The organism is Streptomyces sp. NPDC058663 (assembly GCF_042716745.1).
GTDB lineage: Bacteria > Actinomycetota > Actinomycetes > Streptomycetales > Streptomycetaceae > Streptomyces.
In genome coordinates this window covers 54,707-110,227 of the sequence record NZ_JBHXRV010000015.1, presented here as the reverse complement: position 1 = coordinate 110,227, position 55,521 = coordinate 54,707, and the positions used below count along the sequence as shown (strand labels likewise).

Annotated in this window: 57 protein-coding genes and 1 pseudogene (2 of these 58 only partly in view); 19 read left to right on the top strand and 39 right to left on the bottom strand. The window is 69.4% G+C overall.

The features are described 5' to 3' along the window. From ACFWVV_RS13890 to ACFWVV_RS13880, 3 genes are all read right to left on the bottom strand, one after another. Positions 1-730: the 5' portion of a replication initiator gene (locus ACFWVV_RS13890; protein WP_384351330.1), read on the bottom strand. 611 nt of this gene lie to the left of the window's left edge; the window shows 730 of its 1,341 coding nt (coding positions 1-730); its start codon is at positions 728-730; its stop codon lies off the left edge, out of view. Between the two features lie 173 nt (positions 731-903). Beyond that, on the bottom strand, positions 904-2,232 hold the full coding sequence (locus tag ACFWVV_RS13885; RefSeq protein WP_384351333.1) for an FtsK/SpoIIIE domain-containing protein: 1,329 nt from the start codon (positions 2,230-2,232) through the stop codon (positions 904-906). Continuing rightward, positions 2,232-2,558, bottom strand: a complete 327-nt coding sequence (locus ACFWVV_RS13880) for a hypothetical protein (protein WP_384351570.1) — start codon at positions 2,556-2,558, stop codon at positions 2,232-2,234. The genes ACFWVV_RS13885 and ACFWVV_RS13880 overlap by 1 nt, the downstream gene beginning before the upstream one ends. Before the next feature lie 234 nt (positions 2,559-2,792). Between ACFWVV_RS13880 and ACFWVV_RS13875 the strand changes: the two genes are divergently transcribed. Next, positions 2,793-3,671, top strand: a complete 879-nt coding sequence (locus ACFWVV_RS13875; RefSeq protein WP_384351337.1) for a GntR family transcriptional regulator — start codon at positions 2,793-2,795, stop codon at positions 3,669-3,671. 66 nt (positions 3,672-3,737) lie between these two features. On the opposite strand, the gene ACFWVV_RS13870 is transcribed toward ACFWVV_RS13875, so the two are convergent. Continuing rightward, a complete protein-coding gene (locus tag ACFWVV_RS13870) occupies positions 3,738-4,460 on the bottom strand; it encodes a GntR family transcriptional regulator (RefSeq protein WP_384351340.1) in 723 nt (240 codons plus the stop codon). A 156-nt stretch (positions 4,461-4,616) separates the two neighbouring features. Between ACFWVV_RS13870 and ACFWVV_RS13865 the strand changes: the two genes are divergently transcribed. The 3 genes from ACFWVV_RS13865 to ACFWVV_RS13855 all read left to right on the top strand — a co-directional run bounded on the left by ACFWVV_RS13865 (position 4,617) and on the right by ACFWVV_RS13855 (position 6,622). Next, the gene (locus ACFWVV_RS13865; RefSeq protein ID WP_384351342.1) at positions 4,617-4,814 is read left to right on the top strand and encodes a hypothetical protein; all 198 of its coding nucleotides are present in this window, start codon (positions 4,617-4,619) and stop codon (positions 4,812-4,814) included. Further along, a complete protein-coding gene (locus ACFWVV_RS13860; RefSeq protein WP_384351345.1) occupies positions 4,811-5,041 on the top strand; it encodes a hypothetical protein in 231 nt (76 codons plus the stop codon). Before ACFWVV_RS13865 ends, ACFWVV_RS13860 begins: the two co-directional genes overlap by 4 nt. A 1,071-nt stretch (positions 5,042-6,112) precedes the next feature. Then, complete coding sequence (locus ACFWVV_RS13855) at positions 6,113-6,622, top strand: SUKH-3 domain-containing protein (protein WP_384351348.1); 510 nt, start codon at positions 6,113-6,115, stop codon at positions 6,620-6,622. A 68-nt stretch (positions 6,623-6,690) separates the two neighbouring features. Here ACFWVV_RS13855 and ACFWVV_RS13850 read toward each other — a convergent pair. Next, a pseudogene (locus ACFWVV_RS13850) lies at positions 6,691-6,849 on the bottom strand (site-specific integrase); the annotation flags it as partial. Positions 6,850-7,039: 190 nt separating this feature from the next. Here ACFWVV_RS13850 and ACFWVV_RS13845 point away from each other — a divergent pair. From ACFWVV_RS13845 to ACFWVV_RS13835, 3 genes are all read left to right on the top strand, one after another. Beyond that, entirely contained in the window at positions 7,040-7,645 is a 606-nt protein-coding gene (locus tag ACFWVV_RS13845; protein WP_384351351.1) for a DUF4386 domain-containing protein, read from the top strand. Between the two features lie 203 nt (positions 7,646-7,848). Continuing rightward, positions 7,849-8,142 (top strand): CopG family transcriptional regulator, encoded by a 294-nt coding sequence (locus tag ACFWVV_RS13840; protein ID WP_384351354.1) that lies wholly within the window; start codon positions 7,849-7,851, stop codon positions 8,140-8,142. Then, entirely contained in the window at positions 8,118-8,534 is a 417-nt protein-coding gene (locus tag ACFWVV_RS13835; protein WP_384351357.1) for a type II toxin-antitoxin system VapC family toxin, read from the top strand. The genes ACFWVV_RS13840 and ACFWVV_RS13835 overlap by 25 nt, the downstream gene beginning before the upstream one ends. Before the next feature lie 109 nt (positions 8,535-8,643). Here ACFWVV_RS13835 and ACFWVV_RS13830 read toward each other — a convergent pair whose 3' ends face one another. The 3 genes from ACFWVV_RS13830 to ACFWVV_RS13820 form a co-directional block, all read right to left on the bottom strand. Next, positions 8,644-9,723, bottom strand: a complete 1,080-nt coding sequence (locus ACFWVV_RS13830) for a hypothetical protein (RefSeq protein ID WP_384351360.1) — start codon at positions 9,721-9,723, stop codon at positions 8,644-8,646. 86 nt (positions 9,724-9,809) lie between these two features. Further along, positions 9,810-10,040 (bottom strand): hypothetical protein, encoded by a 231-nt coding sequence (locus ACFWVV_RS13825; protein ID WP_384351362.1) that lies wholly within the window; start codon positions 10,038-10,040, stop codon positions 9,810-9,812. A gap of 68 nt (positions 10,041-10,108) precedes the next feature. Beyond that, complete coding sequence (locus tag ACFWVV_RS13820) at positions 10,109-10,657, bottom strand: DUF1062 domain-containing protein (protein ID WP_384351364.1); 549 nt, start codon at positions 10,655-10,657, stop codon at positions 10,109-10,111. Between the two features lie 280 nt (positions 10,658-10,937). Between ACFWVV_RS13820 and ACFWVV_RS13815 the strand changes: the two genes are divergently transcribed. After that, a complete protein-coding gene (locus ACFWVV_RS13815) occupies positions 10,938-11,480 on the top strand; it encodes a GNAT family N-acetyltransferase (protein ID WP_384351367.1) in 543 nt (180 codons plus the stop codon). A 164-nt stretch (positions 11,481-11,644) separates the two neighbouring features. On the opposite strand, the gene ACFWVV_RS13810 is transcribed toward ACFWVV_RS13815, so the two are convergent. The 6 genes from ACFWVV_RS13810 to ACFWVV_RS13785 all read right to left on the bottom strand — a co-directional run bounded on the left by ACFWVV_RS13810 (position 11,645) and on the right by ACFWVV_RS13785 (position 15,920). Then, on the bottom strand, positions 11,645-12,067 hold the full coding sequence (locus ACFWVV_RS13810; RefSeq protein ID WP_384351370.1) for a hypothetical protein: 423 nt from the start codon (positions 12,065-12,067) through the stop codon (positions 11,645-11,647). A 19-nt stretch (positions 12,068-12,086) separates the two neighbouring features. Next, positions 12,087-12,977, bottom strand: a complete 891-nt coding sequence (locus tag ACFWVV_RS13805; RefSeq protein WP_384351373.1) for an amidase domain-containing protein — start codon at positions 12,975-12,977, stop codon at positions 12,087-12,089. A 484-nt stretch (positions 12,978-13,461) separates the two neighbouring features. Beyond that, a complete protein-coding gene (locus ACFWVV_RS13800; RefSeq protein ID WP_384351376.1) occupies positions 13,462-14,019 on the bottom strand; it encodes a hypothetical protein in 558 nt (185 codons plus the stop codon). 171 nt (positions 14,020-14,190) lie between these two features. Then, a complete protein-coding gene (locus ACFWVV_RS13795; protein WP_384351379.1) occupies positions 14,191-14,583 on the bottom strand; it encodes a hypothetical protein in 393 nt (130 codons plus the stop codon). Positions 14,584-14,865: 282 nt separating this feature from the next. Beyond that, positions 14,866-15,057 (bottom strand): hypothetical protein, encoded by a 192-nt coding sequence (locus ACFWVV_RS13790; protein ID WP_384351382.1) that lies wholly within the window; start codon positions 15,055-15,057, stop codon positions 14,866-14,868. Positions 15,058-15,068: 11 nt separating this feature from the next. Beyond that, positions 15,069-15,920, bottom strand: coding sequence for a helix-turn-helix domain-containing protein (locus tag ACFWVV_RS13785; RefSeq protein WP_384351385.1), 852 nt, complete (start codon positions 15,918-15,920; stop codon positions 15,069-15,071). 269 nt (positions 15,921-16,189) lie between these two features. On the opposite strand from ACFWVV_RS13785, the gene ACFWVV_RS13780 reads away from it, so the two are divergent. After that, a complete protein-coding gene (locus tag ACFWVV_RS13780; protein WP_384351388.1) occupies positions 16,190-16,648 on the top strand; it encodes an ATP-binding protein in 459 nt (152 codons plus the stop codon). 63 nt (positions 16,649-16,711) lie between these two features. On the opposite strand, the gene ACFWVV_RS13775 is transcribed toward ACFWVV_RS13780, so the two are convergent. From ACFWVV_RS13775 to ACFWVV_RS13715, 13 genes are all read right to left on the bottom strand, one after another. Next, positions 16,712-17,386: an OmpA family protein gene (locus tag ACFWVV_RS13775; RefSeq protein ID WP_384351391.1), complete on the bottom strand. Its 675-nt coding sequence runs from the start codon at positions 17,384-17,386 to the stop codon at positions 16,712-16,714. Positions 17,387-17,393: 7 nt separating this feature from the next. Beyond that, the gene (locus tag ACFWVV_RS13770; protein WP_384351394.1) at positions 17,394-17,990 is read right to left on the bottom strand and encodes a hypothetical protein; all 597 of its coding nucleotides are present in this window, start codon (positions 17,988-17,990) and stop codon (positions 17,394-17,396) included. 32 nt (positions 17,991-18,022) lie between these two features. Next, a complete protein-coding gene (locus tag ACFWVV_RS13765; RefSeq protein WP_384351573.1) occupies positions 18,023-18,634 on the bottom strand; it encodes a pilus assembly protein TadG-related protein in 612 nt (203 codons plus the stop codon). Next, the gene (locus ACFWVV_RS13760; RefSeq protein ID WP_384351396.1) at positions 18,631-18,888 is read right to left on the bottom strand and encodes a hypothetical protein; all 258 of its coding nucleotides are present in this window, start codon (positions 18,886-18,888) and stop codon (positions 18,631-18,633) included. Before ACFWVV_RS13760 ends, ACFWVV_RS13765 begins: the two co-directional genes overlap by 4 nt. Positions 18,889-19,046: 158 nt before the next feature. Next, the gene (locus tag ACFWVV_RS13755; protein ID WP_384351399.1) at positions 19,047-20,036 is read right to left on the bottom strand and encodes a response regulator; all 990 of its coding nucleotides are present in this window, start codon (positions 20,034-20,036) and stop codon (positions 19,047-19,049) included. Positions 20,037-20,078: 42 nt separating this feature from the next. Then, the gene (locus ACFWVV_RS13750) at positions 20,079-21,800 is read right to left on the bottom strand and encodes a sensor histidine kinase (RefSeq protein ID WP_384351402.1); all 1,722 of its coding nucleotides are present in this window, start codon (positions 21,798-21,800) and stop codon (positions 20,079-20,081) included. Positions 21,801-21,805: 5 nt separating this feature from the next. Then, on the bottom strand, positions 21,806-22,717 hold the full coding sequence (locus ACFWVV_RS13745) for a DUF5936 domain-containing protein (RefSeq protein WP_384351405.1): 912 nt from the start codon (positions 22,715-22,717) through the stop codon (positions 21,806-21,808). 17 nt (positions 22,718-22,734) lie between these two features. Then, on the bottom strand, positions 22,735-23,670 hold the full coding sequence (locus ACFWVV_RS13740; RefSeq protein ID WP_384351575.1) for a type II secretion system F family protein: 936 nt from the start codon (positions 23,668-23,670) through the stop codon (positions 22,735-22,737). Between the two features lie 78 nt (positions 23,671-23,748). Further along, positions 23,749-25,092 (bottom strand): CpaF family protein, encoded by a 1,344-nt coding sequence (locus tag ACFWVV_RS13735; protein ID WP_384351408.1) that lies wholly within the window; start codon positions 25,090-25,092, stop codon positions 23,749-23,751. 271 nt (positions 25,093-25,363) lie between these two features. Next, positions 25,364-25,726, bottom strand: a complete 363-nt coding sequence (locus ACFWVV_RS13730; RefSeq protein ID WP_384351411.1) for a TadE family protein — start codon at positions 25,724-25,726, stop codon at positions 25,364-25,366. 32 nt (positions 25,727-25,758) lie between these two features. Further along, positions 25,759-27,396, bottom strand: a complete 1,638-nt coding sequence (locus tag ACFWVV_RS13725) for an AAA family ATPase (protein WP_384351414.1) — start codon at positions 27,394-27,396, stop codon at positions 25,759-25,761. 259 nt (positions 27,397-27,655) lie between these two features. Further along, complete coding sequence (cpaB, locus tag ACFWVV_RS13720; protein WP_384351417.1) at positions 27,656-28,363, bottom strand: Flp pilus assembly protein CpaB; 708 nt, start codon at positions 28,361-28,363, stop codon at positions 27,656-27,658. A gap of 242 nt (positions 28,364-28,605) precedes the next feature. Further along, on the bottom strand, positions 28,606-29,472 hold the full coding sequence (locus ACFWVV_RS13715) for a hypothetical protein (RefSeq protein WP_384351419.1): 867 nt from the start codon (positions 29,470-29,472) through the stop codon (positions 28,606-28,608). A 399-nt stretch (positions 29,473-29,871) separates the two neighbouring features. On the opposite strand from ACFWVV_RS13715, the gene ACFWVV_RS13710 reads away from it, so the two are divergent. After that, positions 29,872-30,993 carry a chitinase gene (locus ACFWVV_RS13710; RefSeq protein WP_384351422.1) on the top strand — a complete coding sequence of 374 codons (1,122 nt, stop codon included), beginning with the start codon at positions 29,872-29,874 and terminating at the stop codon, positions 30,991-30,993. Positions 30,994-31,105: 112 nt separating this feature from the next. On the opposite strand, the gene ACFWVV_RS13705 is transcribed toward ACFWVV_RS13710, so the two are convergent. Further along, positions 31,106-32,440, bottom strand: a complete 1,335-nt coding sequence (locus ACFWVV_RS13705) for an Nramp family divalent metal transporter (protein ID WP_384351425.1) — start codon at positions 32,438-32,440, stop codon at positions 31,106-31,108. A gap of 203 nt (positions 32,441-32,643) precedes the next feature. Here ACFWVV_RS13705 and ACFWVV_RS13700 point away from each other — a divergent pair, with 203 nt between their 5' ends. Further along, positions 32,644-33,063: a hypothetical protein gene (locus ACFWVV_RS13700; RefSeq protein ID WP_384351428.1), complete on the top strand. Its 420-nt coding sequence runs from the start codon at positions 32,644-32,646 to the stop codon at positions 33,061-33,063. A 43-nt stretch (positions 33,064-33,106) separates the two neighbouring features. On the opposite strand, the gene ACFWVV_RS13695 is transcribed toward ACFWVV_RS13700, so the two are convergent. From ACFWVV_RS13695 to ACFWVV_RS13675, 5 genes are all read right to left on the bottom strand, one after another. Next, on the bottom strand, positions 33,107-34,213 hold the full coding sequence (locus ACFWVV_RS13695) for a hypothetical protein (protein WP_384351431.1): 1,107 nt from the start codon (positions 34,211-34,213) through the stop codon (positions 33,107-33,109). A 131-nt stretch (positions 34,214-34,344) separates the two neighbouring features. Beyond that, entirely contained in the window at positions 34,345-35,847 is a 1,503-nt protein-coding gene (locus tag ACFWVV_RS13690; RefSeq protein WP_384351433.1) for a GntP family permease, read from the bottom strand. Positions 35,848-36,032: 185 nt separating this feature from the next. Then, positions 36,033-36,446: a RidA family protein gene (locus tag ACFWVV_RS13685; RefSeq protein ID WP_384351436.1), complete on the bottom strand. Its 414-nt coding sequence runs from the start codon at positions 36,444-36,446 to the stop codon at positions 36,033-36,035. After that, positions 36,443-37,267, bottom strand: a complete 825-nt coding sequence (locus ACFWVV_RS13680; protein WP_384351439.1) for an IclR family transcriptional regulator — start codon at positions 37,265-37,267, stop codon at positions 36,443-36,445. The genes ACFWVV_RS13685 and ACFWVV_RS13680 overlap by 4 nt, the downstream gene beginning before the upstream one ends. Further along, positions 37,264-38,340, bottom strand: a complete 1,077-nt coding sequence (locus ACFWVV_RS13675) for a sugar kinase (protein WP_384351578.1) — start codon at positions 38,338-38,340, stop codon at positions 37,264-37,266. Before ACFWVV_RS13675 ends, ACFWVV_RS13680 begins: the two co-directional genes overlap by 4 nt. 145 nt (positions 38,341-38,485) lie before the next feature. Here ACFWVV_RS13675 and ACFWVV_RS13670 point away from each other — a divergent pair, with 145 nt between their 5' ends. The 4 genes from ACFWVV_RS13670 to ACFWVV_RS13655 all read left to right on the top strand — a co-directional run bounded on the left by ACFWVV_RS13670 (position 38,486) and on the right by ACFWVV_RS13655 (position 43,510). Then, on the top strand, positions 38,486-39,856 hold the full coding sequence (locus ACFWVV_RS13670) for an alanine racemase (protein WP_384351442.1): 1,371 nt from the start codon (positions 38,486-38,488) through the stop codon (positions 39,854-39,856). 16 nt (positions 39,857-39,872) lie between these two features. Continuing rightward, entirely contained in the window at positions 39,873-41,480 is a 1,608-nt protein-coding gene (locus ACFWVV_RS13665) for an amidohydrolase family protein (protein WP_384351444.1), read from the top strand. A gap of 246 nt (positions 41,481-41,726) precedes the next feature. Then, a complete protein-coding gene (locus tag ACFWVV_RS13660) occupies positions 41,727-42,938 on the top strand; it encodes a pyridoxal phosphate-dependent aminotransferase (RefSeq protein WP_384351447.1) in 1,212 nt (403 codons plus the stop codon). A gap of 188 nt (positions 42,939-43,126) precedes the next feature. Then, a complete protein-coding gene (locus ACFWVV_RS13655) occupies positions 43,127-43,510 on the top strand; it encodes a hypothetical protein (RefSeq protein WP_384351450.1) in 384 nt (127 codons plus the stop codon). A gap of 554 nt (positions 43,511-44,064) precedes the next feature. Here the strand turns inward: ACFWVV_RS13655 and ACFWVV_RS13650 are convergent. Next, positions 44,065-45,900, bottom strand: a complete 1,836-nt coding sequence (locus tag ACFWVV_RS13650) for a phosphoenolpyruvate carboxykinase (GTP) (protein ID WP_384351453.1) — start codon at positions 45,898-45,900, stop codon at positions 44,065-44,067. A gap of 249 nt (positions 45,901-46,149) precedes the next feature. On the opposite strand from ACFWVV_RS13650, the gene ACFWVV_RS13645 reads away from it, so the two are divergent. Together ACFWVV_RS13645 and ACFWVV_RS13640 are read left to right on the top strand one after the other, a co-directional pair. Continuing rightward, the gene (locus ACFWVV_RS13645; protein WP_384351455.1) at positions 46,150-46,830 is read left to right on the top strand and encodes a hemolysin III family protein; all 681 of its coding nucleotides are present in this window, start codon (positions 46,150-46,152) and stop codon (positions 46,828-46,830) included. Positions 46,831-47,161: 331 nt separating this feature from the next. Next, positions 47,162-47,809, top strand: coding sequence for a TetR family transcriptional regulator (locus ACFWVV_RS13640; protein ID WP_384351458.1), 648 nt, complete (start codon positions 47,162-47,164; stop codon positions 47,807-47,809). Between the two features lie 163 nt (positions 47,810-47,972). Here ACFWVV_RS13640 and ACFWVV_RS13635 read toward each other — a convergent pair whose 3' ends face one another. From ACFWVV_RS13635 to mca, 4 genes are all read right to left on the bottom strand, one after another. Further along, positions 47,973-50,006, bottom strand: a complete 2,034-nt coding sequence (locus ACFWVV_RS13635) for a thioredoxin domain-containing protein (protein WP_384351460.1) — start codon at positions 50,004-50,006, stop codon at positions 47,973-47,975. A gap of 131 nt (positions 50,007-50,137) precedes the next feature. Next, complete coding sequence (locus tag ACFWVV_RS13630) at positions 50,138-51,631, bottom strand: recombinase family protein (protein WP_384422693.1); 1,494 nt, start codon at positions 51,629-51,631, stop codon at positions 50,138-50,140. Positions 51,632-52,299: 668 nt separating this feature from the next. Further along, a complete protein-coding gene (locus ACFWVV_RS13625) occupies positions 52,300-52,644 on the bottom strand; it encodes a hypothetical protein (protein ID WP_384351466.1) in 345 nt (114 codons plus the stop codon). After that, positions 52,637-53,518 carry a mycothiol conjugate amidase Mca gene (mca, locus tag ACFWVV_RS13620; RefSeq protein WP_384351469.1) on the bottom strand — a complete coding sequence of 294 codons (882 nt, stop codon included), beginning with the start codon at positions 53,516-53,518 and terminating at the stop codon, positions 52,637-52,639. The genes ACFWVV_RS13625 and mca overlap by 8 nt, the downstream gene beginning before the upstream one ends. Before the next feature lie 122 nt (positions 53,519-53,640). Between mca and ACFWVV_RS13615 the strand changes: the two genes are divergently transcribed. Together ACFWVV_RS13615 and greA are read left to right on the top strand one after the other, a co-directional pair. After that, positions 53,641-54,066 (top strand): DUF4307 domain-containing protein, encoded by a 426-nt coding sequence (locus ACFWVV_RS13615; protein ID WP_384351472.1) that lies wholly within the window; start codon positions 53,641-53,643, stop codon positions 54,064-54,066. Positions 54,067-54,426: 360 nt separating this feature from the next. Then, complete coding sequence (gene greA, locus ACFWVV_RS13610) at positions 54,427-54,924, top strand: transcription elongation factor GreA (RefSeq protein WP_384351475.1); 498 nt, start codon at positions 54,427-54,429, stop codon at positions 54,922-54,924. Positions 54,925-55,009: 85 nt separating this feature from the next. On the opposite strand, the gene ACFWVV_RS13605 is transcribed toward greA, so the two are convergent. Continuing rightward, positions 55,010-55,521, bottom strand: the 3' portion of a protein-coding gene (locus ACFWVV_RS13605) for an ABC transporter permease (protein WP_384351478.1). The gene runs 352 nt beyond the window's last position; the window shows 512 of its 864 coding nt (coding positions 353-864); its start codon lies off the right edge, out of view; its stop codon occupies positions 55,010-55,012.

Genomic DNA, 55,521 nt, shown 5'->3' with positions numbered 1-55,521 from the left:
GCGGGGTGTGGCCGCCTCCGGGACCGTCGAGGCGGATCACAGCGTGGAAGTGGATCAGCCCGCGTCGCTGGTACTCAGCGACCTTCGCGTACGAGACGCGGGCGACCTTGGGGAGCAGGCGCTGGGGGATTCCGGCTACGGCGGCGATGGTGCGACGCAGGTGGAGCATGAAACGGGCCCACAGGGCGGAGGCGTGGGCGTTCCACAGGACCGCGCCCCTGTAGTCGTACCGTTCGGCGTTGAGCGGGGTGCCGAGGGCCGGGTCGTCCTTGGCGTGGGTGCGCCCGCACCCGCAGCGCGCGGAGGAACTGGAGCGCCGACCGTGAACCGGACCGTACGACGGGGCGGTGAGCGTGGCAAACACCCTCGGGTGGGCAGCAACTTGCTCAGGGATGCTCTTCCCGCCGCGCAGACCGGCGGCCATGAGATGGAACGTGTCCTGCCGGTACAGCTCGGCGCAGGAGGGGCAGCGGGTGGTGCGGCGGTTGCCGCAGCGGACGAGGAGGTGCCCGGCGGGCATCTTCGCGGAGTCCAGGTGCCGCAGGACCTCGCCGGTGGCGGTGTTGACCTCGGTGCGGTGGCCTTCGAGCCGGATCGGCTGGGCGCAGCCACCGAGGGAGGAGAGCTGTCGGACGAGGCCGGGCAGGTCCCGGTAGGAGGTGAACGCCGCCAGGCTGGCGGTGGTCGGCTCCGGCCGGGGGATTGTGGCGGTGCGGTCGTGCGATGGCATGCTGGCAGGGCCTCTCTGCGTTCCGGCACATGCGTGTGCCGTGGATGAAGGGGGGAAAGGCCCCGGCAGGGGCGAGGGTTTGGCGACTACACGCCTCTGCCGGGGATCACTGCGATTGGGGACCGGGGCGGTCCGGGTCTTCGTTGCTCGGGTGGATGGCCGACGGGGGGGGGTCACGCGGCCTCGCCGAGGTCGATGTGGTCGGGGAGTTCGCGGACCTGGAGGCCGTCTGCGCACATCAGGTCGTTGATCTGCCAGCAGGCTTCGGTGGGCAGGTAGACGGAGCGAAGCCGGACGGGGGTGCGCATGTCGCCTACGGAGGCGATCGAGACACCGGGCGGCATCTCACGGTCAGCGGCGGTGATGTCGAGTTCCCGGCCGTCCGGGAACAGGTGCAGGAAGTCCTCCGTGGTGTCGACGCGGTGGCAGATCCGGGCGGACAGGTTGGTGCGGACAGCGGTGGTCAGCACGTCGGCGGACGGCTTCTGGGTGAGCAGCCACAGCCGGATCCCGAACTTCGCACCCTGGCTGGCGATGGCCAGCAGTTCGGCCTCGAAGCGCTCGCGGGCCTTGCGGTCCGGGTGGCGGGTGTAGTTCGCCACCTCGTCGATCGCCAAGACGATCAGTGGCATGTCGGGGCTGAAGTTGGTGATGCGGTCGGTGCGGCCGGACCAGAACAGCCGCTCCCGCCTCTGCATCTCCTCCCGCACCCAGCGCAGGATCTCCGTCGGTTCGTCCGGGTGAATCGAGTCGGAGACCTTGTACGCGGTACGCCACCATGGGGCGACTGCCCCGAGGTTGGGGTCGATCACGATCAGGCGCACGTCTCGCATCAGGGACGCGTAGGCGAGCAGGGTGTTCACGGTGATCGACTTGCCGGAGCGGGTGGCCCCGGCGATCAGGGCGTGTGCGGAGTTGGCGAGGTTGAGCACGATGGGGGTGCCGTCCTCGTCCCACCCCAGCAGCACGTCATCCGTGGAGACGAACTGGCCTGGGCGACAGGCCGGGGACCCGTTGGGACCGAGCAGGGGTGAGCTGATCACGGCCTCCAGCGGCTCGCGCCGGAACCCGCGTGCCACGATCACCCCGGGCTTGGGCTGGGAGATCCGGATGCGCCGCATCCCCCACGCATCACGCAAGCCCTCGCTCGCGTCCTGCCAGGCGCTCAGCCCCACCTGCGGGAGCGCATCCGCGGTGACGGTGACGCCGAACGGGTCGGCGTGGGTGTTCAGGCGCGGCGCCAGCACCCTCGGCTTCGCGGGCGTCTCCTGTGGGCTGAGGTGCTGGAGCACGGTCGGTGTGGCGTCCTTGACCGCCAATTCCAGCATCAGGGCCAGGCGCTTCCAGCCCCACCGGATCCGCCGCGCCTGACGAAGGCTGATACGGGTCTCGCTGTCGGCCCGGCACCAACGCACGAAGCAGAACCCGGCCCAGGCAAGCACGCCCAGCACGCAGAGACACACAAACAGCAGCGATCCGGTACCGAGGGCACTCCCCGGCATCAGGCGGCCGTCTTCACGGTGATGGCGTCCGCGCGGAGCGAGATGCCGTGCCGGTCCTTGCCGTTGATTTCGTTCTCCCAGGCCGAGGCGACCAGGCCGGTGAAGACGACCGGCATGCCGACCTTGAGGCCCTTGCCGAGACCGGGCTCGGGCACGTTGACGGTGATCACTTCGGCGCGACCGTTGAACGCGAACATCACGTCTACCTGGTGCAGCTGGGCTCCGGTGCCCCGGTCGATGGCAGCCTCCCGGCCTTCGCGGTCCTTGAAGCGCGGGCGGGGCTCGGAGGCCAGGATCTCCAGGGCCTGGGACTGGTCGATGGGCATGGTCTTCACGGCAAACCTCCAGGTGAGAGGGGGTGAACCACCCTTGTGGGTGATCGCATGCCGCAACCATACATTCATTCCATCCGAAGTCCATCCCTATTGAATTCCATCCGTTCCTGAAGTGGTCCATCCATGCGGCGGCTACCCTGGCACCGTGGGTGGCTGAGCTGGTGAAACATAGAGGCGACGGCCCGCCTGCGGCCTGTGAGACTCGGAACCGGATCAGGGGTGGACATGCCTCGTGTTGACGACGCGCGCTTGACGTTCGAGCGCATCGCGGACGACCTGCGGCAGCAGATCCGGGAGGAGAAGCTGCGGCCGGGCCAGCTGCTGCCGACTCAGAGCCAGCTCATGCAGGAGTACAAGGCGTCGAGCCTGACCGTGCAGAAGGCCATCCGGCTCCTACGCAACGAAGGTTGGGTCATCGCCCGCCAGGGGCGCGGCACGTTCGTGACCCGGTCGGCCGACTTCGAGGAAGCCTTCGAGAACGTCGCCAGCGATCTCCAGCAGCAGATCTACACCGGCACACTGGCGCCCGGGGCCAAGCTTCCCGCCCGGGAGGTCCTGGCCGACCACTACTCGGTGCCGCTCAACGTTGTCACCAACGCCATCGCCCTGCTGGCCGGCAACTTCCTCCTGCGCTACACGGGCGAGGTGCCCGGCGAGGACGTCTACGTACGGGACTGGGACGACCACGGATTCGCCACGCAGCTCATTCACGGCCGACTGGTCAGGAGGATCAGGGACGGATCGCTGTCCAGGGGCTCCACGGTGACCGTGAACGAAGTGGTCGACATGATCGGCGGCGACGCAGAAGCCGCGGATCAGGCCCTAACCTTCCTCGCCCTAGAGGGCCGGGTCAAGAAGGTCCACCGGACGAGCGGGGCGCACCAGGAGAGTGCGTACGCCATCGTGGGCGGCGAGTTCGGGACCGAGCTGCCCGTCAACGTGCAGTCGGTGGACGAGGCACCCGAGGAGCTCGGTGTTCCAGACCGGGAGTTCCCCTCGATTGCCGGGCTCGCGGACCTGGCCCACAAGCTTCAACTCGCCCTGGAGCAGATCGAAGAGTTGCAAGAACGCGTCGAGCGACTGGAGCGCAGCGACACCGTTTGAGATGCGTGAAAGTGACGGAGCGTCCCCGGGAGTTTTGGATCTCCGGGGACGCTCCGCGTTCATGGCTCAGGGCTGGTACTCGTAGCCGATGGTGAACCGGGGCGGCAGGCACCATTCCCCGTACTCGATGCCCCCTTCCGAGTCCGACCACCGGTGGGCACCGGCCAGGATGGGTGAGCCGACGGGCAGCCCCAGCGCGCTAGCCTCCCGCGCGTCGGCGGGACGGGCGTGCATGTCGTCCCTAGCGTGAGTGATCGTGCGCCCAGTGGCTTCAAGCACGCGCGAGGACAGCCCGTGATTGCGGCCCGGGGCGGTGTTCAGCAGATCGGGGACCAGGGCGGCGAATGGGGCCGGGTACCAGGTCACCGCGAACACGGTCCGTGTCTTGCCCCGGCCTGCCAGCCACTCGCGGCGGACCACCTGGTCCCCGGTCTCCAGATCGAAGATCTCGGCCACGTACAGCGGCGGGGCGATCAGCTCAGCAGCCGTCACACGGCTCGTCTCTCCCTCCGCCAGGAACGACTTCACCCGCTGGACCCTGGCCAGCCGGTCACGCGCGGACAGGGTCCACCTCGGGTCATCGGCGACGAAGGTACCCCTGGGGGTGGTGCGGATGAAGTTCTCGACCTGGAGGGCTTGCAGAGCCCGGGACACGGTGGCGGCTGCGGCCTGCCACTGTCCGGCGATCTCCCGGTTGGTCGGCAGCTTGGCACCCGGCGCCAGCTCGCCCGACAGGATGCGCTCCCGGAAGTGATCAGCGATCTTCGTGAACGTCTTGGGACTGGGCATAAGGCGTGCCCCTCCATTGAGTTGACGTGCTGTCAGTGAGGGCACACTAGTGCACTACGAACCGTAGCGGGAGTGCTTCGGCCACTCGAATACTGAACTAGAGCACCGACCTGTCAACAGGTCAGCCATGTGACGTTCGAAGGGTGGCGACGCACCATGAGTGAGCCGACCAGGTACTCGACTGCGCCTGTTGAACTACCGCTGCGACTGGAGCCGGACCCGGCCCCCGTCGAGGGCTGTGCGGGCTGCACCGAACTGGCCAACGTACGCGACCGCGCACGCGTGGTCGGGGACATGACGACCGTGACCGACTGCAACGTCTACATGCGACGCCACCCCGAGGGCCACCAGTGACCGTCCGCACCGTGTACCGGCACGTACCCCACGCCATCCGGCACGTCCCCGAGGGCGGCATCACCTACGAAGCGTTCTGCGTCACCGCAGGCTGCGACGCCGAATCCGGCCCGCACGAGGAGCAAGAGGCCGCACAAGACTGGGCCCTTCGCCACACGGGACGCACCGGCCACGATCTCTTCAGACGCGTCGTGACCGACCACGCCAAGGTGACCCGAGCCGAGTAGACGCAGCTACGGCAGCACCACCTGAAGCCACGCCAGCCAAGCCGACGCCCGAGGCCGCATCCCCAGCACGAGCCTCCACCGATGGCCATGGCGTACCGCCGAAGAGGGATGCGTCCAAACTTTCTATACGTCTTCAAGGCGACCCGCTGGCGCGGGTCGCGCGCGGCACGGCCGCCCACCCGGACCGCTCCCGGCTCCGCCACCGCGGGCCGGCCAGCGACTATGCCACGCAAAGACAGCACAGCGGACGAGCGGAAGCACGAAGAAGCCGGACGCGTCCGCACGACGAGCACCAGGCCGACGACGAGGCAGCAGCTGGGAGTCGGCTGGCGCGGAGCTCGCGGGTGAGGTCGGTCGGCTCCGTGGGCTTTACCCACCTGTTCGGCTCGGGGCCCGAGTCGGGCAAGGCCAGGGGGCCACTCGTGCAAATTCCGGGCAGGCTCAAAGCCTGCCCGAGTTGCCGGCCAGCGTACGGCCCCCTGACCATGCCCGACCCCAACCCGAACAGGACACCGGCCAAAGCCCACTCCACCGCCCTCACGTGCGTAGCCGTCTGACGGCAACGCCGACGGCAACAGGGGCGCACAACACAGCAGTTCCACGCACACCCACGGACTGGCCGAATTCCGCTGACCTGCGAAAACGCACATGACAGCACCTCAGCACGCACACGTACTATGTGCTGGCCAGCGCGACTCCGTTGCTCGTTCATAACTGCGATCTGGCTAACTACGCCGACAGCGTTCGTAACGAGCCCGGGGTGAAGTTTGCCTCCGAATACACCTCTCCTTCAGGCACCAAGTACTACGGTCGCAATAAGCACGGTCAGCAGGCAAAGGGGCCACTGGCGGATGCGCTCGAACGGACTGGACACCATGGGGGGTGCGCCGAAGTGCACTGTCTGATTCAGTCGCAGGCAGCGGAGGGGCCCGCGGCCATCAGGGGCGGAACCATGCGCACGGTAAGGACACGGAATAACTCCATGCCGACATCGAATACAGAGGGGCATGGTGCACCGGCCCGCCCCTGCGGCCGTTGTGTCCGACTGTTGGAAGATCTGGAGATCAACTGATGCCCCTGATTCGCTTCGACTCGCTCAGCGAGGATCTGCTTGCGGCGCTTGTAGCGTCCGGATGGAGCGCCGACAGACGGGTTGACACTGGTCAGTGGCTGAAGCCGTTGCAGGCTGAGGGGTACCGGGCTCACCCGTTGGCTGAAGAAATCCTCGCTACGATGGGAGGGCTCTCGATCCAGCCGGTCAATCGAGTCGGCCCAAACTTTAGCAATGACGAGCCCTACAATTTCGATCCCTTTGCCGCTGGATCAGGGCAGCGTGATCTAGCGGAAGAGGTAGAAAGTGTTCTCGGTGGGGACTATTTCCCAGTCGGTGAATGGCTCAGTTATTCGAGCGTGTTCGTCGAGACTGCGGGAAGGGTGGTTGCTGCCGGCATGGGCTGGATATGGGAGCTCGGTTCCACCTTTGAAGACTCCTTGGAGTTGGCAGTCCGCGGGAATCGCCCGCTGATCTGCCTGCACTCCGATCCGGGACTCGCTCCCTGGCCGGAGCCTGATTCCCGTTAGCTCGGCCACGTCGGGCCGTGCTGACGGCGACGGCGGCGGACACAGTGGTGTCCGCCGCCGCCTGACTTTCAGGGGCGGTCGAGCGCGTGGCCGAGCAAGTCGATGTCGTCGCGTGGAAGGCGGATGCGCACATGGGCGTAGATGGTGGCGGTGACGCCGATGTGAGCGTTTCCGAGAAGTCCCTTGATCACGACGAAGTCGACGCCGTGCTCCATGAGCCGGGTGGCGTGGCAGTCAAGGATGCGGAGGAGCCCGTCGAAGGGCGGCTGGGGGCAGTGACCCGGCCTCACGCAACATCACACCCGGAGGCGGCGACGCGGATGTCACGTCCCGGCGCGGCCACACCGTCGTACCACGACGGTGCAACGGCAGCCGCTCCCGCGGTGGCCCCTCGTGCGCCCCGCCCAAGGAGTCCTCGTGACCGCCTCGACCGCGCCCCTTCCCTCGGACACCTCTTCCGCCCGCCGACCGCCGAGTGCCCCCGCCCTCCTGTCGGCTCTCTCCTTCGCCGCCCTGACGATCGCGTACGTCGTCCTCAACAGCGCCACTCCCCAGCCCACTGCCACCGGCGCCGAAGTTCTCGCGTACGACCGGCAAAACGGCATCGCGGTCAGGGTCGGCGCGTTCCTGCTGCTCGCCTCTGCCGTCCCGCTCGCGCTCCTCACCGCGACCCTTCCTGGCCGCCTGCGGGCACTCGGCAAGGCCGCTTCCGCATCGGCGGTCGGCCCGGTGGGCGGGGTCCTGGCCACGGCGGCCCTCATCCTGAGCGCGCTGTTCACCTGGACCGGCGCCCGGTTGCCTGCGGACGCCGAACCTGCGCTCGCCCGGACGGTCGCCGACCTGTCCTTCCTGACCGGTGGAGTGGCGTACGCCGTGTCCTTCGGCCTGTTCGTCGGTGGACTGACCGTCGCGGCCGGTCTGCGCAACGGGCTGCTGCCCAAGCCGCTCGCCGTCGTGGGCATCGCGGTAGCCGCCGCCGGTCTGCTCGCCACCCTCAGCCTGCTGGCCGCCCCCATCGGCTAGGCCCTGCCGGTGGTTCGGTTCGGCGGGCTTATCTGGCTGGTGTGGGCAGCGACGGTACTGGCCCGCAGCCGCGACACGCGCGCACAGTCGTAGCGGGCGTCCCCTCCGCGCGCGATTCCTACTTTCATTGCTACTCTGATGGCATGGCCTCGCGTCCCCAGCACGAACCAAGCGATCAGCACGCTCAGAAGGTCAGCGTGTCCATGCCCGCGCATCGCATCGCCGCGGTCAAGGAGCGGGTCGGCGCCCGCGGGTTCTCGGCGTACGTCAGCGCGGCGGTCGAGCGGCAGATACAGCGTGACCTGCTGGAAGAGCTCATCCAAAGCAACGAGGCCGAGGCCGGGCCCATCCCCCAGGAGATGCAGGACCGAGCGAAGAACGCGGTGCGCCTGGCTCAGGAGCTGGCCGCGCAGGAAGAGTCGGCACAGCAGGACCACGACGGGCAGGACGAGTACGACGGGGAAGCCGCCTCGTGGCACGCACGCGAAGCGGGCTGAGCAACGGGATCCTCCTCCTGGACAGTGAAGGCCTGGCGAAGGCCGTTGCCGCGGATCCCCAGGTGACAGCCTTCATCCAGGCATGCCACGAAGCCGACATGCTGGTCGCCGTCAGCGACCTGACCCTCATCGAGGCGTGGCACAGCAAGATCCGTAAGGAGCGGTTCCGCTGGTACGTGTCCCGCCTTGAAGTCGTACCGGTGTCCGAGCCCCTCACCTGGCTGGCCATCGACCTCCTGCGCGACGCGGGGCTCCATGGGCACAAGTACGCCATCGACGCAGTCGTCGCGGCCACGGCTCTCCAGCATGCCGCCCCGCGCATCATCCTCACCTCCGACGCCGATGACATGCGGAAGCTGTGCGGCAGGCGTGCGCACATCGAGCAGGTGTGAGGCCGGCGAGGCGCCGGTAGGGGTGGGCCGGGTGCCCTCCACCGCCCGCGCGCGCCACTGCCACCGGCGTGGAGCGGGGGCGGCCCGGCAGGTCGGCCGCCCGGCCGGGTCAGGAAAGCCCGGTCATCCCCTCGCCAGACGACGTGCGGGCGAACCATGCCCGTGTCTCGTCCGTGGTCAGGACGCGGGTCAGTTCGGCCGTGCCCGGGAGGTGCGGGAAGAAGCGGTCAGCGTTCCAACTGCGGTGATACATCGGCTCGTCGAGCACGAGCAGGCGGCGTCCCTCCACCGCCGGGATGTCGTCGGGAAGCCCTTCGTTCCAGATCCGCTCTCCGTCCCCGGTGAGGAGTTCGAAGGCACCGGTCGTGAGGGTCTCGGTGCGCTCCTGGACGGGCTGGGGATCGGTGGACAGACGGACCGCCGCTGCCGAGGGAGCAGTGCCGGGCACGTGGCCGCCGCCGATCAGGACGTGGGCGAGCAGTGTGTGCAACTGGAAGTTGTCCCCGATCCCGCCGATGGTCACCTCGAACCCGGTCCCCGTCGGCTTGTGCAGCACCACGAGGGGCTCGTCGTCCAGGACGGCCAGCGCGTAGGTAAGGCACTTGAGGTCGTGCCGCTCCAGGGCCGCCAGGTCACGGCAGGCGGGGAGGATCCCGGTTGCGTGCCGACGGCGCACCTCGGTGCTGCGGCACAGCACGGCCAAGGCCGGTGCCTGCCACTCTTCGACCGAGCACCAGGCCAGCGCCAGCCGCACGGCCTCGTCCCGGTCGCCGCCGAAGCGCGCCAGCAGTCGGTCATCGATGATCTTCTCGTCCGGCTCCGGCAGCACGTTCCCGGCCGCGCCGGTGGAGACCCAGCGGCGTGCGAACTCCAGAGCGTCCAGCAAATCCTGGTGGACGCCGCCGAGAATCGGTTCGGCGCAGGCAGCCGGATCGGCACCGCGCTCGACGCAGTAGCCGGCCGCCGTCGCCAGCATGGGCCGCGGGCCATGGGGAGGGAAGGCCGGGAGCAGCGCCGCCAGCCGGGGCCCGGCCAGGACGCGTTCGGCGTCCGCTGCCGACTGCACGGCCTGCATCATGGCGGTGAAGGCGCGCTCGGTGCGGACGCCGGCCTGGGCGGCAACCGCTTCCTCCAGCTCGGACACGGTGGCGGTGAGGCTTGCAGCCCCCCGCTTCTTCTTGAAGATCACCGGCACACCTTAGGCACAAGGCTGTTCGACGTCATCAGGCCCGGATTTCGCCCGCCCCCGGGCCAATTCCGTCCGACTTCCCACGGTCAGCGCCCGACTCGGAGTCGGCTCCGGTGGTACGTGAGGTAGCGCGCGAACGCCGCCTGCCCGTCCGGAATGAAGCGCCACCGCCGTACGGCCTCCCGGAGGTTCGCCTGCGTCATCCACGCGTGCCAGGCGGCCTCTCCCGGGTCCGGCGTCACCTCGCCCGTGATCACGGCCTCGTGCACGCCGAGCCAGTACGGACTGATCGCCGCCCGGCACCGGAACTCGACCACCGTATGCAAGCGGGGGGTCAGGGCCTGTTCCGCGGCAGCCGCGGGACAGGCCCTGACCCCGGTCGGGCTCAGCGCTTGAGCAGGAAGGTGAAGTCGGTGGAGCGTTTGCCGCTCAGCCGCACAGCCGAGACGAGTACGCCCTCCGCGATCAGGCTCTCGACCCCGGCCCGTGACAGGCCGAGCCCTTCCGTGATCAGCCGCACCGGCCGGACCGGAATCCGTACCGCGAAGCGGACCGAGACATCCATCATCTCGTGGTCCAACCGACCCGGACCGCCCGTGTCGAGACGCCAGGCTCCGTCCCAGTCGAGGGCGATGCGGTTACGGCGCCGCAGGACCGGATCGTGCAGCATCTCGGCTGCCAGAACGGGGTCGTTGTCGTGCATCCGCTCCAGCAGACCAGGCCTTACGGAACGGACGTTGACGCGCTCCAGGACCGTGATCCTCGTGGTGTCCCCGCAGTCGCAACAGAGCGCGAGGAGCCAGGCGTCAATCAGCTTGTGGTGGGCGTTGACACGGAACTTGCCGCTTGTCCGGAAGCGTCCGGAAGCGCACCTGTGGCAACGGCGGAGAACGATGGGCAGGCAGGTGGGTGCGACCACCCAGTGGGTGAGCAAAGAAGTACACCGGTTTCCGTGAGGAAGTCCGCAGCAGGAAGCAGCACGGCGCGCAGTGCGCGACGCGCGACGAATCAGCGCCAGGGAGTTCTCACACGGTGTACAAGGGCTCTTCCTCGGCTCGACGACTTGGTCCGACCGCACGGTAGTGACGCGCCACCGGACCGCGCCACCGGATTTCCCACGTCTCACCCAGCGGCTGCCGCCACCGCCACCGGGCCAACTCGGCCCACATGTAATCCGTTTGCCGTGGGCGCGGGGAGCCGGATAAGAAGCCCCCATGCTAAAGGGCAGCAAGATCGGCCTCAGGGCCCGGCACGAGAGCGACATCCCTACTCTGCGGACCGAGCTCTACGACGACGTGGTCGGCTCGGCGCGGGCCGAGGCCGGGCCGTGGCGTCCGGTATCACCCGATGCGAAGGACCCGCGGCTGGCCGTGGACGACTCGGCGCCGGGCAGCGTCGGGTTCTCCGTCGTGGAGCTGGAAGGAGGCTCCCTCGTCGGCACCGCGGCGCTGTGGGGCATCGACAACCACCACCGGTCCGCGCACATCGGACTCGGTCTGCTGCCGGTGGCACGCGGCAAGGGCTACGGCACGGACGTGGTCGCGACGCTCTGCCACTACGGTTTCGTCGTCCGCGGCCTGCAGCGGCTGCAGATCGAAACCCTGGCGGACAACCACGCCATGCTGCGCGCCGCCGAAAGCAACGGCTTCCTCCGTGAGGGCGTCCTGCGCTGTTCGGCGTGGGTGCTGGGCGAGTTCCTGGACGAGGTACTCCTCGGACTCCTCGCGCGGGACTGGAAGCCGAACTCGCAGGGCTGAGGACCGGAACTCACGCGTCGTCCGGCCGGTGACTCACGGCGGCGGCGTCCAGTGGCCCCATGGGCCGTCTGCGCGAGACGCGCAGTCGCCCTCGGCGGTCCGCTTGCCCTCAGGAAAGTCGGGTTGCCGGCCGGCAACCCCACTCCGATCCCGTGCCTACGGCCTCACTGCCCGGTCGGGGTGGTGTCCGCAGCGCCGCTGGGCCGGGGGACGACACCCGGCAGCGGGGCGAGAATCCACTTCTCGTTCTCGCGGGAAAGGACTTCGGTCACGTCCACGGGTGTGGCCCGAGGCTCTCTGCTGCCGCGAAACCTTACATTCCACACACCCTCGAACTCCGAAGTCTTCGTCCATTTCACTTTCCATCCCTGCCCACCGAACTTGGCGATGCGCACTTTCGCATCTTTCACCGCGCTGGGGTGGGCGGAGAGGTGCTCGGCCAGACCGGACTCGTCCGACGCGTTGAGCAGACTGACGTATGTCGCGAGGAAGGTGTCCGCCTCGTGAGGTGCAGCAGGATCCGGCTTGCCGCCCGCGCAGGAAGTGGTCAGCAGGATTGCCAGGGCTACGGCTGCCGACCACCTCACGCCACGCCTGTCGGACCTCTCAGGTACGGAAGGCGTAGTAGATGGCTCGGGGGTTCGACGCGACAATGCTGGCCACCGACTTCCGGTACGTTTCCTTCGAGTGGTACGTGAGGTAGGGAACTCCCCTGGAACTCCGGTAGGTCGTGATCATGGAATGGTCCTTGGAGCCGTTGTTGCTGAAGTCCATCTGAAGGATGTCCCCGAGCCCCATCTGGTACACATTCGAGAGGTTGTAGGTGCGTTTGCTGTGCAGGGCGAACGAAGCCCAGTAGTTGACGTTCACCCACGACCGCGTCTGATTGAGGGAGTTGTACCACCAGTTGCGGTAGTCGGTGTAGAGCCCGGTGTCGTGTGCCCAGCCTCCGGCCTTCAGTGCCTGGCTGATGAAGTTGGTGCAGTCGCCGCCCACGTCATTGAACCGCCGGTAGGACGGGTTGTAGTTCTTCCAGTACCGCTCGGCGTACTTCGCCATCTCGGTGTAGTTGTACGAGGCGGCGAGGGTGCTCTTCTCGTCGTAGGCCGGGGTGGCAGGCTCCTTCGTGCCGGCCTCCTCGCCTTCCTTCGGGAGGACTCCTCCGGGGTCGGCTGCGGTGTCCGGTTGGTTGACCGCGTTGGGACCTTCGTCGAGCGGCTTCATCGCAGTGAGCTCCCAGCCGCCCCCCGGAGCGGCCGAGAAGGTCACCTCGTGGCGGGACTGGAAGGCCGTATTGGGGGGCTCGTCCCCGTGAATCTGTTTGTAGGTGAGCTCCGTCGTTTCGTTGATGACGGCCACGACTTGGTTGCCGTCGCCGGTCGTCGATTCCACGTCGACCTGCGTAGTGGCCTTCGTGTACGCCTCACGCGCCCCGGCGAGTGTGAGGCGCCGAGCCGTGAGTTCGGCGTCGATCTCTGTCTCTTCGTGCGCCCTCATGACCGACAGCCTTACCTGGCCTGCGATCGGGAGGGGCGCCGAGCTGGGTGTCGCGCCCTCGACGAGGTTTGCCGTCCGGTGCTCCAGGACGGCCTGCGCGACCGACCTGAACACCTCATCGCTCGGCAGGGCCCTTTCGCCGGCGACCGCCGAAGCACCCGGAGCCAAAGCAGCCGCAAGCACCAGAACCAGTGACGTACCTAAAACGGATTTCGCTCTACCGGTTTTCAAAGTTCCCCCCGTTGTCGAACCGCCCCCCCATTGGCGGGCACTTCGCATAATGGCCGCTTCTCAAGAACAACTCAAGCAGCCAAAGGGAACGGAAGAGAAAGGCCAGAAAGGGTGTCCGGAAACAAGCGGTCAACAATGGGAAGATGACCATCCAGGTCTACCTGATCTGCAAGAAAGTCGGCTTCCTCGCCCAGTCGGTCAATTTCGGTCTTCCGTCCGAGACGGCAGTCCTGACGGTGGGAGGGCGATGTGCTCAACCGGTGGCCTGTCGGGTGTCCAGGGAGCGAGCGAAGTCGGCGAGCGTGTCGAAGTCGTCCTCGCGCAGCCCGATACGCGGGTTGACGTGGTGGAGGAGCCCGGGACCCGGGTGGTGGGCGGCCACGTACACGTCGTCGAGGCCACTCTGCTCGTCGTCCACCCAGGCGAAGGGACGTCCGCCCGCGTAGTCCACCAGGGGCCCGGTCTTCCAGTGGACCCCGTCGGGGCGTTCCTGGAACAGGGCGTCACCGAACTCGACGAAGGGGAGTTCGGGCAGACCGAGCACCGGGGCGATCCACCGGTTGGCGTCAGCCATCCACGTGGTGGCCCAGCACAGTTCGTAGTTGAGCCGGAGCAGGGACCGCCCGTGTTCGGGGTTGAGCCAGACCCGCAGGGGGCGGCGCCGGACCGGGAATCCTGCGTGTCCGCCGGCGCTGCCGCCGTCGGTCCGGGGCACTCGCAGCGTGGTGTAACCGTCGGGACGTCGCTCCGGCTGGGCCGCGTAGGGGTTCAGTGGCCCGTCCACATCGAGGAACAGCAGCGGTCGGCTCACGAACTCCCCTTTGTTCGGCATCAATTGTGTGCCAAGGCGTCGTCCGAGGTGCGAAGCAGGTGCACGTACTCAGCGAAAGAGGTGTCCGCTTCACGTGATGTCCCAGCGTCCGGCTCTTCATTCGAGCTGGAAGCGGCACGCAGGCCTACCCGGGCTCGGCCGCCGACCACCTCACGCGCCGCCGGGCGGCAGCTTGGTGAGCACCAGGGTCGGCGGCCCGTCCGGATCGGGGTGCAACTCCACCTCCGGCCGCCCCCGCGGGGAGAGCTGGATACCTCCGACTGTTGTCACCCGCTCATCCACGTAGAGCTGGATGTTCGCGTACTTGCTGAAGTTGTCGTCCTTGGTGAACAGGTTGATGTAGTCGTCGGAGGCCTCCGCGGCATGGAACTTCCACTGCCCACTGAAATCGAGCGGCTCGGCACCACCACCGTCCTCCCCGTGGGCTTCGTCGGGCGAGATGTCAGTGGCGGTGAACGTCCCGTCGGGATCGAGCACGATCTCGCCCCCGGTTTCGTCATTGCGGTACACACCGGGCAGGCTGTCCGCGTCGGGCGGGGTCACTGTGCACCCTGACGTGAGGGCCGCAGAGGCAGTCAGGACCGCGACGAGCCACCGACCACGTATCCCCTTGATCAACATCGTCCCAGCGTAGCGGCGCGCGAACAGCCGTGAGGTCGGACCTCCTTACGCCCGCGCACCTGCCGTGGGGTGACGCATACACCCGCTCGACGCCGACCACCCGTACCGCCCGTCCCGCTCCGGACGCCCACAGGTGCGGCCGTATGAACCTCCGAGTGGCCTTCGCGGCTGATCGCTCAGGTCCTGACGGACCGGTGCCCGCCCTCAGAGGAGGTGGTCGGCCTTGCCGGCCTTGATGTCGCGGATGAGGTTGCGGAGGGCCTCGTGGGTGTCGGTCAGGGGGGTGTCCTCCTGGCCGAGTACGGCGATGTAGCCGTTGCCGGAGGTGTCGGTGCCGAGCCGGAAGCAGCTGGCTCCCTCCCCGCAGTACGGCTCTTCCCACACGATGTCCGGCACGGCTTGTCTCCTCACAGCTGGCGGGCAATGTCGCGGATGAAGTCCCGCGACCTGTCGGGTGGCAGGGCGATCCCCTCCATCCAGTCCAGGTGTGCACGGTACTTCGCGAGCTGGGCCTCGCCATAGAGGAATTCGGGACCGTGAGTGCTGTCTATCTGTACGGTGTCGAGCTGCGGCACCGGTCCCTCCGCGTAGTTCACGGTCTGCCCTGCACCGGGAAAGGCCCCGGCCTCGAACGGGATCACCAGCAGGGTGATGTTGTCCCGTTCCGACACTGCCAAGAGGTGCTCAAGTTGTGCCCTGGCCACCCGCCGCCCACCGAACTGCATGCGCAGCGCGGCCTCGTGGACGATGCCGAAGTACGGGGTGGGGTCGCTTCCACGGAGAACCTGCTGCCGCTCCACCCGGTACGCCAGCCGCAACGCGACCTCCTGCTCGGGCAGCTGCGGGACCACCACGCGAAAGACTGCCATGGCGTGGTCGGCGGTCTGGAGGAGGCCCGGGATGTGCACGGAGTGTGCCGAACGAATGCGGCGCGCGTGGGCTTCCAGCTCCGCGATGTCGAGCAAGGCCGATGAAAGTGACCCCCGATAGCGGTCCCACCACTGTTTCGGTCGGGGCCCGGCCATCTCGACCAGCGCCTCGATGTAGGCCTTGTCGCCGCAGTCGCAATTGCACGCGAGGGTGCGCACACGCTCCTCGCTGATCGCACGGATGCCCTGCTCGATGTTGGACACCTTCGAACGGTCGACGCCCAGCAGCCCGGCGGCCTCTTCGGCAGATACTCCGGCCGCGAGGCGCATCTTGCGCACTTCGCCGCCAAGTCGCTTCTGTCGTTCGGTCGGTGAGGTCCTGGCAACCACGGCGCTCCTTCTCTCTCGAGTTGCTACGCAGTCTGCCTCGTCGGGGCAGTCGCAACCACGTACGAGTGCCAAATTCCCGAGATCGGGTGGTCAATTGACCCCCAACGACTCTACATTCAGTAACGCACCGCTTACGCAGCTGAGCTGGAAGTGCATCGCGCGAGCCTGCCCGCACGCTCCTTTCCCTGGGAGGGGCCGGGCTCGCGTCAGGGAGACAGGCCACTGCTCACCGGCGTGCCAGCAGATCCTCTGAACAAGGGAGTTCAGCGATGTTGACCGCGATCCTCTGCCCCACCGGCGTCCCGGCCAGAACCACCTTCGAGGAACGGGACGGACTCGCCCTCAGCCTCACCGTGCCCGGCCAGCCCCGCAGCGCCGGCATCGTACGGGCGGCCATCAGCGGCGCCCTGCACGCCCACCACCTCGACCGTTACGGGCCGATCACCACACTCGCTGCCACCGAACTCATCTCCGTGTCATCGGCCTTGACCTGCGCGGGCGACGCCTACGTATCGCTGCGGCACCGGGACGACACCCTGCGCCTCATCGTCTGGGACCAGCATCCCCCGCACGCCGAACCCGACGCCGCGTCCCTCTGCTTCGTACGACGCCGTAGGGCGCTGTGGCTCCTGGACGAGGCAGTGGAGGACTGGGGTGGGGAGTGGGGCGTCGGGGATGCGCTGCCGCCGCACAGGGGGGTGAAGTCCTGGGTGACGTTGCCGCGCTGAGGGGCTGAGTACGCGGTGTGCCCCGGCTCGGGCAAGGAGCCGGGGCACGGTCGGTGGGGCGCGTCAGGCGCCGGGGGTGGTGTTCGCGCTGGGGGCCTCGCCGCGCGGGAAGGTGACTTCGACGCGGCGGTTCTTCTTGCGGCCCTCTTCGCTGGCGTTGTCGGCGATCGGGTAGTCCTCGCTGTAGCCGCGGACCTCGAACGTGACGTTGGAGCCGAGTGTCTTGGTCAGCTCCACGTGCACCATGTCGGCGCGCTTCTTGGACAGTGCCTTGCCGTGCTCGTAGGAGCCGAGGTTGTCCGTGAACCCGAAGACACGGACGGTGGTCGCCTTGTTCGTCAGGGCCTCCTGCGCGATGGCCTTGATACGGGCGGCCGCATCGGGCTGGAGCTTGGCGCTGTCCTTGGGGAAGAGGACTTCGGCCTGGAGGGCGAACTTGACGTCGGAGTTGGTGTCTTCGCGGCGTTCCTCGCCGCCGAGGTCTTCGACTACGGACTTGATGTCGACGACTTTGGCGGCGGCGAGTGTTCCGCCGTCGCTGATCTTAAGGTTGGGCGAGTTGGCGTCGACTTTGGGCGGCTCCTGCGTGGTGGTGCCACCAGGGGGAGCGCTCGGGGCCCCTGGCGGCGGCGTGGGGGCCGCCTGGGCCTGGGAGGTGAGTCCCAGCGCTAGCGCAGAAGCAGCGAAGATTGCGATGACCGGGACGGCCGGGCGACTTCGAGAGTGAGTCAGGGACACCGGCCCGTCACCCCTCAGAGATTTCGATAGTAGCGGGGGGCATTTCTGCGATCTGGAAGTCAACCTTCGTAGAAGTCGCAGGCGGAGCGGGGAATTGAGCATAGAACGTCTTCTCTTCACCAGAGTTAAATCCGCCCGAGAACTTCGTGCACAGGCAACGCCCCGTCGTGTCTCGGAGAATCAGATATTTCTTCTTCCCCGCCTTGTCGACCAGAGTGGCGCCAGCCATGGACGCCGAGTTCCCACTCAGCTCCTTCTCATCACCTCGCCAGTCTGCTGGGTTCCAGATGTCTCCCCCGTTTCGCACCTTGCCGGTGACCGTTACAAATCCTCCAGCATCGCGGACCGCCGAATTGATGATGAGTGTGACGTTCTTCCCACCCTTCACCTCTGCTAGCACAGTTTCCGCCGCAGGGGCCTGAGGAGTAGTCTCCTTCTGCTTCGCATCAGGTTGCTTGTTCGGGGCCGAAGGGGACGAAGCTGTCGGGCTCTGCTTCTCACCCACCGGATCCCCACCGCATCCGGCCACCGCCAGGACCAAACCAGTCGTGATCGCCACAGCGGTCATTGCCCTTCGGGCCTTCATGGCGTGCCGCATGCTCATCAACAGCTCTTCCTTTGCTTGTCGTTCGCTCGCTACTTGACCAGGTGGACGGAAAAAAGATCATTTGGCTTGGGCAGAAGGCCCGGAAGTTCGACTACCTTCTTGGGGTCGATCGCCCAAATCTTGCCGTCCTTGCAGTGGACGAATACCAGCTTGGTCGGATCGCTTTCCGGGCCGATGAAGCAGCGGGGCTCGATCACCGCCGTGGCTTCCGCCTTGGCCTTCTTGTCCGTACCGGGAACAACTGACTGCCCCGAGGTGAATCGCGTCTCGACCTGCACCCAACGCGCGGGGAACCCCTTCAAGAGCGTCATGTTGGGGCCAGCGATGACATCCGAGTCATTCTGGTTGGCGAGAGCTGTCGCCCCGGCCGCGCCGTTGGTCACGGGGCCCTCTCCGGTCAGCCAGACCACCCACATCGCGGGATTGACGATGTCGCGGATGAAGTTGTCGGTCAGCTCGTCCCGGGACTCCTGCGCAGCGGCCAGGGCTGCTGCATCCGCAGCAGACTGGCCGCCACTGCGAGCAGCGGCGGCCTGGGCAAAGGCGAAGAGCGCGAACGCGACAAAGAGCAGGAGCCCCACCAACATGATGTAGATGGGGAATGCCTGCCCTCGGTCACACTGCGAGCTTTTGACTGTCAGCCACCGCCGGTGATCTGGGTCACCGCAGTCTGGATTGCCGTCGAGATCGTGGTGTCCAGGTTCAATCCCTTCACCGCCACCACGATCAACGCGATGATCACCACCAGACCCGCGTACTCCACCACGCTCGCGCCCTGGTCCCCGCGTTCGCGCATCTTGCGGACGATCGTGTTGCTCCACGTATTGATCGCCATGTACGCCTTCGTCATGCGGTGCTCCTCCGGGTCCGTACGGCTCCTGGTCGGTAGTGCCACCCGCGTCTCCGTCCGCCTCCCGGCCGGCCCCGCTTGCGACATCCGCAACGTAAGCCCGGCCGGGGGTCCCGGCGGAGGGTCCCTGGGCCCAATGCGGGGCCCAAAGGCGGAGTTGGGTGCGGACGCTTCGCATTCCTGTTGTCGTGCCGGTCGTGTGGTCAGCCACGGCCGATCACCCCTCCCCCGTTGAGGCCATGGAGCCCGTTGTCGTGCTGTGCCGGCCTGGTGCCGATCCACATCGCTATCGCTTCGCTCCTGCTCGCACTGTGCAGCTTTGCGAAGATGCGGTTGATGTGGTTCTTGACCGTTTTCTCGCTGATGAAGCAGGTGGCGGCGATTTGCTGGTTGCTCATGCCTGCCGCTATGAGGTCCATGACCTCCACCTCCCTCGAACTCAGTCCGAACTGCTGCCGGTTGGCCGTACGCTGCTCATGCCTCGCCGGATAATGTGCCACAGCTGGTTGCGACTGCGAAGTGGTTTGCCTCGATCGGTCAGAACTTGAGACAGGTGGCTCCGGATCGCGGTGCGCGTAGTCCGGTGCAGTCGTGGTGCGGGCGCCGTACGGGACGGCCGTCGCGTAGGCCGTGCCCAGGCACTCCGGCAGCGGGCGTACCGCTTCCGGGCCGTGGGCCCCGGCCCGTACGTGGGCCAGCAGGGCGTCCTGGGCCGAGGTGGTGAAGTAGGCGCGTCCGGCGTTCAAGTCGCGGACAGCGGACACGAGTTGTTCGGAGGTGAACTCTCCGTGCACCAGGTAGCCGCCCGCACCCAGGCGCAGTGCTTCCCGCACGATCTCGCTCTCGCTGCTGTACGTCAGCATCATCACCGGGGCCACTTTTGCCAGGTGCGGAAGTGCCGAGATGCCGTCCACGCCCGGCATGCGGACGTCCAGGAGGACCACGTCGGGGCGGCAGCGTTCGGCGGCGGCCAGGGCCGCTCGGCCGTCGGCTGCCTCGGCGACCACGTCGATGTCCTCCCGGGAGCTCAGGAGGGCGGTGAGGCCGGCGCGGACTACGGGGTTGTCGTCGGCGATGACGAGGCGTAGGGCAGGTGGGGGGTTGGTTGGGGTGCTGGGGGCTGCCGCCGCCGGAGGGGGGACGGGAGTTCCTTGCGGGGTGTGGTGGGGGTGTTCTTGGCTTGCTTCCGGCATTTTGCGGCCTCCTCTCGGGGAGGGGTTGGGTGAGAGCGGGTGTCAGGGGCGGGGGGTTCCAGTGGTGGGGCGAGCGGGGCCGGGGCTGGGCGTGGGTGCGTTGTTCGGCTCCGCCGGGGGGCCGCCCCCTTGCCCGCCCTTCCCCAAGCTCTCGGCTTCGCTCGAGCAGGGGAGACCCCACTCGCCCCCGGGGGGCGGCCCCGCCGCCCAAGCGGGCAGGGGGGTGGGGTCCGGCGGCCCCGCCGCCCAAGCGGGCTGGGGGGTGGGGTCCGGCGGCCCCGGCGCCCAAGAGGGCGAAGGGTTGAGGGCGGCTAGGGGGAGGTCTAGGCGGACTTCGGTGCCGGATTTGGTGTGGCCTCGGCCTATGCGGATGCGGGCTCCGATGGCGGCTGCGCGTTCCACCATTCCGACCAGGCCGAAATGGCCCGCTCGGCGGAGGTCTTCCAGGTTCAGACCAGGGGGGAGGCCCTTGCCGTCGTCCAGGATGCTCAGGCGCAGCATCCCTTTCTGTACGCCCAGCTCGATCGTCACCCGGTGCGCTCCGGCATGGCGGTGGCTGTTCTCCAGGGCTTCGGTCGCGATGGTGATCAGCGGGCGGGCCACCGCGTGCGGGAGGGGTGGTGTGGGGACCTCCCCCGCTGGGTCGGCGGGGAGGAGGTCGGTCGGAACGCCCGTGCGGGTGGTGAAGTCTCGTACCCGCGCTTCAAGTTCCGCCGTGACGTCTACGCCGCCTCCCTCGTAGTCCGCCTTGCGGCGCAGGTCCGACAGGATTTCGCGGGATTCCGCGGCCGCCCTGCGGGCCGAGCGGGCCACCACGCCCGCCTGGTGCTTCACCGTGAGCGGGTCCATGCGGTCCGCCGACTCGGCGAGGCTGTCGGCGGCCAGGGCCACTCCGTGCAGCGTCTTGGCCACCGAGTCGTGCATCTCGCGGGCCAGGCGGGCCCGCTCCTCCTCCACCGCGTCCGCCACCGCGAGCCGTGCCTTGACCTCCGAAAGGGCTTGGGTGGCCGCGCCGAAGCGGAACATCAGGTTGCGCAACGTCACTCCGACCACTCCGGCCGCCACGCAGAAGCCGCTGATGAGGACGGTTCCGGCGGGGCCGGCGAGGCGTGCCTCCCAGGCCCCGTACGCCCCCGCCAGGATCAAAATCTGTACGGCGGCGAAGATGCCTGCGCCGCGCCATCCGTACAGCAGGCCCGCCAGCAGCGGTGTGCACACCGTCGCGTAGCCGAGTGACGAGTCCGGGGAGGCCGTCAGGAGCAGCACCGAGCCGAAGAGGAGGTCGACGGCCATCAGGGAGCGGTACCTGATGAGGAGGGGGGCGAAGGTTTCCCAGTCGCGCAGCATGGCGTACGAACCGACGACGGTGGCGGTGACCGCACCGCCCACCAGCCAGGAGCCGAGGGGGCCCTGGGCCCGGCTGAGGGCCAGGGGGGCGCCGATGGCGATCATGACGAGGCGGAAGGCGAAGACTTGGCGGCAGAGTGCTTGGAGGGCGTTGATCTGGATGGGGAGGCTGGGGGGTGGGACGTCCTCTGCGAGGGCGGAGGCGAGGGGGGTCGTGTGGTCGTCGTCGGTGCCCAGGGCGGGCGGGGGCCAGGGCTCTGCGAGGGTGGGGGCGGGACCTCCGGGGGTGGGGGCGGTGCGCTGGCTGGGCGGGGCACAGGGTTCGGCTCCGCCGGGGGGCCGCCCCCTTGCCCGCCCGTTCCGCCCCCGGGGGGCGGCCCCGCCGCCCAAGCGGGCTGGGTATTGAGAATGGGGCATCGGGGTCAGCCGCCGAAGAGGGAGCCGAAGTCGGCGCCGGAGCCCAGGAACATGTTGGCCACGATCAGGAGCAGCGTGGCCGGGACCATGAAGGCGAGCGTGACCACCGTGGTCTTGGGGATGGCCTTGGCGGCGCGGCGCCGGGAGTTCTGGGCGTCGGTGCGGCGCATGTCGTTGGCGATCTGGATCAGGGTGTCGGCGATGGGCGCGCCCAGCTCCTCACCCTGCTGGAGTGCCGTGACGAACTGGGAGACCTGCTCCGACTCGTTGCGCCTGCGGAGTTCCTCGAAGGCCAGGCGGCGGCTGACTCCCATGTCCATCTGGCGCAGCGTGATGCGCAGTTCGTCGGCCCACGGGCCCTCGTACTTCTCGGCGACCCGGTCGAGTGCCTGGCGGAAGCCGAGTCCCGCGCTGACCACGACCGCGAGGACGTCGAGGAAGTCGGGCAGGGTGCGCTCGATGGTCTCCTTGCGGGCCCGGATGGCCTGCCAGATCAGCGCGTCGGCGGCGAACCAGCCGTACGCCAGGCAGAACACGGCGAAGAGGGTGAAGTCGCTGACGAAGCAGAGGAGCGCGGTGAGGCCGCCGAACATGCCGTACACCGCGCGCCTCGCCGCGTAGCGGTCCAGGGTGAGGCCGCCCGGGTTTCCCGCCATGTCGATCTTGCGGCGCTTCTTGTCGACCCGTACCGGACCCATCGCGGACAGTACGGCCGGGGCGAACCGCATGCCGATGCGGTCGATCGCCGAGTCCGTACGCGAGACCCGTGTGGAGCCGACCTCCAGCGCCACCGCGAGGTCGCCCGGGACCTTGGCCTCCGCCCGGTACATCTTGATCCCGTAGGCGATGCCGGCGACGCTCAGGCCGACGACGAGCGCGAGCAGCAGGCCGATCAGGCCCTTGTCGAGTGCTGGCATGTCTTCTCCCCCGCCCCTCAGACGTCGATCTTGCCGAGGCGGCGCATGGCGACGAAGCCGAGCGCGTACAGGCCCACCGAGACCGCGACGACGATCTGGCCGACGGGATTGCCGGTCATCTTCTCCATGGAGCCGGGGGTCATCGAGTTGAGCATGATCATGGCGCCCAGGCCGAGCAGCGGAACCGTGTACGCGGTGGCGTTGACCTCGGAGAGCATCGTGCGGACCTCGCGGCGGGTCTCCTTGCGCTCCTCCAGGGTCTCGGTGAGGTTGCGCAGCGAGCCGACGACGGTGCCGCCCGCCTTGTTGGACAGGACCAGGGTGGTGACGAGGACGACCAGCTCGCGGGAGGGGAGGCGTTCGGCGAGTTCACCGAGGGCGTCGTCGATGGAGCGGCCGACCGCCAACTGGGCCGCGACGGTGCCCAGTTCCTCGCCCGCCGGGGCCTCCAGTTCCTCGGCCGCCATGCCGAGTGCGGTACGCAGGGCCAGGCCTGCGGCCGTCGCGTTGGCGAGGATGCGGGAGAGGTCGGGGAGCTGGTTGATGAACGCCTCGATGCGCTTCTGGCGCTGCCAGTTGAGGAAGGTACTGGCCGCCCACACGGCGACCAGGGCGGCGATCGGGCCGAAGAACGGGGCCAGGACCGAGGAGGCGATCAGCCAGAGTCCCGCCGCGCCTGCCACCACGTACACGAAGAACTCGCCCGGTGTGACGTCCAGGCCGGTGGCGGCAAGCCTGAGCTGGATCTTCTTGCCGAGGGTGGTCTTGCGCAGCCGCCGGTCGATGCCGCGGAAGTGGCGTTGGCGTCCGGTCTCTGGGCCCGTGGTGAGGGCGAGGCGGTTCTCCAGGGCGGCGCGCTGGGCGCGGCCGTTGGTGTACGTGTGGACGCCGATGGTGGCGAGCACGCAGCAGAGCAGCGTGGCGCCGACCGCGAGCAGCGCGGGATTGCTCAGGCCGGTGAAGGCGGCGGCGAGTTCCGCGGGTGGTGGTGACGGTGGTGACGCTGTGGTGTGGGTGACCATGGCCGGTACCTACTGGGCCTCTCGCACGTAGAGGGAATCTTGCAGGGGGTCGTTGGCGACGCCGAAGGCGGGCGGGATCGGCTCGCCCGCGAGATAGAGGCGTTCCGCGATACGGCGGGGCAGCGGCAGGTGCTCGAACTGGCCGTGCACCAGCCGGTCCGGGCTCACCGGCTGGGCGTGGAAGCGGGAGACCGAGGCGATCTGGAACTGTTCGCGGCCGTGTGAGACGAGGATGACGATCTCGGTGATCTTGCGGGAGCCGTCGGCCATGCGGCTGAGCTGGACGATCACGTCGATGGCACTGTTGATCTGGTCCTTGAGCGCCTCGAAGGGAATCTCCACTTCCGACATGGAGCCAAGGGTCTGGAGGCGCATCAGGGCGTCCTCGGCGCTGTTGGAGTGGACGGTGGCGAGGGAGCCGTCGTGGCCGGTCGACATGGCCTGGAGCATGTCGAGCGTCTCGCCGCCGCGGACCTCACCGACGATGATGCGGTCGGGGCGCATGCGGAGGGAGTTGCGGACCAGGTCGCGGATGGTGATCTGGCCCTTGCCCTCTACGTTGGCGGGCCTGGTCTCCAGGCGGATGACGTGGGCCTGCTGGAGCTGGAGCTCGGCGGCGTCCTCGACGGTGATGATGCGCTCGTGGTCGGGGATGAGGCCGGAGAGGGCGTTGAGGAGGGTGGTTTTGCCGGAGCCGGTGCCGCCCGAGACGATGAGGTTGAACCGGGCCCGCACGAAGGCGCTCAGCAGCATGAGCATCTGGTGGTCGAGGGTGCCCAGCGCTATCAGCTCGTCGAGGCGGTAGGCCTTCGGGAAGCGGCGGATGGTGAGGGTGGCGCCGGTGAGGGACAGCGGCGGGATGATGACGTTGACGCGCTCGCCGGAGGGGAGGCGGGCGTCGACCATCGGATTCGACTCGTCCACGCGGCGGTTGACCGTCGAGACGATGCGCTCGATGGTCTGCATCAGCTGCTCGTTGGACGCGAAGCGCATGGGGAGCTGCTCCACGCGGCCGGCCCGCTCGACGAAGATCGCGTCGGGGCCGTTGACCATGATTTCGGTGATGGAGGCGTCTTCGAGGAGGGGTTCGAGGACGCCGAGGCCGAGGGCCTCGTCGACCACCCTGCGGATGAGCTGGGAGCGCTCGGAGGTGGAGAGGACCGGGCCTTCGCGGCTGATGATGTGGCCGAGTACGCGTTCCAGGCGGGCTCGGCGCTCGGCGGCGGCCAGGGAGGACATTTCGGCCAGGTCGATCTCTTCCAGGAGCTTGGCCCGGTAGGTGGCCACCAGGTGGCCGTCCTCGCGGCCGCCGGGGGATTCCTCGGGGGCGGTGAGGCGTTGCCGCAGGCTCATGGGTGGGCTCCCTGTGGTGGTTCGTTCTGTACGGCCGTACGGGGTGGGGTGGGGTTTGGTCTGGGGCTGGGGGCGTCGGGGTGGGGCGGGGTGCGGTGTTCGGCTCCGCCGGGGGCCGCCCCCTTGCCCACCCGTTCCGCCCCCGGGGGCGGCCCCGGTGCCCAAGGGGGCGGGGGGGTAGGAAGGGGCGGGTCCGGTGGCCGAGGGGGTGGGAAGGGGCGGCTCCGGTGGTCAGGGGGCGGGGGTGATCGAGGCGGGGGAATTACGGGGGTCAGGGGGTGTCGTCGGAGGGCATGGAGGCGGATCTGGTGATGGTGGTGACCGTGAAGGCGGGGATGACGGCAGGGACCGAGAGCGTGGCGGTGGCCTTCACGATGTCGCCGCCGGTGCAGTCGATCTGCGTACGGCCGGCCACCCAACCGCTCATCGCCGCCAGGCCCGCCGCCTCGCACTGGCCCTCGGTGGCTTCCTGCGATTCGACCCTCGCGGCCGCCCGCGCCCCCGAGCTCGCCTGGCTGGCCGCGTAACCGATGATGCCGAGCTGGATGGCGGCCATCGCGACCAGGAGCAGGAGCGGGAGGAAGCCCGCGAACTCCAGGGCCGCCACACCCTTGTCCCCGTCGCGGCCCCGCATGAGGCGGGTGCGTAACTGCCAATTGCCGGGCATCAGTTGCCGCCTTCCAGTGCCGCGCCGGCCTCGCCGTCGGTGTCCCAGCCGAAGTTGCCCGCACCGGGGAAGAGGATGGGGGTGGTGAGGGTCACGCGGGCCTTGTAGACGTTGCCCTCCGGGTTGCAGGTCACGTTGCTGACCTGCCAGGCGCCGGGCAGCCGTTTCTGTACCGCTTCCTGGCACTCCGGCGCGCCGCTGCCGCCCGCTCCGTACGCCGCCGTGCCCGCGCGGGCGCCCTCGTCGGCCGCGTTGCCCGCCAGGGAGAACGTGTAGCCCCAGACCGCCGCCTGCCACATGATCACCATCACCAGGAGGATCAGCGGGAACATGCCCGCGAACTCCGCCGTGACCGCGCCCCGGTCGCCGTGGGCGCCCTTGGTGCGGTCCTTGCGCGGACGCAGGCCGATGGAGCCGCGGTCGCCGCCGCGCAGCCTGCCGCCCCTGCCGCCGGTGGCCGCCTCCGTCGTCTTCACGATCCCCAGCTCCCCCGCGAGGGCCCAGAGTGCCTGTTTGACCGTGCTGCGGCTGTCCAGGTCCTGGAGGCGGCCCGCGTCGGCCGCCGACTGGAGTTCCTTGTAGTGCGAGGGGACGGCGCTGCGGGCGACCTTGGTGCCGGTGATCCTCTCGACCAGGGGCGGCTGGATCTCCGAGTTGCGGGTGTGGCGGTTGACCACGGTGGTGGTCTCCTCCGCCTTACGGATCTGGAGCCGGTCCCAGAGGCGGACCATGCGTTTGGCCGCCCGTACCGCGACCACGTCCGGGGTGACGACCAGCAGGGCCTGGTCGGCCATCTCGATGGCGGCGGCGTTGGCGCTGTGCATCTGGGTGCCGCAGTCGACGACCACGACCTCGTACCGGTTGCGCAGGGCGCTGACCACCTGGCGGGCCACCCGGTCGGTGACCTCCTCGCCGCGCTCCCCCTCCGCAGGGGCGAGCAGCAGGCCGAGGCCGGTGGCGTGGGTGAACAGGGCGTCCTGGAGGACCCGGGGCGAGATGTCGGAGATCCCGGCCAGGTCGACGATCGAGCGGCGGAACTGGACGTCGAGGTAGGAGGCCACGTCGCCGGACTGGAGGTCGAGGTCGACCAGGGCGACGGTACGGCCCGACGCCCTTGCCGCCAGGGCCAGCTGTACGGAGACCAGGGTGGCGCCCATGCCGCCCTTGGCGCCCGTCACGGTGACGACCGTGCCGCCGGGGCCGCTGAAGACGTCGGGGCCCGCGCCCAGGTGGCGGCGTACGCCCACCGACCAGGAGGCCGCGTTCTGCACGCGGACCGCGAGCTCCTCGTAACTCAGCGGGAGCCCGACGAGCCCGCGCGCGCCGGAGTCCATGGCGGCGGTGAACAGGTGCGGGCTCGCGTCGGCGGAGATCAGTACGACGCCGACGGCGGGGAAGCGCAGGGCCACCTCGCGGATCAGCTCCAGCGCGGGTACGGGGCCGATGCGTTCGTGGACGAGCACCACCTCGGGCAGCTCGTCCAGGGACTCCGAGGCGAGCCGGGCCAGGGTGTCCAGGAGGGCGGTCGAGTCGGTGACCGGGTTGGCGGGCTCGGCGTCGGGGAGCTGGCTGAGCAGCGTGATGACGGCGCGGGCGGCGTCCGGGTCGCCCACGGCGGGGAGGATGCGAGTCGTCATACGGGCTTCCTCGCGGGTCGGGGCGGGGCAACGGGGAGAGGGAGGGGCGAGCGGACGGGTACGACCGGTCCTCGGCGGGCCGGTATGGCCGGTCCTCGGCGGTCCGGAACGACCGGTCCTCGGCGGGTCGTTACAGCCGGTCTGCGGCGGGCCGGTACGGCCGGTCCTCGGCGGGTCGTTACGGCCGGTCTGCGGCGGGCCGGAACGAACCTGCCCCCGCTGCCGGCCTGCACCGCTTGTCCCCCGTGGCGGGCCGGCACTACTTGTCCGCCGTGAGGGTGTAGGTGCGGTCGCGGGGGGTGATGTTCGGGTCGCTGCCGTCGGCCACCCTGGCCAGCCGTACGTGCTCGGCGAACGACTCGGCGTACGCGACGCGCTGGGCATCGAGCGTGTTGAGGGCGAAGGTGATCGGGACCGCGTCCTTCACGCTGCGGGTCCGGTCGTCCGCCTTCGGCTCCAGGGCGCTGATCTTGCCGACGTCCAGCACCCGGGCACCCGCGACGATCACCCGGGACTGGTCCGCGTCCTTCTGTTCCTTGCCCTCGAAGGTCGCGTAGATGTTGACCCGCGAACCGGGGGTGATCTTTCCCGCGACACCGGTGGCCGCGTCGATCATGATGGCGATCTCCTGCTCCCCCGCCGCCAGTTCGGGCTTCTTCACCAGCATGTCCGTCTGGAGGAGCGAGCCGCCCTTGAGCTGGGTGACCGCGATCTTCCCGCGGATCTCCGAGATGTCGGTGATGGCGTTGTCCGAGAGCCAGCGCTTCGGCATCTCGATCTTCTCGAACTGGGTCTCGCTGAGGGTCTTGTACGGGGCGACATCACCCTTGAGCCGGTACGCCGTGACCTCGGGGCCGACCTTGGAATTCACGTCCCGGATCACCGAGAGCACGCCGACGAACGCGCCGATGGCGCACAGGACCGACAGGAGCAGCAGGATGATGCCGCGACGCTGGCGTGAGTTCATGGTGCGTGCTACCTCGATCAGGAACGTCGGAACAGTTCAACGGACGGTGAGCGTGGTGGTGGCCGTGGTGCGCGTGGTGCGCGTCAGGCGCCTCGTGCGCGTGGGGCGGATCGGACGCGTGGTGCGGATGGGACGCGTGGTGCGGACCGGGCAGGTGAGCCGGATGGTGCGCGTGCGGGCCGTGCGTTTTCGCATGCTCCGCGGGCGGGCGCCCGGGGTACGGGGTGCGCGCGGCGCGGGCATCAGGCCGGCCCGCGGTTGAGGGCCCGGACCGCGTGCACAGCGCCCTCGGACTGGGCCACCGGGGCGGAGCAGAATCCGCAGCGGTCCCCTATCAGCTGGATGCCGCACCAGTGGCACTGTTCGCGCCGTACCGAGGAGACCAGCTGGTAGAGCACGGAGATGTCGGGCAGGAACGCCGCGAATTCGATCATCTTGGCCGTGCCCCACCAGGCGGGCGAGGTGGCAGGCAGCTCCACCTCGTGGGCGGCCTGGACCTGCCAGCCCGGGGCCAGGGTCTCGGTGACCCACTCGGACGACAGCTGCCCCCGGGCGAAGGCAAGCTGCGTCGCGAACTCCGGTCCCGCCAGCGTCTCCTCGCCGCCCAGCTTGATCAGCTGCGGCTCCGGGTTGGCCAGTACGGCGAACTGGGCGCCCGGCATCCACGACTTGGCGTGCGACTTGAGGCTGACCGGGATGCGGTCCAGCTTGGTGACGGAGCCGAGCAGGGCGCCGGAGTACACGTAGTGGGAGAGCAGCCTGGCCGCCGAGGCGACGACGCCCGCGCTGAAGTCGCAGACGGAGAGCTGGCGCAGCTGGCGGGCCAGGACGGCGATGCCCAGCGGTGGCAGGTCCAGTTTGAGGAGGGCGACGCGGTCGGTTTCGAGGACCGAGCGGACGGCGTGCATGCGCCGCTCGTGGGCGGCGGGGAGGGAGGCAGGGTAGAGGGCGACGACATAGCCGTGCCGCTCAAGCAGGACGTTCATCGCGGCCAGCGCGTCGTCCAGGGACTGGGTGGCCGGTGGCTGGAGGACGGCGGCGGTCGGGGTCTGGTGGTCGCTGGGGGGCAGCACCAGATCGGCGCTGGTCACGGCTATCGCTGTCGGCACGTCGATGTCCCCGCTCCCCGTCGCACGCCCACTGTTGCCCGTCGTCCGTCCGTATCTCCGCTCGCGCGTGGTGCATCAGCACTTTAGCCACGTCATACGTGGTAGAGAACAGGTTCCAGAGATCCCGTACGCCACACCAACTCACACGTTTTGCGCGGGAATTGACCGCCGCAGCAGGTCGCATTCCCTCCGCTTCCGCACCGATGATCACGATGACACCACGTCGCGAATGGACTACCGCTTGTGATCATGGGTTCCGCTTGAGGTCTGCGGGAGGGGGTTTCGCGCCATACTTCGCGCCGTTCGGGCCAGTGATCCGCTTGACATCGGGAGGGGGCCGAACCAATTTGGGTGGTCCGTCCCGTCCCATCCCCTTTCCCGCTCACCTGGAGACAGCACGTGGCCACCTTCGTTCATCGCCCTCACTCCCTTTCCCGGCTCGCGGTCGGTGCCGTGGCGGTGGCCCTGCTGGCGGGGACGCTGGGGGCCTGCGCGGACGGGGACGGCGCGGACGGAGGTACGGGCCCGGCGGAGAAGAGCACGGCGGGAAAGACGCCTGCGGGCTCGGCCCCGCCCGCCCGTGACGGCGGCGCCCGTGACGACGGCGCCCGGAAGGCGGCCGGGGCTCCCCAGGTCCCCGCGCACGCCCTCACCGGCTACTGGCAGAACTTCACCAACGAGGCCAAGCAGCAGAAGCTGGCCGAGGTCCCGGACGCGTACGACATCATCGCCGTCTCCTTCGCGGACGCGGCCGGGCAGCCCGGCGAGGTCGGTTTCAAGCTGGCCTCGAAGGCCCTCGGCGGCTATACGGTCGACCAGTTCAAGGCGGACATCAAGGCCAAGCACCAGGCGGGCAAGATGGTGATCGTCTCGGTCGGCGGGGAGAACGGCAAGGTCGAGGTCAAGGACGCGGCGGCGGCGGAGCGGTTCGCGACGTCGGTGCACCGGCTGATGACGGTGTACGGGTTCGACGGCGTCGACATCGACACCGAGAACAACGGGTTCCGCGCCGAGTTCATGATCCAGGCACTGAAGTCGCTGCGCGAGAAGGCCGGCCCCCGGCTCGTCCTCACGATGGCCCCGCAGACGATCGACATGCAGAAGCCGACGGACGAGTACTTCAGAACGGCGCTGGGCGTGAAGGACTTCCTGACCGTCGTGAACACCCAGTTCTACAACAGCGGCTCGCAGCTGGGCTGCGACGGAAAGTCGTACCAGCAGGGCACGGTGGACTTCCTCACCGCGCTGGCCTGCATCCAGCTGGAGGGCGGCCTCGACCCGTCGCAGGTGGGCCTCGGCCTGCCCACCAACAAGGCCAGCAAGGACGCCGGTTACGTCGACCCCTCGGTGATCGCCAAGGCCATGAACTGCCTGACCGAGGGCACGGACTGCGGAAAGTTCAAGCCCGCCAAGAAGTACCCGGGACTGCGCGGTGCGATGGCCTGGTCGACGAACTGGGACGCCGCGTACGGGAACGAGTGGTCGACGGCGGTGGGGGCGCGGGTGCGGAAGCTGCCGTAGGCGGCGGGTGTACGGAGGGGCGACGCCGACTGCCCGGCGCCGCCCCTTCCGGCTTCGTACCGTACGCACACCCCTTACCCACACCCCGTACGCGGCAGACTCCCGCGTACGGTCAGAACAGGTCGATGACCTGCTTCACGCAGAGCACCAGGAACAGCAGGCCGCTCACCGCCAGCAGCACATTGCTGAGGATGCCGTTGCGCCATTCGCCGGGCGTGCGCGAGGAGTTGAGCAGCCACAGCAGGGTCAGGGCGAGGAACGGCATGAAGAACGCGCCGAGCACGCCGTAGACCACGACCAGACCGAACGGCTGGTCCAGCCAGAGCAGGGCCATCGGCGGGAAGGTCAGCCAGAGCGCGTACGCGCGGAACGGGACGGACTTCTCCCGCTTGCCCTCCGCGACCTCCGCGGCCGTGCCCAGCTCGACCGGGGCGCCCTCGCGGTCCCTGCGGAACCGCTCGACGAAGTCCGCGAACATCAGGCTCACCCCGTGCCACACCCCGATCAGGGACGAGAACGACGTGGCGAAGAAGCCCACCAGGAAGAGCTTCGCGGTGGTGGCACCGAAGCGGTCCTGAAGGATCTTGCCCAGGTCGATCAGACCCCGGTCGCCCTTGGTGAGCGCGAGGCCCGTGGAGTGCAGCAGCTCGGCACCGACGATCAGCATGGCGACGACGAAGATGCCGGTGGTGACGTAGGCGACCCGGTTGTCGAGGCGCATCACTTTCATCCAGGAGGAGTTGGTCCAGCCCTTGGCGTTCACCCAGTAGCCGTACGCGGCCATGGTGATGGTGCCGCCGACGCCGCCGATCAGGCCGAGCGTGTACAGCAGCGAGCCGTCGGGGAGGACCGGCGCCAGCCCCGCGAAGGACTTGCCCACGGACGGTCCGACCCGGATCGCGACGTACACGACGACCACGAACATGATGCCGACCAGCACCGTCATGACCTTCTCGAAGACGGCGTACCGGTTGAACCAGACGAAGGCCAGGCCGATCAGCCCGCAGAGGATCGCCCAGAACTTCAGGCTCGGTCCGTCCGGGAAGAGCGCGACGATGGGCAGCGCCGAGGACGACATGGCGGTCGCCCCGTACACGAAGCCCCAGATGACGACGTACACGGCGAAGTACCAGGTGGTCCACTGACCGAGGCTGCGCCAGCCCTCGAAGAGGGTGCGGCCCGTGGCCAGGTGCCAGCGTCCTGTCGCCTCGGCGAGCGCGATCTTCACGACGCAGCCGATGACGGCCGCCCACATGAGGGTGTAGCCGAACTTGCTGCCCGCGATCAACGTCGCGACGAGGTCTCCGGCGCCGACACCGGTGGCGGCGACGACGATGCCGGGGCCGATGTACTTCCAACTCGATCTGCGGGGCCCGGGATCGGCGTCCGCGCGCGCCGCACCTCCCGCCCGGCTGCCGCCGCCGCCGTCCTGCAAGCCGTCCGACATGGTGACCTACCTCCCGCTCGTCCCCCTGATGATCCGGATCACCCAAGCGGGGGCGGTGCGGGTGCGCAAGGGGGCGCGGCGGATCGTCTCCGGATCGCAGTGTTGCGTCCGGCCGGGCAGCTGCCCGGGGAGGCCGCCGCGGGTAGCCTCGCAGACCCGGTCGGCCGCAGGGCCGTACCACGGGTCGAGAGGTGGGAGAGCTGATGGATCCACAGATTGCGGCGCTCGCGGGAACTGCCGGAACGACGCTGGTCACGCTCATGGCCACGGACGCCTGGCAGCGCACGCGCGACGGGGTGACGGCCCTGTGGCGGCGCGTGCACCCGGAGCGGGCCGACGCCGTCGCCGGGGAATTGGACCACACCCGTGAGCAGCTCCTCGTCGCACGCGAGGGCGGGGACACGGAGACCGAGGGCGAGCTCCGGGCGGACTGGCAGGGCAGGGTCAGGCGCCTGCTGCGCGACGACCCGGGCATCGTCGCGGACCTGCGGGCACTGCTCGACGAGCTGGCACCTGAGGCGGCGAAGGAGAGCGGCTCCACGCACGTGGAGATGCACGGGCACGCGACGGGCAACGGTCAGGTGTTTCAGGCCGGGCGGGACCAGACGGTCAACAAGGCGTGAGGTGCCGCGCGGCCGGGCGGCTGAACGCCGCCCGGCCGCGGGCTCACGGGAGTGGCCCGAGGGACACCGCGATGAAGCGGGCCAGGCCGGTGGTCCAGCTCCCCACGGGCCAGTCGAGCAGGACGTAGGCCAGCGTGAGGCAGAAGAAGAGCGCGTGGATCGCGCCCTTCAGACCCAGGTCGCTGGTACCGTTCCAGCCGCCCATGGCCAGCACGAACGACTTCACGAAGTAGGAGAGGAAGAAGCCGAGGGGCAGGGCGACCACCGAGTAGAGCACCATCCACACGAGGGCAGTGTCGTTCTTGTCGCGGAACATCACGTTCATGCTCTCGGCCACCACCACGACGAGGGCCACCGAGAGAAGGGTGGCCAGCAGGCTCATCCGCACGCCTGCGGGGCCGTACCACGTGGTGGGTTGCGCTGGAGCGTCTGGGACGAGGGGCACGTCATCGGGTTCGGTGACGGGCGCGACACCCGGCTCCTCGAATTCCACCGGTACCGGTGGCACGACTTCCACGGCCTCAGGGACCACCGCCCCCGGCACCACCCTGCCGTCCGCGCCGTCGTCGAGCCGTACCCGCATGTCGGCCGAGAGCTTCCTCAACTCGTCTCGCATGCCGTCCAGTTGTGCATCCGCCTGGGACACCACCCGGTCGTAGTCGGCGCTTCTGCCGACGTCCGTCACCTCCTGGAGGAGGCGCCCGGCGCGGATTCCGTCGCGCACGCCCTCCCCCTGCTTCCGGCGCAGTTCCTCGGCCTCGCGCCGGTACGCCTCGGCGGCGCGCCGGGCGTCGGCCAGGAGCTGTTCGGCCTGTTCGCGGCCCTGCTTGGCCTCTTCCCAGCGGCGGCGCAGCCCCATCAGCCTGAGCTCGGAGTCCTGCAGCTGGGACTGCACCTCGCGCAGCGCGTCGGCCCTGCCCTCGGCCCTGGCCCGCCGCACCTCGCCCTTGAGGGCGTCCCGCTCCTCCTGGAGGGCGCCCACGACGTGCGTCAGCTGCCGCACGAGGCCGTCGGCCTCCGCACGGATCTGCTCGGCGTGCGAACCGCACAGGTGCACGTGGGAGATCCACTGCGTGATCTGCTGATCGTTGCGGGCCTGGAAGAACTGCGCCTCACCCGAGGCCTCGCCCCGCTGCTCAGGTACGCCCATTCAAGGAAACCCTTTCCCGTACCAACGTGCGTACGAGGGTAGCTCTTTGGGGCGCGAGGCCAGGTCTCGCGCCCCATGGGTGCAGCGCTCGTGCCGGCCGGCCGCGCGTCGGCCGGACGTCGTGGCCCCCGCTAGATGACCAGGCTCAGCAGTGCCGCCACCACGAATCCCGCCACCGACAGCACCGTCTCCAGCACCGTCCACGACTTCAGGGTGTCGCGCTCGGAGATGCCGAAGTACTTGGCGACCATCCAGAAGCCGCCGTCGTTGACGTGGGAGGCGAAGATCGAGCCCGCCGAGATGGCCATGATGATCAGGGCCAGGTGGGCCTGGGAGAGGTCCTGGCCCTCGACCAGGGGGACCACGATGCCGGCTGTGGTGACGATGGCGACCGTCGCCGAGCCCTGGGCGACGCGCAGGACCACCGAGATCAGCCAGGCGAGCAGGATGACGGGGAGGCCGACGTTCTGGAAGGCGTCGGCGAGGGCGTCGGCGATGCCGCTGCCCTTGAGGACGGCGCCGAAGATGCCGCCCGCGCCGACGACCAGCAGGATGTTGCCGACGGGCTTGAGCGAGGCGGTGGAGACCTGCTCCAGGGACTTGCGGGACCAGCCGCGGCGCAGGCCGAGCAGGTAGTAGGCGAGGAGCAGTGCGATCGTCAGCGCGACGAACGGGTTGCCGAAGAACTCGATGACCGAGCGCAGAGTGGATTCCGCGAGGGCGATCGAGGAGAACGTGGCGCCCAGGATGAGGACGAGCGGGGTGCCGATGATGGCGAGGACCGTGCCGAGCGGGACGGGCTTCTCGGGCGGCTGGACACCGGCCGCCTGCTGCTCGGCGACGACGGCCGCCTTGGCCTCCTCGGCCGCTTCCACCATGTCCTGCGGCACCGGTACGAAGATCCGCTTGCCGATCCAGGCCCCGTACGCCCAGGCCGCCAGCACCGCCGGGATGCCGACGACGACGCCCATGACGATGACCCAGCCGAGCGAGACCTTGAAGAGGCCGGCCGCGGCCACCGGGCCCGGGTGCGGGGGCAGGAACGCGTGGGTCATCGACAGGCCTGCGAGGAGCGGCATGGCGTAGAGGAGGACCGACTTGCCGCTGCGCTTGGCGGCCGCGTAGACGATCGGGGCGAGGACGAAGATGCCGACGTCGAAGAAGACCGGGATGCCGAAGATCAGACCGGTGAGGCCCATGGCCAGCGGGGCGCGCTTCTCGCCGAAGAGGGCGAGCAGCCGGGAGGCCAGCACCTGGGCACCGCCGCTGACTTCGAGTATCGCGCCGAGCATGGTGCCCAGACCGATGATGATCGCGACGTGCCCGAGGATGCCGCCCATGCCCGATTCGATGACCGAGGGGAGGGCGGACTTCTGGACCGTGCCGAAGAGTTCGGTGACGGAGAGTCCGGCGGCGAGGCCGACGGCGATGGACACCGCGAGGAGGGCCACGAACGGCTGGAGTCTGACCTTGATGATCAGGAAGAGGAGCAGGCCGATGCCGAGGGCGGCGACGGTCAGCAGTCCCGCCGTGCCGTCGATGAAGGTGAGCAGTCCTCCGGTGTGCGGGATCTTCGGTGGCTCGGCTGCGGCGGCCAGGACCAGCGGGAACGGGGTCGGTGCTGCGAACTGCATGTGCGGTCAACTCCGGTACGTCCGGGGGACTTCGGGGCAGGGGGGAGCGCGGCACGGCGCACCCGCGGGAAAGCGGGGCGCCGGGCCGGAAGGCATGCGGTGCGGCGTGGGGAGACGCAGGGGAGGGCCGATCAGCCGGGATGGGGGGCCGCTCAGCCGTGTACGGCGAGGGCTTCGCTCTCGATTCAGCCCAGGACTGCGAGGGCGTCGATCTCGATGAGCAGGCCGGCGGGCAGGCCGACGTAGACGGTGGTGCGGGCCGAGGGGGCTTCCTTGAGGTCGGCGAAGTACTCGTTGTAGAGCTCGTTCAGCTCGGCGAAGTGGGCGGTGTCGGTGAGGTAGACGCGCATCATCATCACGTCCTCCCAGCTCGCGCCGCCCTCCTCCAGGATGGCCTGGACGTTGGCGAAGGTCTGCAGGGTCTGCTCGCGCAGGGTGGCGCCCGCGGGCGTGGGGGGCTGGCCCTCGACAGCGGGGAGGAAGCCGACCTGACCGGCGACCTGGAGGATGCCGCCCTTGCGCACGCCGTGCGAGAACCGCGCCGGCGGGGCGGTGTGGGTGGCCGGGACGATCGCGGTCTTCTGGAGCTTGTCGGTCATGAACTCGCCTTTGCGTGAGGGGTGTTCGGGGCAGCGGGGGTGGTCGGGGTAGTGGGGGTGGTCGGGGCAGTGGGGGTGCCGCCGGTACCGGAGTACTCGCGGCTGATCGCCTCCGCCGTGCGGCGGACCAGCGGGAGGAGGGTGAGGAGTTCCTCCCGGGTGACGACGACGTTCGGTGCGGACACCGACATCGCGGCGACGGCCTTGCCGTCGGCGCCCCGGATGGGTGCGCCGACGCAGTTGATGGACTCCTCGTGGCCGCCGAGGTCGGTGGCCCAGCCCTGTTCCCGCACCAGTGCCAGTTCCTTGAGGAATGCGGCGGCGTGGGGGGTGGAGCGGGAGGTGTACTGGGGGTAGTCGAGCTTCTCGGCGATGGCGCGCCGCTCCTGTTCGGGGAGGTCGGCGAGCAGGAGCTTGGCGACCGCGGCGACGGTGATCGCGACGGGCTTGCCGATCCGCGAGTACATCCGGACCGGGTAGCGGCTCTCCACCTTGTCGATGTAGAGCACCTCGCCCTCCTCGCGCACGGCGAGGTGGACGGTGTGCCCGCACTCGGCGTTGAGCTCCTGGAGGTAGGGGTGGGCGACGTCGCGCACGTCCAGGTTCTCCATGGCTTCCTGCGCGAGCGCGAACAGCCGGGCGCCGAGCCGGTAGCGCTGGTCCTGCTGCCGGTGCACGAGGCCGTGCTCGTGCAGCGTGCGCAGCAGGCGCAGCGCGGTGGACTTGTGCACACCGAGCCGGTCGGCGACCTGGCCGAGGTCGGCGGGCCCCTGTGCGAGCAGCGGAAGGATGCTCAGCGCGCGGTCGACTGTCTGACTCATGCTCGTACCTCCTGGTGACGCCCGGTCCACCCGGGGCCGAGACGAAGTCTCTCCCAGGCGTCGGGGGCGAGTGCGGCCAGTTCGTCCGCGTGTGCCCGGTCCGGGGGTACGGCGACGTCGCCGGGGTCGGTGAGGGCGGCGGCGGCCGTGAGGTGGCCGTGCCGCAGCCGTGCGGTGAGGTCGAGACCGCGCAGGGTGGCGGAGAGGAACCCGGCGGCGAAGGCGTCTCCGGCGCCGACGGGGGCGACCACGTCGACGGCGGGGGCGGGAACGTGCTGGCACTGGGCGTCCGGGGTGCCGGGCGGGTCCCCGAAGGCGTGCGGGGTGCCGGGCGGGTCCCCGAAGGCGGGCGGGTTGCTGTCCGGGCCCCGGGTGGCGGCCCCGGTGCCGCCCCTGACGAATGCCGTCGCACCCGCCGCGCCCTGCTTGACCACCAGGACGGCGGGCTCCGGCAGTGCCTCGCGGACCGCGTGCGGGCCGCCGCGTACGCCCCAGGCCGCCGCGGCCTCGTCCTCGCCGACCAGGACGAGGTCCGCGTGGCGGGCCAGCTCCAGCAGGACCGACGCGTCGGCGGCCGCCGAGGCCCACAGTGCTGGGCGGTAGTTGACGTCGAAGGAGAGCAGCGGGCGGGCGGGGTCCGGGGCGCACAGGGTCCGCATCAGGGCCAGGCAGTCGTCCGAGAGCGCCGCCGTGATGCCGGAGAGGTGCAGCACCCGGGCCGCGTACAGGGTGTCGCGCGCGACGGTGTCCGGGGACATGGCGGAGGCGGCCGATCCGGCCCGGTAGTAGACGACCTCGTGGTCGGCGTCCTCGCGGTCGTCGGCCGTACGGAAGTAGACGCCGGTGGGGCGGGCGGGGTCGCGGACGACGGAGGAGACGTCGACGCCGTGGGCGCCGATCGCCTCGACGAGGTGGGTGCCGAAGCCGTCCGTGCCCACCCGGCTGACCCACTTCGCGCGGTGCCCCAGGCGGGCGAGCGCGCAGGCCACGTTGGACTCGGCGCCGCCGACGGTGCGGCGGTAGGACGGCACGTCGGCGAGACGTCCCGGGCGGGAGGGGAGGAAGGTGACCATGGACTCGCCGAGACAGACGACGTCGACGGGGCGGGTACCGGTACCTGACTGTTGTGCGGACACGGCTCGGATGTTAGACATCGGTGAGCGATATACGCAATGGACGTTGCACAATTTGCAACGCCTTGGAGGGAGAGGTCCGCCCATGGCAGCCGAGCAGGGAACACCGGGCGTGCGGGAGACCACCGCACCCGCCGACGAGAGCGCGACCCACCGCACCAAGGAACTCCCCCAGGACGCCGGGACCGCCGCGCTGGCCGGCGAACGCGTCACCCACCGCTTCAAGGGACTCCCGCCGGACGCCGAGGCCGCCGGTCTCACCGTCGGCGAGCTGGCCGCCGAACGCCGCAGCCTGTTCGACGGCGGCTTCACCACTCCCCTGCTTGCCCTCTCCGCCGAGGCCCTCGACCACAACCTGGCGCTCCTGGAGACGTACGCCCAGCGGCACGCCCTGGCGTTCGCCCCGCACGGCAAGACCTCCATGTCCCCGCAGCTCTTCGCCCGCCAGCTGGAGCGCGGCGCCTGGGGGATCACCGCCGCCGTCCCGCACCAGGCGCGGGTCTACCGGGCCTTCGGCATCCAGCGGATCTTCCTCGCCAACGAGGTCGTCGACGCCGCCGCCCTGCGCTGGATGGCGGGCGAACTGGACGCCGACCCCGATTTCCGGCTCGTCGTGTACGTCGACTCGGTGCGCGGCGCCGAACTGATGGACGAGGCACTGCGGGCGGCGGGCGCCTCGCGACCGCTCGACGTGGTGGTGGAGCTGGGCGCCGGCGAGGGCGCCCGCACCGGTGCCCGTACTCCGGCGGACTGCGCGGCCGTCGCCGACGCGGTGGCTGCCACCGCGACCCTGCGGCTGGTGGGCGTCGCCGGCTACGAGGGCGAGGTGCCGCGCGCGGACGGCGAGCGGGTACGCGGCTGGCTGCGCCGACTCGTGTCGCTGGCCGAGCAGTTCGACCGGGAGGGGCGGTTCGCCGCGGACCTGGAGGAGATCGTGGTGAGCGCGGGCGGCAGCGCCTGGTTCGACGCGGTCGCCGAGGTCTTCGCGGAGATCGGGGAGTTGTCCCGGCCCGTCCTGAAGCTGCTGCGTTCGGGTGCGTACGTCTCCCACGACGACGGCCACTACAAGGAGCTGACCCCCTTCAACCGGGTGCCCGAGGAAGGCGGACTGCGGCCCGCGTTCCGGCTGTGGGCGCAGGTGGTGTCGCGGCCCGCCCCGGACCAGGCGTTCGTCAACGCGGGCAAGCGCGACGCGGCGCACGACCTCCACCTCCCCGAGGCACAGGTCGTACGGTCGGCCAGGGACGGCAGCATCCGCCCGGCCGACGGAATCACCGTCACCGGCCTCTCCGACCAGCACGGCTGGCTCTCCACCGACGAGAGCGCCCGGCTGGAGGTCGGCGACTGGGTCGGCCTCGGCATGTCCCATCCGTGCACCATCTTCGACAAGTGGCAGCTGATCCCGGTCGTCGACGCGGACGGCCACGTCGTCGACTTCGTCCGTACGTTCTTCTGAGAAGGGGCCGTTCCTCATGGATCTCGCGATACGCGGCGCACGGGTCGTCGACGGTTCGGGCGGCGACTCCTTCCGCGCCGACGTCGGCATCAGCGAAGGCCGGATCGTCTGCGTCAGCCGCGAGAGACGGCTGAGTGCCCGCCGGGTGCTGGACGCCGACGGGCTCGCCCTGGCCCCCGGCTTCATCGACATGCACGCCCACTCCGACCTCGCCCTGCTCCGCGACCCGGACCACAGTGCGAAGGCCGCCCAGGGCGTCACCCTGGAAGTGCTCGGCCAGGACGGCCTCTCGTACGCGCCCGTCGACGACCGCACCCTCGGGGCGGTCCGCGCGGCGATCACCGGCTGGAACGGCGAAGGATCGGACATCGACTTCGACTGGCGCACGGTCGGCGAGTACCTGGACCGCCTCGACCGCAACTTCGGCGGGCAGGGCATCGCGGTCAACGCCGCGTACCTGATCCCGCAGGGGACGGTGCGGATGTACGCGGTCGGCTGGGACGACAGACCCGCCACCCCCGAGCAGCTCGACCGGATGCGGCAGCTCGTCGCCGAGGGCATGGCACAGGGCGCCGTCGGCATGTCCTCCGGGCTGACCTACACGCCCGGCATGTACGCCGACGACGCCGAGCTCACCGCACTGTGCCGCGTCGTCGCCTCGTACGACGGCTACTACTGCCCGCACCACCGCTCGTACGGGGCGGGGGCGCTCGAAGCGTACGAGGAGATGGTCGAGCTCACCCGCAACGCCGGCTGCGCCCTGCACCTCGCACACGCCACCATGAACTTCGGCGTGAACAAGGGCAGGGCCCCCGACCTGCTCGCCCTCCTGGACGACGCGCTCGCCGCCGGTGCGGACATCAGCCTGGACACGTATCCCTACACCCCCGGCTGTACGACGCTGGCCGCGATGCTGCCGAGCTGGGCCGGTGAGGGCGGCCCGGACGCGGTACTGGCGCGACTCGGGGACGACGCGACGGCCGAGCGGATCCGTCACCATCTGGAGGTGATCGGCTCGGACGGCTGCCACGGGGTGCCGATCGAGTGGGACACCATCGAGATCTCCGGGGTCGCCGACCCGGGCCTGGTGGGCTGCGTCGGCAAGACGATCGCGGCCTCCGCCGCGGCACGCGGCGAGGCGCCGTGGACGACGGCGCGCAGGCTGCTGATCAACGACCGGCTCGGCTCCACGATCCTCCAGCACGTCGGCCACGAGGAGAACGTGCGGGCCATCATGCGCCACCGGGTGCACACCGGCGGCAGCGACGGCATCCTCCAGGGCTACAAGCCGCACCCGCGCGCCTACGGCACCTTCCCGCAGTACCTGGGCCGCTACGCGCGGGAGTTGGGGGTCCTTTCGCTGGAGGAGACCGTCGCCCATCTGACGTCGCGGCCGGCCGCCAGGCTGCGGCTGGCCGACCGGGGTCTGGTCCGCGAGGGCTACCGGGCGGACCTGGTGCTCTTTGACCCGGAGACGGTGGCGGCGGGGTCCACGTTCGAGACGCCGCGCACCCTGCCGACCGGCATTCCGCACGTACTGATCGACGGGCGGTTCGTCATCGAGGACGGCCGGCGCACGGATGTACTGGCGGGGCGGGCGGTGCGGAGGACGGGGGCCTCGTAGGGCGTGGGACCGGGGCGCCGGGGCCCATGGTGCGGCGGTGCGTCGGCAGGAGTGACGTATGCCACCCGGGCGGGGGTCCGACGGGTGGTTTCCCAGCCGTCCGGTGGGGCCCGCTTGCGTTTGGGCGGGCCGGAGCGAGGGTGTGCTTTGCGATGGAAGACGCCAAGTGCGCGGTTCCCGTACCGGTGGAGGGAACGCCCACGTAATCACCGGCGGTGCACGACACACGGCCGTAAGCTCGCCGTCATGCAGGTGATCCAGTCGACGAAGCTCGCAAACGTCTGTTACGAAATCCGGGGACCGGTACTTGAGGAGGCGATGCGGCTCGAGGCGGCCGGACACCGCATTCTCAAGCTGAACACGGGCAATCCGGCGGCCTTCGGGTTCGAGTGCCCGCCCGAGATCCTGGAGGACATCCTCCGCAATCTCGGCACCGCGCACGGATACGGGGACGCGAAGGGACTGCTGTCCGCGCGGCGGGCGGTGATGCAGCACTACCAGACCAAGGGCATCGACCTCGACGTCGAGGACATTTACCTTGGCAACGGTGTCTCCGAGCTGATCCAGATGTCGATGCAGGCGCTGCTCGACGACGGCGACGAGGTGCTCGTCCCGGCCCCCGACTACCCGCTGTGGACCGCCTCGGTCTCCCTCGCGGGCGGTACGGCGGTGCACTACCGGTGCGACGAGCAGTCCGACTGGATGCCCGACCTCGCGGACATCGAGCGGAAGATCACCGACCGCACCAAGGCCCTCGTCATCATCAACCCGAACAACCCCACGGGCGCCGTGTACGACGACGAGATGCTGCGGGGGCTGACGGAGATCGCCCGTCGGCACAACCTGATCGTGTGCTCGGACGAGATCTACGACCGGATTCTGTACGACGGTGCGACGCACACGCCGACGGCGGCGCTCGCTCCCGACCTGATGGTGCTGACCTTCAACGGGCTGTCCAAGAACTACCGGGTGGCCGGGTACCGCAGCGGCTGGATGGCGGTCTGCGGACCGAAGGCGCACGCCTCCTCGTACATCGAGGGGCTGACGATCCTCGCCAACATGCGGCTGTGCGCCAACATGCCCTCGCAGCACGCGGTGGCCACCGCGCTCGGCGGGCGGCAGTCCATCGACGACCTGGTGCTGCCGGGCGGCCGGATCCTGGAGCAGCGGAACACGGCGTACGACCTGCTCACCCAGATCCCGGGCGTGACCTGCGTGAAGCCGAAGGGGGCGCTGTACCTCTTCCCGAAGCTGGACCCGAACGTCTACAAGATCAAGGACGACCGGCAGATGGTCCTCGACCTGCTGCGGGCCGAGAAGATCATGGTGGTGCACGGGACCGGCTTCAACTGGCCGGAGCCGGACCACTTCCGGATCGTCACGCTGCCGAACGCGAAGGACCTGGCGGACGCGGTGACGCGGATCGGGAACTTCCTGGACGGGTACGGGCAGCACTGAATTCCGGGGGCGCCCGGGAACGCTTCCGTGCCGGCGCCTGGAAGCGTTTCCGTGCCGGCGTCTGGGAGCGTTTCCGTGCCGGCGCCGGAACGTTCTGCGGACCACCGCGAACTTCTACGGCAGTCAACTTTAGACACGATCTAAGCTAGGATGGTCTCCTGTCGCTCGACGCCAGGAGGCCATCCGTCATGTACGAACCGATCCGCACGAAGTCGGTGCACTCCCTGGCCGACGACGACGCGCGCTATCCGCACCGCTCGCGCGAGGAGGAGCTGGACATCCAGCTCGCCGGACATCTCTCGGCGCTCCTCGCCGTGACGGACGAACTCGGCCTCGCCAGCGAGGCCGACCGCATCGCCGTCCAGGTGGCCAGGCTGCGCGGGGCGCCGCCGGCCAGGCACGCGGGGCGTCGGCACGAGTCCCCCGCCTCGCTGCACCGGCGCGCGCACGCGCTGGCCGGGCGTGCCCTGGTGGTGGCGGCGTCCCGGGCGGACACCGCGGCGGCGATCCTGGCCGCGCAGCGGATGGACGCGCACTCCGCGGCGACCGAGGCACCGGTCGCCGCGACCTGAGCGGCCCCGGTCCGCGCCCGTGGAGGTGTGCGGGCCGGGTGCCATCCACTCCGTGGGGGGTGCGGGGGGTGCGGGGGACGTGAGCTTGGGCTGGGCGGGCTTTGGCTGGGCGTGCTTTGGCTGGGCGGGGGCGAGGTGTTCGGCTCCGCCGGGGGCCGCCCCCTTGCCCGCCCTTCCCCAAGCTCTCGGCTTCGCTCGAGCAGGGGAGACCCCACTCGCCCCCGGGGGGCGACCCCGCCGCCCAAGGGGGCGGGGGGGGTAGGGGGTGGACGGCCCCGCCGCCAAAGGGCGCTGAGGGGGTAGGGGTGCGGGTGGCCCCACCGCCCAAGGGGGCTGGGGGTAAGGCGTGGGGGAAAGAGGCGGCCCCCGATGCCGTGAGGGGGCTTCGGGGGCCGTGCCGCTGCTCGTTCCGGTGATCCCACAGGTCAGGGCGGATTCGTGACGATCCGAGTTGCGGCTCTCCACACCCCTCCGGGTGTTCGTGCACCCGGAGGGGAGAGGGTGGCCGGCGCCGGGGGACAGGCCCGGCTCCGGCACGATTCGACGGGCTGTGCTCAGCCCAGGCGCTTGACCAGCGCGCGGTACTCGTCCCACAGCTCCTTGGGCGCGTGGTCACCGAAGGTGTTGAGGTGCTCGGGGACCAGGGCGGCCTCCTCGCGCCAGGCTTCCTTGTCCACGGTGAGCAGGAAGTCGAGGTCGGCCTCGGGGAGGTCGAGTCCTTCGGTGTCCAGGGACTCCTTGGTCGGCAGGATGCCGATCGGGGTCTCGACGCCGTCGGCCTTGCCGTCGAGGCGCTCGACGATCCACTTCAGGACGCGGCTGTTCTCGCCGAAGCCGGGCCACACGAACTTGCCCGCCTCGTTCTTGCGGAACCAGTTCACGTAGTAGATCTTCGGGAGCTTGGACTGGTCGGGCTTGTCGGCGCCGACCTTGACCCAGTGGTTCATGTAGTCGCCCATGTTGTAGCCGCAGAACGGCAGCATGGCGAACGGGTCGCGGCGCAGCTCGCCGACCTTGCCCTCGGCGGCGGCGGTCTTCTCACTGGCGACGTTCGCGCCGAGGAAGACACCGTGCTGCCAGTCGAAGGACTCGGTGACCAGCGGGACGGCGGTGGCGCGGCGGCCACCGAAGAGGATCGCCGAGATCGGCACGCCCTTGGGGTCCTCCCACTCGGGCGCGATGATCGGGCACTGTCCGGCCGGGACGGTGAACCGGGCGTTGGGGTGGGCGGCGGGGGTGCCGGACTCGGGGGTCCAGTCGTTGCCCTTCCAGTCCGTGAGGTGGGCCGGGGGCTCCTCGGTCATGCCCTCCCACCACACGTCGTTGTCGTCGGTGAGCGCGACGTTGGTGAAGACGGAGTTGCCCCACATCGTCTTCATGGCATTGGCGTTGGTGTGCTCGCCGGTGCCGGGCGCGACGCCGAAGAAGCCGGCCTCGGGGTTGATCGCGTAGAGGCGGCCGTCCTCGCCGAACCGCATCCAGGCGATGTCGTCACCGATGGTCTCGACGTTCCAGCCGGAGATCGTGGGCTCCAGCATGGCCAGGTTGGTCTTGCCGCACGCGGACGGGAACGCTGCCGCGACGTACTTCGCCTCGCCCTGCGGGGGCGTGAGCTTGAGGATGAGCATGTGCTCGGCCAGCCAGCCCTCGTCGCGGGCCATGACGGACGCGATGCGCAGCGCGTAGCACTTCTTGCCGAGCAGGGCGTTGCCGCCGTAGCCCGAACCGTAGGACCAGATCTCGCGGTCCTCGGGGAAGTGCGAGATGTACTTGGTGGAGTTGCAGGGCCACGGGACGTCGGCCTCACCCTCCTGGAGGGGGGCGCCCAGGGTGTGCACGGCCTTGACGAAGAAGCCGTCGGTGCCCAGCTCGTCCAGGACGGCCTGGCCCATGCGGGTCATGGTGCGCATCGAGACGGCGACGTACGCCGAGTCGGTGATCTCCACACCGATCGCGGACAGCGGCGAGCCGACCGGGCCCATGCAGAACGGGACGACGTACATCGTGCGGCCGCGCATCGAGCCGCGGAAGATGCCCTCCTTGCCGTCCTTGCCCTGGAACAGCTCCCGCATCTCGGCCGGGGCCTTCCAGTGGTTGGTCGGGCCCGCGTCCTCCTCCTTCTCGGAGCAGATGAAGGTGCGGTCCTCGACGCGTGCGACGTCGGAGGGGTCGGAGGCGGCGTAGTACGAGTTCGGGCGCTTGATCTCGTCGAGCTTCTTGAACGTGCCCTTGGCGACGAGCTCCGCACAGAGCCGCTCGTACTCGGCCTCGGAACCGTCGCACCAGACGATCCGGTCGGGCTCGGTGAGGGCTGCGATCTCGTCCACCCAGGAGACGAGCTCCTGGTGGCTGGTCGGGACGGTGGTGGGAGCCGCGATGTCGCGCGCCACGATTGCTCCTAAACGAGGGAAGTGTTGGTTTCTGCCCCGTGGGGGCTGCGACCCGGATGCTTCACTTCGTTCCCTGGCGCTCATCCGGTGCCGACCGCACTCATTTGATCATCGGTGCGATCCGCCCATCTGTCCAGGGGGCCGCCCACGTGAGCATCGCCACTTCCCGACAAGTGCCCCGTACGTGAGCATCACCACTCATCGCCCCGCGCGGCCAGAAGTTACGGACCCGTAGGTAGCATGCGAAGCATGACGTCGCATGCCGTGCCCGATCAGGTCACCGAGATCGATCCGCCCCCGGTCAAGCCGAAACTGCGCGGCTGGCTGCACGCCGGCATGTTCCCGGCGGTCCTGGTCGCGGGCATCGTGCTGATCGTGCTCGCGGACTCCACCCGGGCCAAAATCGCCTGCACCGTCTTCGTACTGACCGCGTGCATGCTCTTCGGCGTCAGCGCCGTCTACCACCGGGGCACCTGGGGCCCGATGGGCGAGGCGATCCTGCGCCGCCTGGACCACGCGAACATCTTCCTGATCATCGCGGGCACCTACACCCCGCTCACCATGCTGCTGCTCCCCGCGTCGACCGGCACCACCCTGCTGTGGGCGATCTGGGCAGCGGCCGGCGCGGGCATCGCCTTCCGGGTCTTCTGGGTCGGCGCCCCGCGCTGGCTCTACACCCCCTGCTACATCGCGATGGGCTGGGCCGCCGTCTTCTTCCTGCCCGACTTCCTGCGCGAGGGCGGTGTCGCCGTGCTGGTGCTGGTCGTCGCGGGCGGGCTGCTCTACAGCGCGGGCGGCGTGATCTACGGCCTCAAGCGGCCCAACCCGTCACCGCAGTGGTTCGGCTTCCATGAGGTGTTCCATTCCCTGACCCTTGCCGCGTTCGCCGCGCACTACGCGGCGATCTCGCTGGTGGCCTATTCGTCCTGACCCCCGCGATCCCCCCGGCCCCCGGCCCTGCCGGGGGCCGGCCTGACGACGCGGTGGCCGCGGCCTCGACGCCGCGGCCACCTGCCACGCCACGGCCGCCACCACGATCAGCACCACCGCGAGCACCGCCCCCGCCCCACCGAGCAGGAACCCCAGCACGCACAGGACCGCCACCGCCCCGGTGAGCGCGTTCACGAGTCTCCTCATGACTCCCCTTCCCCCTGCCACTCCGCACATCTGCCGTCATTTCACGGACAGTTCGCCTACCCCCCACGCATCGTGACATGCCGCACCGACAATCAAAGCCGCGCGAAGACGGCAGACAGCGAAGATGGCAGACAATGGCGCCATGGCCGCCCCGCACACCTCCCCCAGCACCCCGCACACCCGCCCCGGCCTGCGCGAACGCAAAAAGATCAAGACCCGTCTGGAGATCCGGCGGGCCACCTTCCGACTGGTTGCCGCCGAGGGCTGGGACGCCCTCACCATCGACCGGATCGCGGAGGAGGCGGAGGTCTCGCCGAGCACCGTGCTGCGGTACTTCCCCGTCAAGGAGGACATCGTCCTCACCGACGAGTACGACCCGGTACTGGAGAGCGCCCTGCGGAACCGGCCCGCCGGGGAGCCGCTGCTGGAGTCGGTACGGGCCGTGGTGACCGAGGCCATGCGCAAGTCCCTCGACGAACAGCAGGACGAGATGCTGCTGCGCACCCGCCTGATGCTGGAGGTGCCCGCGGTACGGGCCCGCATGGTGGAGAGCGTGCACACCACCAGCCGGATGCTGTGCCGCGTGATCGCGGAGCGCACCGGGAGGGACGCGGGCGAACTGGAGGTCCGGATCTTCGCCACCGGCCTGCTGGCGGCCGTACTGGAGACCACGCTGTACTGGGCGGAACGGGGCCAGCGCGACGACCTGGTGGACCTCATCGACCGCATGCTGCGCACCTTCGAGCGGGGACTCACCCGGATCGGGGGCTGAGTCCCCGCCTGTGCACGCAGGACACGAAGGAAGCACCGGCCCGCTCGGGCCCGCCCGCGAAGGCCCGAAGGCCCGAAGGCCCCGTCCGCCCGGGCCCCGGCCGCTTACGCCTCGTCCACTTACGCCCCGTCCGCTCGGGACCAGGCGCGCAGGCACCAGCCGCTCAGGCCTCCGCTGCCCCCACCTGTTCCGCCAGGACCGCCGGGTCGGCCGTCGGGGCCGCGCACACGAAGTGGCGGCAGACGTACGCCCCCGCCGGGCGGTCCGTCAGCAGGGGGAACTCCCCGGACGACGGCGCACCGAAGGCGACCACCGCGCCCGGAGCCGTACCCAGCAGGGCCGTGCGGTGCAGGGCGCGTGCCGCCGGGTCCGAGGGGGTGCCGACCACGGCGATCTCCCGGGGGCCGTCGAGTGCCGCCTCGGCGCCCGCCAGCCCCCAGCCGATGAAGCGCGGGGCGCGCGGGCCGAGCGCCCCGACCACGCCCAGTGCGCCCTCGGCCGCCTGCCGGTGGGCCTCGGAGCCCGTGTGGGCGGCGTACGAGAGCAGCGCCCCGGCCGCCGCGCTCCAGCCCGAGGGAGTGGCGTTGTCCGTCGGGTCCTGGGGCCGGCGGATGAGCTTCTCGGCGTCGTCCGCCGTGTCGAAGAGGGTGCCGCTCTCGCCGGTGAAGCGCATCAGCACGTGGTCGAGGAGGAAACCCGCGAAGTCCAGCCAGGCGCCCTCCCCCGTCACCGATGCCAGGGCGAGGAAGCCCTCCGCCACATCGGCGTAGTCCTCCAGCACGCCCGCGTTGGCCCCCGCCCGGCCGTCCTTGGAGGTGCGGGAGAGGCGGGCGTGGTCGTCCAGGTGGACCCGTACGAGAAGGTCCGCCGCCTCCGTCGCCCTTTCGATCAGGTCCGGGCGGTCGAAGTAGGCACCGGTCTCGGCGAGGGCGGCGACGGCGAGACCGTTCCAGGCGGCCACCACCTTGTCGTCGCGGCCGGGCGCGGGGCGCTGCGCGCGGGCCGCAAGCAGCCGGGAACGGATGCCCTCGATCCGGGCAGCGTCGGCCACCACCCCGTCGCTCTGCGGAAGCTGGAGCACCGAGGAGCCCTCCTCGAAGGTGCCCTCCTCCGTCACACCGAAGTACGCCGCCGCCAGCCGCGCGTCGTCCTCGCCCAGCACCTCCCGCAGCTGCGCGGGCGTCCACACGTAGTACGCACCCTCCACGTGGCGGCCCGTACCGTCGTCGCTGTCCGCGTCCAGTGCGGATGCGAATCCGCCCTCGCCGGTGCGCAGTTCCCTGACCAGGAAGTCGGCGGTCTCCAGCGCGACCCGCCGGGCGAGGTCGGACCCGGTGGCGCGCCACAGGTGGGCGTACACCCGGCACAGCAGCGCGTTGTCATAGAGCATCTTCTCGAAGTGCGGTACCAGAGGCCCATTTGCCTTCGGCGTGAGCACGTAGCGGTGAAATCCGCCTCCCACCTGGTCGTACAGGCTCGAACAGGCCATCGCGCCGCACAGCCCGTCCGCCATCTCCAGCGCTGCTACGGAACCGGACCGCGCATGGTGGCGCAGCAGGAACTCGATCACCATCGACGGCGGGAACTTGGTGTCTCCTTTGAACCAGCCGCTCGCGGGGTCAATGTCCCGAGTCAACTTGAGGAGCGCAAGCGCCTGGGTCTCCTCGGAGGGCATCCCGACTTCACCGGTATGTAGCACGCGCTCGGCAAGATCTTTAGTGATCTTCCCCGCGACTTCTCCCACCTCGTCCCGTCGGCTCGTCCAGGCGTTGTGCACGCCTTCCAGCACCTGACGGAAGGACGCCATGCCATGGCGTGCCTCGGGCGGGAAGTACGTTCCGAAGTAGAAGGGCTCCCCGTCCGGCGTCATGAAAACCGACATGGGCCAGCCGCCCTGCCCGGTGGCGGCCTGCACTGCCTCCATGTAGACGGCATCGACGTCCGGGCGCTCCTCGCGGTCGACCTTGACGGAGACGAAATGCTCGTTCATGTACGCAGCGATGTCGTGGTCCTCGAAGGACTCGTGCGCCATGACGTGACACCAATGGCATGAGCTGTAGCCGACGCTCAGGAACACGGGAACACCACGCCGTCGGGCTTCTTCGAACGCCTCCCCCTCCCATGGCCACCAGTCGACGGGGTTGTCCGCGTGCTGGAGGAGGTACGGGGATGCGGCCTGCGCGAGTCGGTTGGACATGCCCCCATCCTCGCGCACCTGCCTGCGCCCCGCCCCTACGCCACAGGGCCGACGAACCAACGGGGGAAAGAGAGCCGGCTCCGTGCCCGTAGAGCAGTCCGCCTTACACCGGGGACACACAGGAACGGGACCTATCTCGCAGGCGATCCGGTGATCGTGTCCTCCTTCGAAAGCCAGTCGAACTCCAGCCGTTCCAAGATCGGGGTGTGATCCCCCTGCCGTACTGCGGGCTTGACGGTGATGCCCTTCTTCCCAAGGGCGCTCTTCAGGAGCATCCGCTTGTCCACCATGTCCGCCGCTTCCCATACCTCGCGCAGGGCGCCGATCTGGGTGAGGGAAGAGTGGTCTGCCTCCGCGTCCAGCGCCGCAAGGGTCGCCGCGGTGCTCTCGATAACGGCGCGCTGCCCTTCGCTCAGCTCCTCGAAGCGGTCTTCGTCCATCTTCCCGTACACGTAGAAGTCGTCTTCGAGCTTCCTCACACGCTGGTGGGCGGCCACAAGGGCCTTCTGTGCCTCTGCCTTCTTCGCCTGCGTTTCGGGGTCCGCGAAGGCGAGCCACCGGCGGGCCATCTCCATGGCCACCGGGTCGTCCGGCGCAAGGCCCGTCACGTGGTGGATCCACGCCTGTCCCACCGCGTGGTCGATCCGGTCGGCGAGGGTCACCACGCCGTCGCAGATCGACTTGCCCCGCGTCTGCCGGATCTCACACCGGTACCGTCCACCGCGGTGGCTCATCGAGCCACCACACGGTTCGAGCTCACCGCTGCCCGTCTTGTCTCGCAGCCGTCCGCATCGGTAGCTCCCTGTTCCCAGGTACTTCGCTTCCGGCTTTCCCTTCGCCCACCGCTCATCGGTTCGTCCGGCGATGAGGGCCTTGATCTGGAACCATTCGCCCGGCGTGACAACCCCCTTGCCGCACATGACTACTTCGCCCTTCTCATTGCGCAAGGGCTGGCCGTACCCCTCCCAACTGTCCAAGGGGTTGCCGTGCTCATCCGTCCTGCGTCGCCGGATCGGGACCATGCCCGCGAAGAGCGGGGACTGAGCCAGCTTGCTCACCGCCGTGGGCGACCAGGTGGCGCCGCTCCGGGTCCGGTGACCCTCCTCATTGAGGCGGTGGGCCGTGTCCTTTGTCGTCTTCTTGCCGAGCAGGAGATCCGCCAGCCTGCGAGCAGTGCCGTACTCATCGGGATGGGGCTCTACCTTGCCGCTTCCGGGTGCGCTGAAGAGACCGAACGGTGGCCTGCCCGTTCCTCGTCGGCCTTCCGCCTTGTGCGAGTCATGGCCGATCTTCACGCGCTTCGCCATGTCCTTCGCCTCTTCCCTGGCGCGTTCGCTCAGGATCGCGAAAACCATGCGGCCGCCCTGCGACGAGTCCAGCCCTTCCGATACCGAGATGAGCCGCGATTTCCGGCGGTCGAACTCGTCGAGCATCCGGCCCACGGCCCCCATACCGCGCCGGTCGAAGCGGTCCGTCTTCCACACACCGAGCGTCTTGGACTTGCCGTCCATGATCGCTTGTGGGGCCTTCTCGAACTCCCTTCGCCGTACGTAAGTCTTGGAAGCCGAGAGTTGCTCACACCAGACGTGCCGGATCTGAACCCCATTTGCCCGTGCCCGGCACACCACGTCTCGCAGATGCCCCCGCAGCGTGGCCAGGTCCTACTTCTTGCTGCTGCGTCGCAAGTAGGCATCCATGAGGCCGGACGGGTCCCCAGTCGCCGGCCTGTCCAACCCCAGGGTTTCCATTTCCTCAGGGCTGAGCCCCAGCCCGACGAGCGTCGCGTGATCCTCGCGCATCACAATCCCCCTCTGTTCTCAAGAAAAGGGTAGGGAAGTGACGGGTCTGGAACAGCTGATTTCCTAAAGTGCGGGACGAGCCATGTGTGGTGCACGAGTAGCGGGTGAAACCGCGGCCGAGCTGTTCGTAGATGCCGCCGCGGGCCATCTCCTCGCAGGTGTCGCAGGCCATCTGGAGGGCCTTCGCCGACATCGTCTCCTGCTGTGCCGTGCTGAACTGCTGATGAGGTGCGTTGCCAACGAACGCCCACACCTGTCCCGCGGGAAGCTCGGCACAGCCGAGCAGACGCGGGTGCTCGGGGCGCGGAAGCCGCAGGCTCCGGCGGAGCACGGGCCACCGCCTGACGCTTTCGCTGATGGCGTGCGACCCGGGGCGCCCGTAGCTGGGGCGCACGCCCGAAAGTAGGCGGGCGCGGGGCGCACAAGGTCCTGGCTCCGGCCTTTCACGGCCGGAGCCCGCGATCACGCGCCGCGCCCGGGCTGCCGCCGGGCCGTCAGTCGCTCTTGCCGGGGCCCTCCGGGCCGGGCCCGGCGGCTGAGCCCGGACGGGTGCCGGGTTCGGGGTCCGAGGGGGCCTTGGCCGTCGGGGCCTTGGAGCCGGCCGCCGCCAAGGCCTTCTCGCCCTCCGCCGGCACCGCGTCCGGGTCCGGGGCCTCCTCGAAGGAGACCTTGCCCATGTGCCGGTTCATCGACTTCATCAGCGCCCACACCCCGACCGCCAGCGCCGCGAACACCAGGAACCCGAGGATGCCCGGGGTCACCTTGTTCTTGTCGAACTTGTCGTCGGCGGCGAGCGGGACCAAGTGAGTCATTGCCAGGGAAACGTTCACACTAGGCATTGTCGCGGATGCCCGCGAAGAGGTCGCTCTCGGGGAGGGAAGTCGGCACCAGAGCCTTCGCGAGCTCGTACTCCTCGGTCGGCCAGACCTCCTGCTGGATCTCCATCGGGATCCGGAACCAGCCGCCGTCCGGGTCGATCTGCGTGGCGTGCGCGATGAGCGCCTTGTCGCGGATCTCGAAGAACTCGGAGCACGGTACGAAGGTGGTCAGCGTCCGCTCCTCGCGCTCGAACTCCTTCCAGCGCTCCAGCCACTCCCCGTACGGCGACTCCAGGCCGCGCGCCAGCAGCGCCTCGTGCAGGGCGACCGTGCGGGGCTTGTTGAAGCCCTGGTTGTAGTAGAGCTTGAGCGGCTGCCAGACCGGGCCGAACTCGTCCTCGGGGAAGGCCGCCGGGTCGCCCGCGCCGTCGAAGGCCACCATCGTGATCTTGTGGGTCATGATGTGGTCGGGGTGCGGATAGCCGCCGTTCTCGTCGTACGTCGTGACGACCTGCGGACGGAAGGCACGGATCGACTTCACCAGACGGCCGGCCGCCTCCTGGACGTCCTCCAGCGCGAAGCAGCCCTCGGGCAGCGGCGGCAGCGGGTCCCCCTCGGGCAGCCCGGAGTCGACGAAGCCGAGCCACTCCTGCTTGACCCCGAGGATCTCGCGGGCCTCGGCCATCTCCTTGGCCCGTACCTCGTGGATGTGCTCCTCGATGTACTTGTCGCCCTGGAGCTTCGGATTGAGGATGGAGCCGCGTTCCCCGCCCGTGCAGGTCACGACATGGACGTCCACCCCCTCGGACACGTACTTCGCCATGGTGGCCGCACCCTTGCTCGACTCGTCGTCGGGGTGGGCGTGCACGGCCATCAAGCGCAGCTGCTCAGTCAAGATCTCGATCCTCGGTGATCCGGGCGCCCTCGGTGTCTGCGGCGCAAAGTGCGACTCCTATAGTGACCGAACCGGGGGCGGGAAATATTCCTGAACCCTGTGCACAGCCGGAGGATCACAGCATGAACGCGGTACGTGACGGAGCTCCCGGCGCCACCCCCGAAGGACGCTACGGCCGTTCCGCCGACGAGAGCGCGGACCGCAAGCTGAAGATCATCGGCATGGTCCTGGGAGTGCTGCTGCTCCTGGTGATCGGCTGGATCGGGTACGGGTACGTCTCGAAGCAGGTCATCAGCGCCGAGATGATCAAGTTCGACCTGAATTCCTCGCAGACCGAGGTGCGGGTGCACCTGGAGATCCGCAAGGACGCCGACGCCACCGGGACGTGCACGGTGCGGGCGCTCGCCGAGAGCGGCGCGGAGGTCGGGCGCAAGGACGTGCGGATCACGGCGAAGGGCACGAGCCGGATCGACGAGATCTACTCGATCCGTACGACGGCGAAGGCGACCAGCGCGGAGCTGCTGAGCTGCACCGAGGACAGCCGGTAGCCCCTGCGGCCGTGGGTCTCCGCCGCCGCAAGGACCCCGCCGCCGCACGCCCCCTGCGACCGTACGGCCCCCCGCCGGCGTACGGACCCCTGGCCGTACGGACCCGCGCGGCCGCATGCCCCCTGCGGTCGCACGGCCCCCGCCGCTCCCAGGAGCGGCCTTCCGGCCCTTCCGGCGCCGCTGGCACCCCCGGCGCACGCGCCCATGATCGGCCTCTGACCTGCATTGATACCGTTCTGACAGTTTTACTCCTCCCCCTGAGGGCATCGAATTGTTAGGCTCGTGGTTTCGCCCGCCCGTGGAGGCACATCCTTCTGGGGTAGGGCGATGCTTTGTTATCCGTAACTTCGAGGAGCACCTGTGACCCAGACCAGCGACGACGTCACCTGGCTGACCCAGGAGTCGTACAACAAGCTCGTGGAAGAGCTGGAGTACCTGTCGGGTCCGGCGCGCGGTGAGATCACTGCGAAGATCGCGGCGGCCCGTGAGGAGGGCGACCTCCGTGAGAACGGCGGGTACCACGCGGCCAAGGAGGAGCAGGGCAAGCAGGAGCTCCGCATCCGCCAGCTGAAGCAGCTCCTGGAGCGCGCCAAGGTCGGCGAGGCCCCCACCACCAGCGGTGAGGCGGCTCCCGGCATGGTCGTGAAGATCGCCTTCGACGGTGACGAGAGCGACACGATGACCTTCCTGCTCGCCTCCCGCGAGTACCCCAGCTCGGACATCGAGACGTACTCGCCGCAGTCCCCGCTGGGTACCGGCGTGATCGGCAAGAAGGTCGGCGAGGACGCCGAGTACGAACTGCCGAACGGCAAGAAGGCCATGGTCCGCATTCTGGAGGCGACGCCCTACCAGGGCTGAGCCACCCGGACCCGTACCGTACGGGGATGCCCCCGGCCGCCACTGGCGGCCGGGGGCATCCCCGCTTCTCGTTCTGCGCCTGCGGTCAGGCCGTCGCCGAGCGGTACTTGCGGACGGCGAGCGTCCGGAAGACCAGGATGATCACGACCGACCAGATCAGGGACGCCAGGACCGGATGTTCCATGGGCCAGGCCCCGGTGACCGACACGGGCCTGCCTTCGATGGTGTTGCCGAACAGCTCGCGGGCCGCCTGCACGGTGGCGCTGAACGGGTTCCACTCAGCGACGTGCTGGAGGAAGGACGGCATTCCGTCGACCGGCACGAAGGCGTTCGAGATGAACGTCAGCGGGAAGAGCCAGATCAGCCCGCCCGAGGTGGCCGCCTCGGGGGTGCGGACCGAGAGTCCGATCAGCGCGCCGATCCACGAGAACGCGTACCCGAGCAGGAGCAGCAGGGCGAAGCCGGCCAGCACCTTCGGGATCGCCTCGCTGGTGCGCCAGCCGATCAGCAGAGCCACCACCGCCAGCACGACGAGGGTGAGCGCGGTCTGCACCAGGTCGGCCAGGGTGCGGCCGGTGAGGACCGCGCCGCGGGCCA

Bases quoted from the DNA above. Each gene is read 5' to 3' on its own strand.
- ACFWVV_RS13885 (WP_384351333.1), bottom strand. From the start codon at position 2,232: ATGCCGGGGAGTGCCCTCGGTACCGGATCGCTGCTGTTTGTGTGTCTC.
- ACFWVV_RS13880 (WP_384351570.1), bottom strand. From the start codon at position 2,558: ATGCCCATCGACCAGTCCCAGGCCCTGGAGATCCTGGCCTCCGAGCCC.
- ACFWVV_RS13875 (WP_384351337.1), top strand. From the start codon at position 2,793: ATGCCTCGTGTTGACGACGCGCGCTTGACGTTCGAGCGCATCGCGGAC.
- ACFWVV_RS13870 (WP_384351340.1), bottom strand. From the start codon at position 4,460: ATGCCCAGTCCCAAGACGTTCACGAAGATCGCTGATCACTTCCGGGAG.
- ACFWVV_RS13865 (WP_384351342.1), top strand. From the start codon at position 4,617: ATGAGTGAGCCGACCAGGTACTCGACTGCGCCTGTTGAACTACCGCTG.
- ACFWVV_RS13855 (WP_384351348.1), top strand. From the start codon at position 6,113: ATGCCCCTGATTCGCTTCGACTCGCTCAGCGAGGATCTGCTTGCGGCG.
- ACFWVV_RS13840 (WP_384351354.1), top strand. From the start codon at position 7,849: ATGCCCGCGCATCGCATCGCCGCGGTCAAGGAGCGGGTCGGCGCCCGC.
- ACFWVV_RS13815 (WP_384351367.1), top strand. From the start codon at position 10,938: ATGCTAAAGGGCAGCAAGATCGGCCTCAGGGCCCGGCACGAGAGCGAC.
- ACFWVV_RS13805 (WP_384351373.1), bottom strand. From the start codon at position 12,977: ATGAGGGCGCACGAAGAGACAGAGATCGACGCCGAACTCACGGCTCGG.
- ACFWVV_RS13780 (WP_384351388.1), top strand. From the start codon at position 16,190: ATGTTGACCGCGATCCTCTGCCCCACCGGCGTCCCGGCCAGAACCACC.
- ACFWVV_RS13770 (WP_384351394.1), bottom strand. From the start codon at position 17,990: ATGAGCATGCGGCACGCCATGAAGGCCCGAAGGGCAATGACCGCTGTG.
- ACFWVV_RS13755 (WP_384351399.1), bottom strand. From the start codon at position 20,036: ATGCCGGAAGCAAGCCAAGAACACCCCCACCACACCCCGCAAGGAACT.
- ACFWVV_RS13750 (WP_384351402.1), bottom strand. From the start codon at position 21,800: ATGCCCCATTCTCAATACCCAGCCCGCTTGGGCGGCGGGGCCGCCCCC.
- ACFWVV_RS13745 (WP_384351405.1), bottom strand. From the start codon at position 22,717: ATGCCAGCACTCGACAAGGGCCTGATCGGCCTGCTGCTCGCGCTCGTC.
- ACFWVV_RS13735 (WP_384351408.1), bottom strand. From the start codon at position 25,092: ATGAGCCTGCGGCAACGCCTCACCGCCCCCGAGGAATCCCCCGGCGGC.
- ACFWVV_RS13730 (WP_384351411.1), bottom strand. From the start codon at position 25,726: ATGCGGGGCCGCGACGGGGACAAGGGTGTGGCGGCCCTGGAGTTCGCG.
- ACFWVV_RS13725 (WP_384351414.1), bottom strand. From the start codon at position 27,396: ATGACGACTCGCATCCTCCCCGCCGTGGGCGACCCGGACGCCGCCCGC.
- cpaB (WP_384351417.1), bottom strand. From the start codon at position 28,363: ATGAACTCACGCCAGCGTCGCGGCATCATCCTGCTGCTCCTGTCGGTC.
- ACFWVV_RS13705 (WP_384351425.1), bottom strand. From the start codon at position 32,440: ATGTCGGACGGCTTGCAGGACGGCGGCGGCGGCAGCCGGGCGGGAGGT.
- ACFWVV_RS13700 (WP_384351428.1), top strand. From the start codon at position 32,644: ATGGATCCACAGATTGCGGCGCTCGCGGGAACTGCCGGAACGACGCTG.
- ACFWVV_RS13695 (WP_384351431.1), bottom strand. From the start codon at position 34,213: ATGGGCGTACCTGAGCAGCGGGGCGAGGCCTCGGGTGAGGCGCAGTTC.
- ACFWVV_RS13690 (WP_384351433.1), bottom strand. From the start codon at position 35,847: ATGCAGTTCGCAGCACCGACCCCGTTCCCGCTGGTCCTGGCCGCCGCA.
- ACFWVV_RS13685 (WP_384351436.1), bottom strand. From the start codon at position 36,446: ATGACCGACAAGCTCCAGAAGACCGCGATCGTCCCGGCCACCCACACC.
- ACFWVV_RS13680 (WP_384351439.1), bottom strand. From the start codon at position 37,267: ATGAGTCAGACAGTCGACCGCGCGCTGAGCATCCTTCCGCTGCTCGCA.
- ACFWVV_RS13675 (WP_384351578.1), bottom strand. From the start codon at position 38,340: ATGGTCACCTTCCTCCCCTCCCGCCCGGGACGTCTCGCCGACGTGCCG.
- ACFWVV_RS13670 (WP_384351442.1), top strand. From the start codon at position 38,486: ATGGCAGCCGAGCAGGGAACACCGGGCGTGCGGGAGACCACCGCACCC.
- ACFWVV_RS13665 (WP_384351444.1), top strand. From the start codon at position 39,873: ATGGATCTCGCGATACGCGGCGCACGGGTCGTCGACGGTTCGGGCGGC.
- ACFWVV_RS13660 (WP_384351447.1), top strand. From the start codon at position 41,727: ATGCAGGTGATCCAGTCGACGAAGCTCGCAAACGTCTGTTACGAAATC.
- ACFWVV_RS13655 (WP_384351450.1), top strand. From the start codon at position 43,127: ATGTACGAACCGATCCGCACGAAGTCGGTGCACTCCCTGGCCGACGAC.
- ACFWVV_RS13645 (WP_384351455.1), top strand. From the start codon at position 46,150: ATGACGTCGCATGCCGTGCCCGATCAGGTCACCGAGATCGATCCGCCC.
- ACFWVV_RS13640 (WP_384351458.1), top strand. From the start codon at position 47,162: ATGGCAGACAATGGCGCCATGGCCGCCCCGCACACCTCCCCCAGCACC.
- ACFWVV_RS13635 (WP_384351460.1), bottom strand. From the start codon at position 50,006: ATGTCCAACCGACTCGCGCAGGCCGCATCCCCGTACCTCCTCCAGCAC.
- ACFWVV_RS13625 (WP_384351466.1), bottom strand. From the start codon at position 52,644: ATGCCTAGTGTGAACGTTTCCCTGGCAATGACTCACTTGGTCCCGCTC.
- ACFWVV_RS13615 (WP_384351472.1), top strand. From the start codon at position 53,641: ATGAACGCGGTACGTGACGGAGCTCCCGGCGCCACCCCCGAAGGACGC.